The sequence below is a fragment of the Apibacter sp. B3706 genome (assembly GCF_011082725.1).
In the GTDB taxonomy this organism is placed as follows: Bacteria; Bacteroidota; Bacteroidia; order Flavobacteriales; family Weeksellaceae; genus Apibacter.
The window spans coordinates 576,714-634,384 of the sequence record NZ_CP049715.1; the positions used below are offsets into that span (position 1 = coordinate 576,714).

The following is a 57,671-nucleotide window of genomic DNA, read 5'->3' on the forward strand; positions in this document are numbered from 1 at the left end:
AAAATAATATATCAATTTTTTTAAAAAAAAGGGTAGAAAATAAAAAAGGAAACTTAGGGAATGTAACCGTATATTATACTATTTTTGTACGTATAATTAAGATAAAATTTGAGTATGGAAAACAACAGATACGAATTAAATAAAAATTTAGCGCAAATGCTGAAAGGAGGAGTCATCATGGATGTTTCTACTCCGGAACAAGCAGAAATAGCTGAAGCAGCAGGAGCTGTTGCAGTAATGGCCTTGGAGAGGATTCCTGCAGATATACGCGCTGTAGGAGGAGTTTCTCGGATGAGTGATCCCAAAATGATTAAAGGAATACAATCGGCAGTAAGTATACCGGTTATGGCTAAAATCAGAATCGGACATTTTGTTGAAGCACAAATACTGGAAGCCTTAGAAATCGATTATATTGATGAAAGTGAAGTTTTAACACCCGCCGATGATACCTATCATGTAAATAAAACCAAATTTAAAGTTCCTTTTGTATGCGGGGCTAAGAATTTAGGTGAAGCCCTGCGAAGAATCCAAGAAGGGGCATCCATGATTCGCTCCAAAGGCGAACCGGGAACCGGTGATGTAGTTCAAGCCGTAAGACATTTACGCGCAATGAATGAAGCCATACGTAAGATACAAGGTATGCAGGAAGATGAACTTTTCAATGAGGCAAAGGATCTTCGAGTGCCTTATGAATTAGTAAAATACGTACACGAAAACGGAAAATTACCGGTAGTGAATTTTGCGGCCGGAGGTGTGGCAACTCCTGCCGATGCGGCATTAATGATGCAATTGGGAGCAGAAGGAGTTTTTGTAGGTTCAGGTATTTTCAAATCCGGTGATCCGATAAAGAGAGCTCAGGCCATTGTTAAAGCTGTTACTAATTTTAACGATCCTACTATTTTATTGGAAGTATCTGAAGACTTAGGAGAAGCGATGGTTGGAATAAATGAAGCAGAAATTGAATTACTAATGGCAGAAAGAGGAAAATAATTTTTTTATAAAAAACAATCGAATATAAGGTCATTTGGAAAGTGTAAACTTTCCAAATGACTTTTTTAATTCTAAATATAATAGTATGAAAATAGGGGTATTAGCAGTACAAGGAGCATTTATAGAGCATATTCGAAAACTACAAGAATTGAAGGTAGAAACCTTTGAAATAAGACAAAAAAAAGACATGGATCAATCTATGGATGGATTAATCATTCCGGGAGGGGAGAGTACGGCCATAGGTAAACTTTTGAGAGATTTAAACTTACTCGATATAATCAGAAACAAAATACAAACAGGATTACCGGTATTCGGAACGTGTGCCGGATTAATTCTACTGGCTAATCGGGTGGAAGAAGGTACGGAACATCTGGGTGTTATGGATATTACCGCAAAAAGAAATGCATATGGTCGTCAGTTGGGCAGTTTTTCAATTGAAGAAAATTTTGAAGAAATCGGTACTATTCCCATGACATTTATACGAGCACCCTATATAACCGAAGTAGGAGAAAATGTTAAAATTTTATCCCGTGTGAACGGTCACATAGTTGCAGCTCAAGAAAAAAACATGCTAGTTACTTCTTTTCATCCTGAATTAACGGATTCTGCTAAAGTTCATCACTATTTTATAGAAGAATTATGTAACAAGAAATGATAAATTAATCTTATGGCTAAAGATTGATCAATAATCCTAAGAATTAAATTAAGATAACTAATAACTAATACATAAGAAAATTCTTATCTTGTCTGTCTTAAAATGAATATCCAACTATGGACACTTCGAAAACTATAAATTATTCAGGAATTTTTCTAACCTATTATGCCAATAACAATACCAGTTGTGTACATTCCGCTCAAGACCACTGTTTGATCTATATATATTCAGGGAAATTAATCATTGAAGAAAAAGGAAAAAAAGAAAAAGTATTAAAAGCAGGAACTTGTGCATTTGTACGGAGAAATCATAATATAAAAATGACTAAATTTTATTCGGGCGATCAGCAATATAAAGGAATAACCATGACGTTGAAACGTTCATTTTTAAGAGATTTTTATTATACAAAGGTAAGTAAAGATAAACCCGAAGAGGTTAGTCTCCCCAAAGAAAATGTTTTTACTTTACCTTTACGTCCTGAAATTATAAGTCTTTTTCAATCTTTAAATCCCTATTTCGACACAACGCTTCAACCTTCTGATGAAATCATTAAATTAAAAGAACAAGAAGCTGTATTAGCATTGTTAAACATCAATAAGAATTTTTATTCGATACTTTTCGATTTTACAGAACCTTGGAAAATCGACATTCTTGATTTTCTCAATGAAAATTATATGTATAACCTTTCCATGAATGAAATAGCTGCTTATACCGGAAGAAGTTTAGCAACTTTCAAACGAGACTTTGCAAAAATCAGCGATATACCTCCCCAAAAATGGTTAATACGTAAACGACTCGAAGTTGCCTTTGAAATGCTGAAAGACAGAAAAAAGTGGAAAGTAAAAGATGTTTGTTGGGAAGTAGGTTTTAAAAACATATCTCATTTTTATACAGCTTTTAAAAAATTATACGGATTTTCTCCTTCGGAAGAATTGTGACCGTTCCTCAGAACAAAAAAAATTGATCTTCCCGACAAAAGCCCAATATTGAACTGGCATTAACTTTGTTTATAAATGACTATAAACTTAAAAAATCTTAATTTAAAAAGTTATGAAAGAAAAAGTAATAGTTGTGATGGGTGCTTCCAGTGGAATTGGTGAAGCTACCGTAAGGAAAATTGCCGAAAGGGGAGCTAAATTGGTTATTTCTGCCAGAAGAGAAGAAAAATTAAAAGCAATAAAAGATTCTCTTCCAAATGCTCAAATTGAGTATAAAGTAGCCGATGTTGCCAAATTCGAAGAAGTGAAAGCGGTAGTAGATTTAGCTATAAGCAAGTTTGGAAAAATAGATGTTATCTACAATAATGCCGGAACCATGCCTTCATCCTATCTTATAGATTGTAAACTTCAAGATTGGCATGATATGCTTCATGTAAATGTATTGGGCGTTTTACATGGAATAGCCGCGGTTCTTCCTCATTTTGTAAAACAAAAATCCGGTCATATCATCACTACCGATTCCGTTGCAGGACATTATGTATATCCGGGGTCTGTAGTATATTGTGCTACTAAATCAGCTATCCGTGCCGTAATGGAAGGGCTACGTCAAGAGCAGAGAGAAAATAACATAAAATCATCCATGGTTTCTCCGGGTGCTGTTCGTACAGACCTGTACAAAACAATGAAAGATGAAAAATTATTAGAAGATCAACGCAAAATGCAGGATACAGAGGGTTACGGTTTGAATCCGGAAGATATAGCAGAAGCAGTAGTTTATGCGATAAATACTCCACAACATGTATCTGTAAGTGAAGTTATTGTTCGACCTACTAAGCAATCTCTCTAATTTATTGTAATAAAAAATTACAGAGAAATATAAAAATTTAATTTTTAAAACTATTTATCCGACAAAAGATTTTAGTTTATTGCAAATTTTCTAAAATTTAAATAAAAATTATTTTTTAGTTAATCATTTGTCGGATAATTAGTTCTATATAAAAGAATTATAGTAGTTCATTATCCAAATTAAAACCTACTAATTTCTACACGCTAAATGAAGTACACACCTATTTGATTTTCAGCGAACAAGCTAATAAATTAATATTTACACAAAATAACTAGTTAATAAATGAATAATTCAGAAATACCTAAAATCAGTGAATTTCCAATTGGAAATGAAAATAAAGAATATCAACAATATTTTTCCGGAAAATCATGGCTGCAACCTCTTACCAACCATAAGGAATTAAATGTTCCCTTATTCAACGTTACATTTGAACCCGGTTGTAGAAACCATTGGCATACGCATTCCGGGGGACAAATACTAATTGCTGTAGGTGGTGTTGGATTATATCAGGAAGAAGGCAAAAAAGCCCTACGAATGAAACCGGGAGATGTTATTGAAATAGACTCTAATGTTAAGCATTGGCACGGTGCAGCTCCTGATGAATGGTTTTCTCATTTAGCTATTACCTGTAATCCTCAAACCAATGAAAATACTTGGTTGGAGCCGGTATCAGACGAAGACTATCATACAGCCTCTGTACAAGCAATTAATCTGAAATAAATAACAACTTTATATATAAATAAAAAATCATATTCAAATGGATTATATTAAATTAAACAACGGAAATCAAATGCCAATCTTAGGGTTTGGAGTTTATCAAATACCCCCTCAAGATTGCGAACGAGTAGTTTCAGAAGCCATAGAGGTGGGGTATCGCTCCATAGATACAGCACAAGCCTATTATAATGAGGAAGAAGTGGGTAAGGCGGTAAAATCCAGTAATATAGATCGCTCTAAATTTTTTATAACCACAAAAATTTGGGTTTCAAATGCAGGATATGAAAGAGCAAAAAAATCTTTTGAAGAATCATTGAAAAAATTGCAAACCGAATATGTGGACCTTTTGTTAATACATCAACCTTTTGGAGATTATTACGGTACGTATCGAGCCCTGGAAGAAATGTACAAATCGGGAAAAGCAAAAGCTATCGGAGTGAGTAATTTTTATCCGGATAGATTGGTAGACCTTTGCGAACATGTAGAAATAAAACCGGCAGTAAATCAGGTTGAAACCCATATTTTCAATCAACAGAAAATAGCTAAAGAAGTAATGAAAGAATACGGCACTCAAATTGAATCCTGGGGTCCGTTCGCAGAAGGAAAAAATAATTTCTTTACGAATGAAACTTTAGTTTCCATCAGTAAAAAATACAATAAAACACCCGCCCAAATTGCACTCAGATTTTTAATACAGCAACAGGTAATTGTAATTCCAAAGTCTACACATAAAGAACGTATGATTGAAAATTTTAATGTTTTTGATTTTAAACTTTCAGAGGACGATATCCATTCGTTAGAATCGTTAGATCAAGAAAAATCCTTGTTCTTTTCACATAACGACTATGAAACCGTACGATTTATTTTAGATTTTAAAAAGAAACATCATCTATCCTAAGAACTTAAGACAATTGATAAGTAAAAATCAATCACATGAATAGAACAGAGATTTGTAAAGATAACTTTAAAAAGCTGTTTAAAGGAAATGCCTTAAATGGCGAAGGCAATGATCCCGAATTGATGGAAATTCTTCAAAAATTCATTTTTGGTCAAGTTTTTACGGTTGGAAAATTAAGTATAAAAACCCGAGAATTGATAACTTGTGTAGTACTTGCCTCGTTGCAGCAATTGCCTCAATTAAAATCTCATGTACATGCCGCATTGAACGTTCAGGTAACACCGATAGAATTAAGAGAAGCTATTTATCAATGTGCTCCGATTATTGGTTTTCCAAAAACTCTAAATGCTATTGCTAGTATGAATGAAGCTTTTACCGAAAATAATATCTCTCTCCCTTTAGAAAAACAAAGTACCGTACAAGAGGAAACCAGATTCGAAGAAGGACAAAAAATTCAGATTCCTCTATATGGAAATCATATGAAAGAGTTAATGTCTGCTTTGCCGGATGGTATGGGTGAAGAGGTTGCCAAATTTCTTACTGAAGTTTATTTTGGAGATTTTTATACAAGAAAAGGACTTGACCTTGCCATACGTGAGTTATTAAGTTATTGCGTGTTAGTTTCACTGGGAGCGGAAGATCAACTTACTTCTCATTACTTTGCAAATCTTAAACAAGGCAATAATAAAGAACTGATTGTAGCAGCTATCATTCAGACATTGCCTTATATTGGATTTCCGCTTGCAATTAATGCATTGAAAATCATCAGGGATTTGCCTGAGAAATGGCAATAATATCTTTTTTAAAGATTTTTAAAAGCTTATTAAAAACGATTAAATAAAATTGATTTTCCGGCACTTTTGCTTACATCTTAGAAAGGTTATAGTCAATCAATAGTAATTAATAGTTAAAATGCCGAATAACGTTCAATAAAGATAAATTAAGTTGCATGATGAATCTATTAATATAATCGCCTGTTTTCTCACCTGTTTTTCATAAAAAATTATTTCCGATTTTTTTAGATAATTAGTCTTTGATTTACAAATAATGGTCGATTCTATCATTAAAATACACTACATTTGTTAAGTAAATATGATAAAGATTACAAGTACAGCTAAGTTTTCTTAACTAAAAACTTTAAAATAATTGTAGTTGTTCCATCATTTAATTTTCCAATAGCAAACTATAAAAAATAGATTGTTGAAATTTAACAACAACGATGTATCAATTTTACTATTGTAAATTAATATAACGGATTCTTACCTATCATCTGATGAATTGATTTAATAAGTTATCCGTAAATAATGTTGGAAAAAAGAAATAGATAATTTAATACTAAGATATTATGCTAAAAGCAGGTTTAGTCGGAGCCGGACATTTAGGAAAAATACATTTAAAATTATTACAACAATCTGAAAAGTATAATCTGATCGGTTTCTATGATACAGATGAAGAAAACGGGAAAAAATTAGAGAAAGAATTTGGTTATAAATTTTTCACAAATTTTGATGAATTATTACATCAGATTGATTTATTGGATATAGTAACGCCCACTTTTGCACATTTTGAATATGCTAAAAAAGCCATACAAGCAGGTAAGCATTTTTTTATTGAAAAGCCTATCGCGGGTACATTACAAGAAGCAGATGAAATAATTCGGTTAGCCCAAGAACATAACGTGCAGGGGCAAGTTGGACACGTGGAACGTTTTAATCCTGCTTTCACAGCGGCTAAACCCTATATAGTAAATCCCATGTTTTTGGAGATACATCGCTTGGCAGAGTTTAATCCGAGGGGTACAGATGTTCCGGTAGTATTAGACTTAATGATCCATGACTTAGATATTGTTTTATCCATAGTTGAATCAAAAGTAAAGGAGATTCATGCCAGCGGAGTAGCTGTGGTCAGTAATACACCGGATATTGCCAATGCTCGGATTGAATTTGAAAATGGATGTGTAGCCAATGTTACAACCAGCAGAATTTCCATGAAAAATATGAGGAAAAGTAGGTTTTTCCAGAAAGATGCCTACATTTCAATAGATTTTTTAGAGAAAAAATCCGAAATCATAAGAATCAAGGAAGTACCGGAAAAAATACAACCTTTTGATATGATTATAGAAAATGCAGAAGGCGAAAAAAAACAAATTATATTTCAATATCCTGAAATTGAAAGCAATAATTCTATTTTGGATGAATTAGAATCTTTAGCCGATTCCATTGAAAATAAACAACCGATCAAGGTAACTTTAATGCAAGGTAGAGAGGCTTTACGTGTAGCTTTGGAAGTGATGAGACAAATAGAAGGTAAAAAATAGAATTAGATTTAATTTAAATTTAAAATTTTGGGCATAGAAAAGGGAGGATTAAATTTTTTTTACATGATTATTCTATATGCCAAAATTAATAGGTTATGAGTAATGAAACCATAGACCAAGAAGAGGATGAAGTTTTAAAAGAGGATGCTCCGGATAACTATCTGGCGTTTGCTATTATTTGTACTGTGGCTTGTTTTGCCCCGGTAGGTATATTTGCCTTATTTTATTCTTTACGGGTTAACCAATATTGGGAACAAAAAATGTATGATAAAGCAAGACGATCATCCATCATTACACGCATTCTTTGTATTTGGACAATTATTGCAGGAATAGTCTTTTGGTTAGGTATTCTATCGGGGGCAATTTATAATATCTTTGGACAAAAATTCCAACATTGACATAAGCTAACTGTGAAATGCATGATTTTTGATTGATTATTCATTTTATTGTTAAAATCAGTATGAATACCACGTATATTAATTTAAAAAATTTATTATGGAAAGCTGCTTTCCTTTTTATAATAAGTTTGAGTTTTACAGCTTGTGGAGATAAAGCAAGCTTATCAGAAGATGTCGCTTTAAATTCAATTGAAGCCTATTTAAAATCCAATCCCATTTATGAAACAGTGGAGATAAACATAGGGGAAGTAAAATTTAGTCTTAAAAAAGATAAAAACGACCTTAAGGCCTATAAAGAATTAGAAGAGAAAGGATATGTAAACCTGAATTTGGTTAAACAAAAAAAGAAATTTCTCAGTAAAGACAGTGTCTTTACCTATGAAGTGAAGCTTACCGAAAAAGCTCGTCCTTTTGTGCTAAAACAAAAAAAAGAAACAGTTGAAGTAAAGTCTTTGGAATATCAATTAGGAGACAAAGAACAAGCTCGAATTGAATTGACCGGTAAAAAAACAGCTAAAGCTGTACTTACCCTTAAAAAGGTAGCAAATGACTTTTCCATATTGGGATATGATAAAAATCCTCATACCGATTTTATAGTGAAAACGTTTAATTTAAATTATAAAAAAGATAAAGGTTGGATAGTTACTAAAAGTAAGTAACTTATATTTTCCTTTGGTAAGTTACAAAGCGGAAATCATATAGGTGTTTATCATCTTTTGGATGAAATTCATCAAAAGTTTTATTCCATTTTGAAAAGTCAATTTCAGGAAAATAAGTATCGGCCTTATCTATTTGTGTATGTACTAACGTAAGTTCTAACGTATCGGCATATTTTAAAGCTTGTGAATAGATCGTTCCTCCTCCAATAATATACGGATTGGAATCTTTACTACGTGCAGCTTCGATGGCTTCAGGTAAAGAAGAAAACAAATATACGTTATCCGGAACCTGGTAATCTGCTTTAGAAGATATTACCATATTTTGACGATTGGGAAGAGGCCGTCCTAACGATTCAAAAGTCTTCCTACCCATAAGGATCACATGATTTTGTGTGAGTGATTTAAATCGTTTTAAATCCAAGGGAAGATGCCAAAGTAATTGATTGTTATTTCCTATCGCATTATTTTCATCTAGAGCTGCTATAATTGTCATGTAAATGGATGTTAAATGAAATTTAAATATATAAAAAAAAGAGTAAAGGTGAAATCTTTACTCTTTTTTCATGCAACTTTAAAATGGTTGTTTATTTCATTTTATTCAATCCGTTGGTAATATAGTTTACTTGATCTTTAAGACTTTTATTAAGAGGTGATGCATTCGAAGCCTGTTGTTTCATTTGTAAAGAACCTTGCATAATTTGAAGCATCACTTCACCAAAGCTGTATTTTTTAGCTTGCGGGTAAATTTTTAAAATAGAATCAACAACAGTTTGTGTTTCATTAGGATAATCTCCCATCATAATAGTTTGCAGACCTTCAAAATAAGTGTCTGCTTCATCTTGAGACTCAGCCGAAAGTAAAAGATTCAGGAAATTTTTTGAAATCACGGATAATTTAGAATTATCTTTTGTTACAATTGCTGTTTTGGCAATAGCTAGGGATAAATCACTACCCGGGTTTTTGTCATCTATTTTGGAAACCAACTCAGATGCCGAGTTTTTATCCATTTTTAAAACTCCAAGTATAGAGGCCGCTTTCACACTATAAGAGGGACTATTAAAAGATTTTATAAACAAGTCCTTATATTTTGAAGCATCAATTGATGCTAACTGTTTAATAGCTTTAGCCTGAACTAATGTCTTTGAGTCTGAAGTTGCAATTTTTTCTAGTACTGATGCCGACTTTTGCTTAACCGTTGGATTAGTTTCATCCAATTTTGAAATGGCAAATGTTCGCAATCCTTCAAATTTATCAGAAGAAGCCGCTTTCAATAATGTTTCCAACGCTTCAGCATTTGAAGTTTGAGCATCCGCTAATTTACTTACAGCTTCTTTTCTTGAACTGTATTCAGGGGCATATTTATATTGAATTATATATTGTTCAGTAGTTTTATCGTCATTTAACTCGCAAAGTAGAATTTTATCAGGATTTATATTTACCAATTGAGGTTTAGATTTATAAGGAAGCTCAAAAGAATTAGTTTCGGCAGCTTTTGCCCAAACATGATGCCTAGTGGGTTTACCGTTTTCATAAACATCAATATCCAAAGGAAACTGAAATTTCGGTTCTTGACTTTGAGTTAATGTTACAGTTACGGTTTTTTTAGCTTCATTGTACGCATAGGCTGCTTTTAACTTAGGATGACCATTGCCAAAAAACCATTGGTTGAAAAACCAGTTGAGATCTTTCCCGCTAACTTCTTCCCATGCCAAACGGAGTTGGTGGGCCTCAGTTGCCTTGTATTCATTGGTTTTAAGATATAAACTCATACCGGCAAAAAATGCATCATCGCCCAAATAATTTCTCAGCATATGTAAAATTAATCCTCCTTTGTTATAACTTACGGCATCCATCATATCTTCTCGATCTTTATATTTAAAGCGAATTAAATCCTTGGCAAAATTTTCACCACCATACATATATCCGTCTCTTTCATTATCCCTGTGTTCTTCCGCATAATCTTTTCCGTATTTATGTTCCAGCCATAAATATTCCGAATAATTCGCAAAGGATTCATTTACCGGAAGGTTAGACCAACTTTCTGTAGTAGCCAAATCTCCAAACCAATGATGAAATAATTCGTGAGCAATAACCGGTTCCCAGATGTTTTTATCTACAAGCTGTCCGGGTTTTTGTAAGGCACTTTCCTCATGAAGCGTACAAGTGGTATTTTCCATGGCACCGCTTATATAATCTCTTGCCACCATCTGACTGTATTTTTCCCACGGATACGGATATTGTAACAGGGTTGAAAAATATTCAATCATCGAAGGAGTATCTCCAAAAATTTGCTTTGCATAGGGCTCATATTCTTTATCCACATAATAGTCTACCGGTATATTTTTCCATTTGTCTTTAACAATAGAAAATTCTCCAATACCCATAAAAAATAAATAAGGGGCATGCTTTTTATCAAATTTCCAATAATCGGTACGAGTACCGTCAGCATTTTTGGTTTGATTTTTTAAAGTTCCATTGGATAAAGTCACATATTTATCAGGAACCGTAATATATATTTCTTCTGAAGTTTTCTGATTGGGTTTATCTATAGTCGGAAACCAACAGCTGTTGGATTCAGTTTCACCTTGTGTCCAAATTTGTGTGGGCTTGTCTTTGTTTTCTCCTCGCGGATTAATAAAATACAGACCTCTGGCATCTTGAATTGCTTCACTTCCTTTTTGTTTAATAGAACCGGGAATAGCTATGTATTTGATGTAAACCGTGTAATTTTCGTTTTTAGTGTAACTTTTGTCTAATTTTATTTTTAACTGATCGTTAGTATACGTATACTTTAATGCTTTAGTTCCATTCAAAGTTAGCGAGGAAATTTCCATACCTTTTGCATCTAAAGTCAAAGAGTCGGTAGGGTAGAAGTGAGGTTTTAAAGTTATCCAGGCTTCACCGAATAGCTTTTCGTTGGGAATGTCAAAACCCACTTTAAGCTTCGTATGAACTAAATCATTAACCATAGTAGCAGAAGGATGATACGTTGAATAATCCTGAGCTCTAGTATAACCAATGGTTAATATGGAAATCAGAATAATAATACCTTTTTTCATTAAAATTTATTTAAATTAATTATATATTAAGAAACATACAGTAAGAAAAATCTAAATTTTTATTCGAACCCTATGTTTCTATTCCATTAAAGGAGTTTTATAAGTATGATAAAAAATACTATCGGCTAATTTAACTAATTATCTTAATAAGTTAAGTTAAGAAAGTATTAATACTTGTCAATTAAGTACGTTGGTGAAATTTTATATGTTCTTAGAAAAAGTGAAGGTTGGAACTTTAAGATTTTCTACAATAACTACTAACCACTTGTTAATTTTTAAATAAAGATCCCTCATAATCTTACTTCTTATAAATTAAAAAGTTTGTATAGATGCTTGTTATAGTTAAAAAGTAAGATAAAAAGACTAGATAAATTTAATTTTAGTAAAAAAAGTTTGTGAACAATCTTTAGTTAATTCAGCAAGAATTTTGTTTTGACTGTAATTTAACTCATGTCGTAAAGCAGACGAGTCCAGTTGTATGTATAAAGTTTCATTGTCTATAAAAATTCTTTGAGTATGCTTAGCGATAGGGTTACCCATCATCGTTCTCCATTTTTCTTCCATTTCAAGAATGAGAAGTTTTTCTTCCATTCCTAATTTTTTTATGAGGTTTTTAATGGCAGAATTGCTCGTTTGCTCTTTTCTTCTAAGACTCATATATACTTGTTGGTTAGAAAATTACAGTTCAAAAATCAGATAATCCGAGCTGATTTGTCGGACTATTTTTTCCGTTCGGTCTTTATGCGTATCGGAAAGAAATATTTGTCCAAATTGTTCTTCATGAGCCAATTTTACCAATTGCGCCACTCGATGATCATCCAATTTATCGAATATGTCATCCATTAATAAAACCGGACTTTTAGACGAATATTCTTTGATAGTTTGTAATTGTGCTAATTTTAATGCAACTAAAAAAGATTTTTGTTGCCCTTGAGATCCAAATTTTTTTATAGGGTATTGAAATAATTTAAAAATGAGGTCATCTTTGTGTATCCCTCGAGTAGTATAAGCAGCAGCTCGATCTTTGTCTAAATTTTCTTTTAAGAGACTGCCTAATTCTTTTTGTTCTAAATCCGATGTATAGTCAATGATTACATCCTCTTCACCTTGGGAAAGTGCAGAGTAAAAACTACAAAATTTAGGCACATAAGACGAGATAAATTCTTTTCTGATTTGATATATTTTTGTTCCGTGTTCAATCAATTCGGAATCATACATTTCTAAGCTGATGGCATCAAAATAATTGTTCGCTGAAAACAATTTCAATAAAGCATTTCTTTGGGCTAGAGCTTTTTGATACCTAAGAATCAGATGGAGATAATCAGGGTTAATTTGACTGATCATTCCATCCATAAATTTTCGTCTAAACTCACTGCCTTCACTAATTAAGTTTCGATCATAGGGGGAAATCATCACACAAGGATATTTACCAATATGATCGGAAAGCTTTTCGTACGTCTTAGAATTCCTTTTAATAACTTTTTTTTGTCCCGCTTGAACTACAATCCTGATCGAATCTTCTGTTTTTTCATCCGAAAAATTGCCCTCCACCGAAAAAAAGTTTTCATGAAAACGTATATTGTTTTGATCTGAATAGTTTAAGTAACTTTTAGTCAATGAAAGATAATGAATAGCGTCTAATACATTTGTTTTTCCAACTCCGTTATTTCCTACAAAACAATTTATTTTTTCGGAAAAAGTGAAATTTTTTTCAGAAAAGTTTTTAAAATTAAATAATCTAAGATTTTTTAGATACATGTATGGATTAACTTATTTTCGGATATTCGGTGGGATTTACTTCATGCATAACCTCATATATTTTTTCAACTACATCATCCACAGAAGGTTTTGAAAAATAATCTCCGTCAGAACCGTAAGCCGGTCGATGATCCTTAGCCGTGATAGTTTTAGGAGCTGAGTCCAAATATTGAAAACCGTTTTGTTCTTCAATTATTTTTTGCAAAATATACGAACTTGCCCCTCCGGAAACGTCTTCATCAGCAATAACCAAACGGTTAGTTTTTTTAAGACTTTCCACAATTTCATGGCTTAGGTCAAAGGGTATTAAAGATTGAATATCAATAATTTCAATATCTATGCCTAATGTCTGTAATTCTTTGGCAGCTTCCGAAACAATTTTCCATGTTGCTCCATAGGTCACCACAGTGATGTCTTTACCTTCTCGGGTAATTTCAATCTTTCCGACCGGAGTTGTAAATTCACCTAAATTAATCGGCAAGTTTTCTTTCAGTCGGTAGCCGTTTAAACATTCAATAATCAAGCACGGTTCATCAGCTTGTAGCATGGTGTTGTAAAATCCGGCTGCCTGCACAAAATTTCTGGGAACCAAAACATAAATACCCCGTATATAATTAATGATTCCGCCCATAGGAGATCCCGAATGCCAAATGCCTTCTAATCTGTGTCCTCGAGTACGGATAATTAACGGAGCTTTTTGCCTTCCTTTCGTACGATAACTTAAAGAAGCCAGATCATCGCTTAAAGTTTGAATACCATACAACACATAATCCAGATATTGAATTTCAGCAATAGGACGCAGTCCTCTCATAGCCATTCCCAATCCTTGACCTATAATGGTACTTTCTCGTATTCCGGTATCGGATATTCGGTAGGATCCGTATTTATCTTGCAATCCTTCAAATCCTTGATTCACATCGCCAATCTTTCCTACATCTTCACCAAAGGCTATTATTTCAGGATATTTTTCAAAAAGTTTATCGAAATTGTCTCTAATTACTATTCTTCCATCCACTGATTCCGGATTTTCACCATAAACAGGGGCAATATACGGAACATGAAGTGCTGAATATCGGGTATCTGTATATAATTTGGAATTGTAATTAAGGCTTTCATTATCAGAAATTTGATTATACCAAGTAAGCAAATTCGTTTTGGCCTGTGTATTTTCTTCTCTGACTATTCGAAGAACTTTACGTATAAAATGGAAAATATCTTTTTTATAAGGCAAAGACAGCTGTTGAAAGTTTTCTTTTTCCAAATTTATAAAAGCCTTTTTAACACTTACATCAGCTAGGGCGGATATTAAAGAAACCGTTTGATTACTTAGAGCATCCATATCTGTACGGAATTTATTCCATTCATTTTTTTGATGTTCCTTAACCAATTGTTTAATTTCTTTTTCTAAACTCAATAATTCTTCTTCGGTTGCAACTTGTATTTTTTGATTGTTCGTTTGGTCGTACGCTTCATAATCAATGATCCATTCTCTGAATTTCTTAATACAATCGTGTTCTTTTTCCCATTCCAAACGTTCAGCAGATTTATATCTTTCATGAGACCCCGAACTGGAATGTCCTTGAGGTTGAGTAAGTTCACTTACGTGTATAATAACGGGGATATGTTTTTCACGGGCTATTTTTTCTGCACGCGCATAGGCTTCAATTAATTCGGCATAATCCCATCCACGCGCCGTAATGATTTCACATCCTCTGGAATTTTTTTCCTTGGTTCTTTTAAATCCTTCCAAAAGCTCAGAAAAATCGTCTTTGGCTCTCTGTTTAGACGATTCAACGGAGATGCCATAACCGTCATCCCAGATGGAAAGAACCATAGGGATTTGCAAAGCACAAGCAGCATTTAATGCTTCCCAAAAATGTCCTTCCGATGTACTCGCATCCCCGATAGTACCAAATGCTATTTCATTGCCTTGATGGGAAAATTGTATTTTATTTTCAAGTCCCGGACAATTTCTATAAATTTTAGAAGCGTAAGCTAATCCGAATAAACGTGGAATTTGCCCGGCTGTGGGAGATAAATCTGCAGCATTATTTTTTTGTTCCGTAAGAACTTTCCAATTACCTTCTTCATCAATTAAATGAGTAGCATAGTGACAATTCATCATTCTGCCCCCTGATTCCGGTTCTCTTTGGTCATCGGTATCAGCATATAATTGTGCAAAATAATTTTCAATAGTAATTTCACCTACTGCAAATGCTAGGGTTTGATCGCGATAATACCCGGAACGAAAATCACCATTCTTAAAAACTTTAGACATGGCTATTTGCGGAAGTTCTTTTCCGTCTCCTAAAATGGCAAATTTTGCTTTTCCCGAAAGAACTTCCTTTCTTGCCAATAAACTGGAATAACGGCTGATTAAGCACAATCTATAATCATTTAATACTTCTTTTTTAAATTCCTGGAAGCTTAAATTAGCATCTGAGATAGTAGAATTTATATCTTTAATCACTCCTATAAATATTTTTAGCAGAAACAAAGTTACAGATTTTATTCGAACCTAAACCTATTGAAAAAAACAATGTATTTAAAAGTTTAAGTTATAAAATTACTCGCCTTTTAACAGATATAAATTCAAGTATTTATGAAATTAAAAGGAATGAAATGGTTTTATTTTAGGATCATGGAGAGATTTCATTACATACATATTTTCGCAAAATAGCTATCTATCAAAGCATTTTAAATAAAAAAAATAACAATCAAATAAAATAAAACACTCTGGCAATGTAAAGTTAAATTTCTGTAGCCTAAGTATATAATTTTAAATCGAAATAGATAGCGAATTAAAATATTTAATATAATCGTTAAATATTAGGAATAAAAGTTAGTCATTTATAAATATTATTATTCATTGACTTGAACAGATTTTTGATAGGGAGTTACAAGAAAGTATAAATTAGAAGCAATCCAACCGATCCAAAATAAATAACCACCTAAATGAAAACGTTCTTTCATGAGTTTATGTTCATATACCGTTGAAAAATCATGATATGTATAGGCAAGCCCCAAACAACCGAGTAATAAAAATAAAAAAAAGAAAAGCCGAGAGAACGTCAAATTGCATATACGCTTGATAAGGTATTGAATAAGCATTAGCATGAGTAAAATACTAAAAACAAGAAGAGCGGTTTTCCACCATATTTTTAATATTTTATATTCACCTCTAAATAAATTAATTCCCATTCGACCGATCCAAGACATTTTAGACATTAATATGCCAATGGAAACGGATACTATTGCTTCGAAAAGTACTAATAAAGATAATCTTTTCATTACATAAATTTTATAAAGAGGAATTATAAATTAAATCCAACAAAGTAAAAATACTAAGAAATCATGAAATGATAAAGCAGATATATTGAAGGAATCTAAAAATTTTAGAGGTTTTAAAATGATTGAACTTTAATATAACAGAAATAAATATATCTAATTTTTAGAAATCAACCAAAAATTAGTATTTAATAAATTTAATATAACAATATTTTCTAAAAACTTCATTTAAAATTGTAAATTGAAATAGTACTTGAGGCTACATATATTTATTTTATATATGATTGAATACTATTTTATTAAGTATAAAGTGCTTAAATTTAACTAGATAATATATTAAAAAAAAATTTTTTAAAATTTTTTATGGAATAATAGTAAGAAAAACATCTATAAGAATAAATCAAAATTTAAAAAGTAATATAATGAAAACAATTAGAAAAATTTTAACAGGAATTATTTTAGGCAGTATTTTAGTATCTTTTACCCAAATAAGTGGAGAACCAATGCATCAAAAAGAAGTAAAAAATGATCCCGGAAAAGAATTAGTAAATTTTCCTGATGCAAAACCCGGCATGTTGCGTCATGTGATTATATTAGATAAGAAAAATAATGAAGAATTTTATAAAGTAGAACTTATTCCCGGAAAAATAATGAAAGTGGATTGCAATAAACATACTTTACTGGGAAAAATAGATGAAAAAGAGTTAGAGGGTTGGGGATATAACTTTTACGAGTTTTCTTCAGAAGGAAAGACTATTTCTACACGAAAGGCTTGTCCACAGATAGTAAATAAAGAAAAATTTATTTCTTCTGAATCAATCATTATTACATATAACAGTAAACTTCCTATAGTAGTTTATACCCCAAAGGGATATATTGTGAAATACAAAATTTGGGAAGCCGGAAAAGAAAAAACAGCTTCAGTGAAATAATTAATAGGGTTAAAAAAAGGAATTCTTTTCAATTTGAAAAGAATTCCCTAATATATAAAAGTTTAACTTTTAAATATCTTTAGTAAAAAATTATTAGTAATTCAACATATACGATTTAATATAATCTTTGAATTGAAATATAAAATCTTCTTAGGTTATCTGAATTAGTACCGGTATCCATATTATCTATAAATCCAAAAAAATAAATTTTATACCATTTATCATCCAGAGAAACATCTGCGGTTAATATCTCAGTCTGATTATAGGAAGGATTAATACTTAAATTTCCTCCATTAACCATGAGCATATTTTCACCCATGTTAGCCCAAATACCGTCATCTAAACTCACATACCCTCCCCTGGGAGCTAAAATTATGTTGGCATTACTTTTAAACGTTGCACTAGCTGTCGCTCCAAACCATAATTTAACAGGGGAAGAGGTGATGTTTACTAATCTGGGATTATAGGAAACAGCACCTATTGAACTAGCCCCATTCAATAAATAAGCATCTAATCTTAGTTTGCCGCCTAAAATGGGTAGATCATTAACGTATTTACTTAACCAATAATCGGGAATATTATTATATGGATTAGTTATTAAATCACCAAAATTGGCATTAACATACGGAGATCGATAGTAAACATGTTCCCCGGGTGCAAGCCCTAAACCCGCACCAATGGTAGCATCACAGTTTTGCATAGCTACGCTAAGCGGAAATGTTGTTGTCTGAGGACTTGAAACCGTTGGAATTCCATCTACCACATAACGTAAAGCACCGTTTCCAACATTAAATTGTCCGGCTTCAAGTGTTGCTGTAAGACCGTTTACAGGTCCAATTGATTGAGCAGGATAGGTACCACCGTCACCACCGGTATAAGGAACCGTCATAACTCCATGATACCTTTCGTTGGCAGTATAAAAACTTGGAATTGCCATAGCGGCATTACAGGTCAAATTTTGAATGACCCCGGGAATAATGGGACGACCATCTAATGTCTTCCATTGTTTTCCATTCCAAAAAACATATCCATTAAAAACAAAATTTGGATTATCTCCCAGATTATAAACTAATAATCCTACAGCGGGATCCGGAATTGTGAGAGTGTCTATATTTGATGTTAAAGATACACGAGGACCTAAAAAACCTTTTTTACTGCCGGAACTAAGTCCTTCTACATTTATTTCCAAGATGGAAGAAGCATCTGGATCCGCGGTACCAACACCTACACTACCATCTGAAGTTACAATAAAATCGTTCGCTCCTTGAAACGGGGTAGGCATACCTAATTCCGAATTATCTTTCATACCGTCAATATGAAAGGTACCTTGTGGGTTATTTGTATTTACGCCAATTTGGCTAAATGCTAGTATGGGAATTGATAACATCCCTAAAAAAATAAACTTAGTTTTCATAAATTAAGTTGTTTTTAATGATTAGTATATTAATAAATATGTATTTAGAAGAGATCTTACTTGTTATAAGGTTATTTTAAATAATGTTAAACATTTATTTTAGAATTTATTTTAAAATATAATTCTAAAAGTGTTTACATAAGTTTTTTAGTGAAAGTAGTATTTATTATGTTATAATAATATTGAATACAAATGTAAATATTTATTTTAAATTTAGCATTATAATTTTAATAATTATATAATTTTTAAAATAGTTGATAGTTGGCATAAATTATTTTTATGCTAAAACTAATATTCACATCCTAATATAGTAATAGGTTTGCTGTACGTATAGCTAAGTAAACATCTAATCTGAATTTAAAATTTACTATTTAAAAATTCAATAGTTTTTCTAATATAATTCTAATGTCCCTTTAATATAAAAATAACGCAGGTCAAATTTCAATCTAATATTTGGTAAATAAATTTGTCTTAAGACAAAAAATAATGTTTATATAATGCGTAAATACGTTTCTTTACTGGTTTGTACCTTCCTTACAAGTATGGTTTTTGCACAAAAAGCAGAAGTAATTCAATTAACCAAGGAACAAGCAGAAGGTTTGTTTCTCAAACAAAATTTACAGTTGTTGGCAGAAAAAATGAATATAGATGCTGCCGAAGCTGCTATTGTACAAGCAAAACTATGGGACAATCCTAACTTTTCGTTAGGTGATGTTAATTTATGGAGTACGAAATCTCAGCGAGAACAAGAGCAAATTCCGGCACTCTTTGGAAAGTTTGCTAAAAATACGGAGTTTACGATGGAACTTAGCCAAATGGTTAAAACAGCCAGAAAAAGAGGTAAACTAATAAATAGAGAAAAGGTATCGAAAGAAATCGCTGTTCAGGAATTTGAGGAGACATTACGGGGCTTAAAACTAGAAGTACGAAAATCGCTGCAAGAGCTCATTTATTTACAATCCTATCAAAAAATATTAAATCACCAGCAAGAAGCGCTTTCAAAGCTTATTGCGGCTTATAAAAATCAAGTTGCTGAAGGAAATATAGCAAAAAAAGATTTAATTCGTTTGCAATCCTCGCAACTAGAGCTTAGTGGAGAAATATATGAGGTTAAAAATAATTATAATGAACAACAGAAAATTATAAAATCGTTATTGAATATTCCTCCCCTGAATACGGTTGAAATAATCGAAGGAGACAATGAAGTAAAAAATCCGGATGATATCTTATTACCTAAGATTTTAGAAGAAGCATCTGAAAGCAGACCCGATATTAAAATTGTTAACCTTCAAATTGATTATTTTGATAAAGATCTATTATATGAAAAAGCACAAAAAGTACCCGATTTAACCTTTGCTGTCAACTATGATCGTATAAGTGCCCCATGGAAAGATTTTATTGGGTTCGGCGTAAGCTTTGATTTGCCCTTTTTCAATAGAAATCAAGGAAATATAAAGTTAGCCCAAGTTAACAAAGAGCAAAGCAAATATCAAGCAAAACAAGTAGTAACTACCGCACAGCATGAAATTACCGAAGCTTATACTAACTATTCCGACACCTACCACCTGTTTAAAGATATACAAAAAGAAAATATTTCCGAAGATTTGGACTATATGTTAGATGCTTATACCAGAAACCTGATGAAAAGAAACATAAGCATGTTGGAATTTATAGATTTCATGGATGCCTACAAAACCAATAAAGAAACCCTATTAAATACCCAAAAAAATCTTTATACACAATTTGAAGAGTTACAATATACTGTTGGAAAAGAAATAAGATAAAACTCATGAAAAAAAATATATACATACTTTCCGTTCTGGCACTTGCCCTATCTTGCACCCATGTAAAAGATAACCAATCAAAAACTCAGGAAGAAGCAGCAATAAACCGGTCGTTTTTTAAACATGTAAAAACCATAAAAGCGGAATTAAAGCCACAAGAAGAGGAGTTAACACTTACAGGTAAAGTAGAATATGATCCGGATAAGATCGTTAATTATGTTCCGTTAATTAATGGGGTGGTAACAAAAACCTATTTTTCATTAGGAGACCAAGTAAAACAAGGACAAGTATTGGCAAATGTTCGGAGTTTAGAAGTAAATTCTTTACATTCCGAAAAATCCGGGTTACAATCTGAATTGGAAGTCGCTAGAAGAGAACTAAAAAGTGCGGAATCCATGTATAAAGACAACATGTTATCCGAAAGCGAATTAGTTGAAGCAAGAGCTAAAGTAAAACAAGCTGAGGCCTCATTAGCAAGGGTACATACGGATATGTCTGTGGTAGGATCCAACGGAAGCGGCAGCTCTTCCATCGTTTCTCCTATGACCGGGTATATTATAAACAAAAATATAACATCAGGCAGTACCATATCTCCGGATGCTGAGCCTATATTTACGGTTGCAGACCTAAGTAAAGTATGGGTGATAGCCAATGTATACGCGAGTAATTTACAATTTGTAAAAGTAGGAATGCCCGTAGAAATGAGTTCTTTATCCTATCCGGGTGAAATATTTCACGGAACCATACAATCCATTTCTCAAGTTTTTGATTCTGAAGAAAGAGTTTTGAAAGCAAGAATAGTTATGGAAAATGCCGATTTGAAATTTAAGCCCGAAATGTCCATGACTATCAAACTAAAAAACAATACAGAAAATACCCATGTGTCAATTCCGGTAAATGCACTCATTTTCGATGACGATAAATACTATGTAATCGTTGAAGAATCCAAAGAAAATTTCAAAGTTAAAGAAGTTCAACTTCAAGGTCACAACGAAGAAACCGCATATATCCTTTCCGGTCTTTCCGAAGGAGAAAATGTAGTGGTTAATAATCAATTACTAATTTATTCAGCTTTAAAAAACAAATAACAAAACATGCATAAGTTTGTTGAAAAATGTATTGCCTTTTCATTAAGGAATCACATATTAATACTATTTCTTAGCGTACTCTTATTTATCGGCGGAATTGTATGTTATTTAAACACACCTATTGAGGCTTATCCCGACGTAACCAACACAAGAGTACGAATTATAACCCAATGGCCGGGAAGAAGTGCGGAAGAAATTGAAAAATTTGTTACTCTTCCTATAATGAAGGAAATGAATACCATTCCCAGAAAAACGGAAGTACGTTCTACTTCTCTTTTTGGTCTTTCGGTGGTAACCGTAATTTTTGAAGATGGAGTAGATGATTTCTTTGCTCAGCAATATGCTTCAAATCGTATGCAGGATATGGATCTTCCGGAAGGAGCCGATCCATCGATAGAACCGCCTTCCGGTGCTACCGGTGAAATATACCGTTATACTATTAAAAGTGACCTTCCTGTTCGCGAAATATCTGCTCTTAACGAATGGGTAGTAGAGCGTGAGCTCTTATCGGTTCCCGGAGTAGCCAGTATTGTAAGTTTCGGTGGAGAAGAAAAATGCTATGAAATAAAAGTAAATCCTACAGAATTAGCAAATTACGGACTTTCGCCTTTGGAGGTTTACGAAGCTATTTCAAAAAGTAATATAAATGTAGGCGGAGATGTCATACAAAAAGGAAGTCAAGCCTATGTAGTACGCGGAGTTGGCTTATTGGACAATATTAAAGATATTGAAAATATACTTATTGAAGTAAAAGGTAGCACACCTATACGAGTAAAACAAGTTGCCAACGTTTCTGTTTCTTCAAAACCACGTTTGGGACAAGTAGGGTTGGATGATAGAGATGATGTCGTTCAGGGAATTGTGGTAATGCTTAGAGGACAAAATCCGGGAGACGTGATTAAAAATTTAAAGGTTAAAATAGCCGATTTAAATGATCGTATATTACCAGAAAACGTAAAAATCGTACCTTTTTTAGATCGAACAACCTTAGTAGATGCTACTGTCCATACCGTAATGAAAAACCTGATCGAGGGTATTGTGTTGGTTTCCATTGTAGTATTTATTTTCCTATTTAACTGGAGAACCACCTTGATTGTGGCTACGGTTATCCCGCTTTCTTTCTTATTTGCCATTATTATGCTTCGAATACAAGGACTTCCGGCGAACCTTATTTCAATGGGAGCGCTCGACTTTGGATTGTTGCTCGAGGGAACATTGGTTATCGTTGAAATCATATTTGTCTCGATGGTAAAGAGAACGGAAGAGTTGGGAGGAGAACGATTTATAAAATCGTCCAAAGGGGGATTAATTAAAAAAAGTGCCGGAGGAGTTGCTTCTCACATATTTTTTGCTCAGATAATTTTGGTCGTTGCCTTATTTCCTATCTTTTCATTTCAAAAAGTGGAAGGTAAAATGTTTTCACCGTTGGCATTTACTTTAGGATATGCATTAATGGGATCATTAATTTTATCTCTTACCTATGTGCCGGTTATGTGTAAAATTTTGCTTACCAAACCGGTTAAAGAAAAATCAAATGCAATCAGCAGATTCTTTTCCTCCCATTTATATAAAATTTTTCTATTTGCATCCCGACATCGTAAAGGAAGTATTATAACCTTCTGTATACTGTTAGTGCTTTGCATCGTAAGATTTAGTTTTTGGGGTACGGAATTTATACCCAGTATGAACGAAGGAGCAATATATATACGTGCTACCTTACCCAACAGTATTAATTTGGACGAATCAGTAAAAATCACTCAACAAATGAAAAAGAAGTTGAGGAGTTTTGATGAAGTACAATTTGTCTTGTCACAGACCGGACGTCCGAATGACGGAACAGATCCAACCGGGTTTTTTAACATAGAATTCCATGCCCAGTTGAAGCCGGAAAATCAATGGAAGAAAAAAGTTAAAAAAGAAGAACTTATCCGAGAAATGAAAGATTCTTTAGATATTTATCCCGGAACAGTTTTCGGCTTTAGCCAACCCATACAAGATAATGTAGAAGAATATGTAGCAGGAGTAAAAAGTTCCTTAGTTATTAAAATATACGGAGATGACTTACAAAAGTTGGAACAAATGGCAGATCATGCAGCTTCTATCATACAAAAAGTAAAAGGAGTAGAAGATGTGAATGTGTTTCGAAGCATCGGTTTACCTGAATTACAAATCCGTTTATCCGAAGATCGCATGGCCCGTTATGCGGTATCTATGGCAGATGCTCAAGCAGTAGTGGAAATGGCAATAGGAGGTAAAGCTGCCACCCAGTTTTATGAAGGCGAAAAAATATTTGATGTCAGAGTACGATTTCAAAAAGAATACAGGGATAATGAAGATAAGATCGGGGAAATTCTAATACCAACCATGGATGGAAAACATGTTCCGTTAAAAGAAATTGCCGATATCAAATTTGTAACCGGTCCGACGTTTATCTATCGAGATGGAAGCAGCAGGTACATCGGAGTTGGGTTTAGTGTTCGCGACCGTGATTTAGGGTCTACTATCAAAGAAGCCCAAGAAAAAGTAAACAAAGAAGTTAAACTAGGTCGAGGAAATCGCATGGTTTGGGCAGGAGAATTTGAAAGCCAACAAAGAGCAACACAACGATTGATGATTATTGTTCCTTGCGCCTTATTATTGATCTTATTTTTACTCTATATGAATTTCAGAACCATCAAAGACACTTTAATTGCAGCAAGTGCCATGCCTTATGCCTTTATCGGTGGTTTTATTTCCCTGTGGATAACCGGTACCACTTTTGGAATTTCTGCAGGAATAGGATTTATTATACTCTTTGGAATTACCGCTATTGACAGCATTTTGTTGATTGCTTTGATGAAGAAAAAGATGAATTCAACCGGAAATTTAAGATTAGCCATAGATAGTGCAGTTAAAAGCAGGATACGTCCGGTGCTGATGATAGCCCTTATGGGATCGATGGGATTATTACCGGCCGCCATGTCCAATGGAATGGGTTCTGAAGTTCAAAAGCCTTTGGCAATTATGATAGTTGGGGGTATAATCACCTGTATGCTTTTATCATTTACTATTTTACCGCAAGTTTTTTATTTTGCTTACCGCAAGAAAAGAAAAATTAAATCATAAAATAGTAACTTTATAAAGCAAAAAGTAAAATATGGAGTTGTTATTGGTTGAAGATAATAAAAAAATCAGTGAGTTCATGATCAAAGGATTAGAAGAAAGCGGTTTTTCAGTCACTTTGGTTGAGAACGGTGTGGATGCGAGAAGTCGTTTAAATGATACCAATTGGAATATGATCTTATTGGATATTATGCTTCCTGATATTGACGGAATGGAGTTGTTGCAGTATATCCGCTATAAAAAAATAACCACTCCTGTTTTAGTAATCAGTGCTTTAGGAGATCCCGATGATAAAGTAAAAGCCCTTAGTTACGGTGCCGATGATTATCTAACCAAGCCTTTTCATTTTAAAGAACTGGTAGCACGAATTCATGCATTGGACAGAAGAAGGAAAATGAATTATGATTCTTCTTCCAATGTATTGGTATGCGGAGATTTAAAAATGTATTTGGATGAGCATAAAATTCTAAGAGGAGATACAGAAATAGTTCTAACCCATCTTGAATTTAAATTATTAAAATTCTTAATGGAAAATAAAAATAAAGTTGTTTCAAGAACCCAAATTCTAACCAGTGTTTGGGGAATTAACCATGATATAAACACCAATATAGTAGAAGTATATATTTCTTATTTACGAAATAAAATTGATGGTGAATTTGAAACAAAAATTATTGAAACCATAAAAGGAAGGGGATATCGTATTAAATCTTTATTAGCTGAATAATGAAAATACAGACAAGATTAAGTTTACTAAGCTCCGGTTTTTGGGGAATTGTCTTTATAGCCGTAGCGCTTCTGATATTCAGCTTCTACAAAAGGAGCATTGAAAATTCCGTTTACAGAAATTTACAAAAGACCGCTCAAATTATCGGCTATTACTTTTTTGAAGAAGATGAAATAAGCGCAAAAGAATTTCAAAAAATAAAAAAGCAATACGAAAAAATAAACAATCCCTATTTTGAAATTTACGACGATCTGAATCAATTAAAATATGGAAATATACAAGATGTTCCTGAATCGGTAATTAATGAAATACGTTATCAAAAGAAATTATCCTTTACCACCGATAACTTTTTATGTTATGGAATATATTATAAAGATAATGAAGGCAATTTCGTAATCATTGCTAAGGAAAATAAACAGGATGTGTATCAATACATCAATCCACTTATTGGAATATTAGTATCCGCCTTTATTGTCGGGTTATTGGCTACCATATTGCTAAACCGTTGGATAGCCCATATAGCCTATCGTCCCATAAGAGAAGCCATTAACCAAGTAAAACAAATGACTCCGGGCGATTCCATGGAATTGAAGACGAGCCGAAATACAGTTAAAGACGAATTGTACGATCTAACTGAAACCTTTAATGAATTGCTAAAAAAAATTTCCGATTCAATTAAAATACAACAAAATTTTGTGAGCTATGTTTCACATGAGTTCAAGACACCTTTGGCAGCAATTCAAGGAAATTTAGAGGTATTTTCCATGAAAAACCGTTCACCTGAAGAATATCAAGCCTTATCCCAAACATTGATGGAGGAAATAGACCGGCTTCAAGAAATATTAGATATTTTGCTCATTGTTTCCGATTTGCGAAAAAATACAGACATTTCAGAACAAATACGTATTGATGAACTCATATTTGAAATTATTAAACGGGTTTCAGATAAATATTCCGACTGTAGTGAGATCATAGATTATACTTTAGATGTTACTTCGGAAAATATAGAGTTGCTTTACATTAATATAGATAAAACACAATTATTTATAGCCTTGTTCAATTTAATTGAAAATGCGGTTAAATTCTCACAAAGAAAATTAGTACGTATTCAACTGTATGAACGTGAAGGAAAATTACATCTTTTGATACAAGATCATGGGATTGGAATTCCCAAAATGCAATTAAGCCAAATAAGTCGTCCGTTTTATCGAGCCCCAAATGCTGAAAAAGTATCTGGATCGGGGATAGGGCTTTCCATTGCCCTTCGTATTTTAGAAAAAAACCATATAGAATATACCATAGAATCCGAAGAAAATAAAGGAACTAAAATTACCTTAACTTTTTTCGGCATGAATCAGGAGTAAATTTACACTCATATTTGTTTTAGCTGTTTATTGTTAAGTAAAATTAGTATCATTTAAATACTAATTCACTTAGCTGGAAAAGGTGAATTTTAAGTAATTCACCTTTTCATTTTTTAACAATAGAATCTTTCCAAAAAAAGATATATTTAATAATTACAAAAAGCAAAGTGAGTTAGTAAACTTTCATAATTTAAAATTTTTAAAGGAGCATCTTAATTAAATCCTTATTTTTGAGCTGATTTAATCCATATAACCAAGAAGATAAAATGAATACGTATCAAAATCCGTTGGAAAGCCGCTATTGCAGTGATGAAATGTTGTACAATTTTTCTCCTGAAAAAAAATTTACTACTTGGAGAAAATTATGGTTAGCCCTGGCTGAAATACAAAAAGAGCTTGGTTTAGATATTTCGGACGAGCAAATAAAAGAGCTTAGAGAGCAAGTATCGAAAATAGATTTTAAGAAAGCAGACGAATATGAAAAAAAATTTCGTCATGATGTTATGGCCCATGTACATGCATATGGAGATGCAGCACCGGCAGCACGTCCCATTATTCATTTAGGGGCAACTTCTGCCTTTGTAGGGGATAATACGGATCTTATCCAAATACGTGACGGTTTCGAACTGGTGAAGAAAAAATTGATTAATGTAATTAAAGGATTGCATTCGTTTGCACTCAAGTATAAAGACCATCCTACCTTAGGGTTTACTCATTTTCAACCGGCACAATTAACAACGATTGGTAAACGAGCTACTCTTTGGCTGCAATCGGTTTTATTAGATTTGGAAGATTTAGAATATCGTTTGGAAACGTTGCGCTTCAGAGGAGTTAAAGGTACTACCGGAACGGCTGCCAGTTTTAAAGAATTGTTTGACGGGGACTTTTCAAAAGTCAAGGAATTGGATCGGAAATTATCAGAACGTTTCGGCTTTAAAAAAGTTTTTAAAGTAAGTGGACAAACTTATGACCGAAAGATAGATGCTCAGGCACTAGAAGTACTTTCCAATATTGCACAATCTGCACATAAGTTTACGAATGATTTGCGCTTGTTGCAAAGCTTAAAAGAAATAGAAGAACCGTTTGAAAAGAATCAGATAGGTTCCAGCGCCATGGCTTATAAGCGTAATCCGATGCGATCTGAAAGAATTGCTTCATTAGCTAAATTTGTAATCTCTTTAGCAACTTCTCCAGCAATGGTTGCATCCACTCAATGGTTTGAAAGAACATTAGACGATTCCGCAAATAAAAGGTTGAGCATACCTCAAGCATTTTTAGCCATAGATGCCATCTTATTAATCTGGAATAATATTTTGGACGGATTGGTCGTATATCCTAAAATGATTGAAAAGCATATTAATGAAGAACTGCCCTTTATGGCAACCGAATACATCATTATGGAAGGAGTTAAAAACGGAGGAGACCGGCAGGAACTTCATGAAATCATTCGTCAACATTCTATGGAAGCAGCCAAGAAAGTAAAAATGGAAGGAAAGCCGAATGATTTAATCGATCGAATTATCAAGGATGAAAAAATAAATATTGATAAAGAAAAATTGATGAAATTGATTAATCCATCCAATTTCATCGGCTTTGCTCCGGAACAAACAGAAGAGTTTTTAGATCAGGAAGTAAATCCTATTTTACTAAAATATGAACATCTACTAGGAATAAATTCCGATCTTAGAGTCTAAAAATATATATACTGAAATAACCACTGTGGCAGTTCTGATTGTTTAAACTAATTTAAACTAAACATAAACTAAATATTTATTCAATTTTGCCGATTATAGGGCTATCTAACGATCTTCGTGTCCGGTGGTTTTCAGTATAGAGTGTATTTATTAATTCGGTTTTATTTTCTAGAGTATCCGATTTCTTTATAAAATTCTCCCAAAAATTTCAGCATAAATAAATGTCTTTCTTCAGCCATTTCTTTAGCAATATTGGTATTCATCAAATCTTTTAGCTTCAATAGCTTTTCATAAAAATGATTGATCGTACACGAAGTGCTTTTTTGATAGGAAGCACTTTCCGTATATTCGGTCGGTTTTTCGTTCGGATCAAACAATTCTCGACCTTTGGTGCCTCCATAAGCAAATGCTCGAGCTATTCCTACAGCACCTATCGCATCCAATCGATCGGCATCCTGAACAATTTTTGCTTCAAGTGAAGTAGGAGGGGGATTATGTCCGCCCTTATACGAAACTTCGTTAATAATCTTGATGATATCTTCAATGAAACTTTTCGGATATGATAAAGAAGACAGTAATGGAAATACGAGTTCTTCAGTACGGTCCGTTCCATTATGGAGTTTATAATCTCCGACATCGTGAAGCCAGGCTGCCAATAAAACTTTAGAACGATCAGCCTTTTCGTGAAGGAGAATATTTTGAGCATTAGTGACTACCCGCTCAATATGCCAATAATCATGTCCACTTTTATCCGAAGAATGTTTATTTTTTATATAATCCCGAATGATTGATATTGCTTGGTCTAATTCCATGCTTAAATATAGAATTTTAATAAGAATTATATATAAATATAAGTTCAATAATTTAACAGCCCTTTAATTATATTAGAGGGTTATAAAGATATTGAATAGGGCTTTTCAACTTCAATTGAAAGTATTGATATGAAAGGATAAAAAAGAAAAAGCCCCTTTATAAAAAACAGGGGCTTATATTATATTTAATATGGTAAATGTATGTAGATAACTATTCGCTATATACACCCATATTTATAAATTTATTTTGTCTGTGTTCCACCAACTCATCAGGAGACATTTTAGAAAGCTCATTATAGGCCTCTAAAACTTGATTTTTTAAAGACATAAAGGCTCCTTCCGGGTTGTAATGAGCGCCGCCAAGCGGCTCCTTAATTATTCCGTCAATAATGCCTAATTCCAAAGAATTTTTAGGAGTTAAACGAAGATTTTCGGCAGCAACTTCTTTGTATTCCCAGCTTCTGAATAAAATTGAGGAACAACTTTCCGGGGAAATTACGGAATACCAAGTATTTTCCATCATGTAAACCTTATTTCCTACACCGATTCCCAACGCACCACCACTGGCACCTTCACCAATAACTACGCAAATAATCGGAACTTTAATTTGGCACATCTGAGCGATGTTATACGCGATGGCTTCTCCTTGTCCTCTTTCTTCGGCATCAAGTCCCGGATAGGCTCCAGGAGTGTCTATTAAGGTTAGAATAGGAATGTTAAACTTTTCAGCAACCCTCATCAAGCGTAACGCTTTTCGGTAGCCGTCAGGATTGGGCATACCAAAACGACGGTATTGTCTTTCTTTGGTATTTTTACCTTTTTGTTGCCCGATAATCATGAAAGTTTTACCGTCAATTCTACCTAATCCTCCAATCATGGCTTTATCATCGCCATAGTTGCGGTCTCCGTGTAACTCAATAAACGTATTATCAGTGATGGCACTGCAATAGTCTAACGAATAAGGACGAGAGGGATGTCTGGATAATTGTACGGTTTGCCAAGGGGTAAGGTTATCGTATATTTGATGTTTAGTTTGTTCGATTTTCTTTTCGATTTCTTTGGAAGTAGAATTTATATCTACTCCGCTTTCTTTACCAAGCTCGATCCATTTTTTAAGCTGGTCTTCTAATTCTTTTATAGGCAATTCAAAATCTAAATATTCCATTTTATGAGTATTAGTGACTAAATATACTAACTTTTAAATAAATCAAATTAAATTCTCATTTTTGAAACTACTTAGAAATGGTATTTTCAAAAATAAATTTCCAATGAATTATAAATCCAAAATTCCTTCAGGTAAAGTCATTGAAATGTAATGATCATTTCTGTTTACTTCAATAATCCAATCATTAATAACAGGAATGTAAATAAATTTATCATTTTTCGATAGTTTTATAATAAAAAGAGCTTGTGCGCTGTTATCGTTTATTTCAGTAATTTCTCCAATCTTTTGTAGGTTTTCGTCTACTAAAGAAAAGTGTATAACTTCATGATAATAAAATTGTTTTCCTTTTAATTTAGGTAATGTATTTAAAGGAAGGTACAGCTGCGTTCCTATTAAGTCTTGTGAATTGATAGAAGTATCTTCAAATTTTACACGTAATGAATCTTTATTATAGAGTTGACATTCATTTAGAAAAAAAGGAACCGGCATTTCATTGATATTAATAAATACCGATTCCAAATTATTGTAAGCCTCCGGTTCATCTGTGTCTAGTTTAACAATCAGATGACCTTTCAGACCATGAGTTTTAGTGATTGTGCCTAGGTAGTAACAATCTTCCAATTGCATGAATCTAATTAGGCTTTAGGTTCTTCATTAGTTTCAGCCTGAGCATCAGTAGCAGCTTCATCTTCTGCGATGATTGCTTCTACTACTTCCTCTGCATCGTTAGCTTCTGCTTCTTCTGCTTTTTGTTGAGCAGCGATACGGCTTTCATTTACTTTTCTTTCAGCTTCAAGCTTTTCTTTTTTCGCTTGTTGCTTAGAAGAAGCCAATTTGTCTTTTTTAGCTTGAATAGCTTTTTCTTTGTCTTCCAACCAAGCTTGGAATTTTTTCTCTGCTTCTTCAGCCGAAAAAGCTCCTTTTTTAACCCCTCCGTTCAAATGCTTTTTTAATAAAGCACCTTTATAAGAAAGGATAGATTTTGCTGTATCTGATGGTTGAGCTCCTTTTTCTAACCAGCTCACTGCTCTGTCAACATTTAATTCAATGGTTGCAGGGTTGGTTGTAGGAACGTAAATTCCTAATTTTTCGATGTTTTTACCATCTCTTTTAGCTCTAGAATCTGCTACAACAATGTGAAAAACCGGTTTTCCTTTTTTACCGTGTCTTTGTAATCTAATTTTTACTGCCATAATTTTTTATTTTGGGATCCCGTCCCGTTATTAGTTAAGTTTGCAAATATACTACTTGTTTTATTATTGCTGCAAATTTTTGTATACAAATTATCGTTTTATACTCTTAGTTTTTCTTGGAAAAATGAGCATCCCAGCCTTGAGCATTCAACGGAATGTGCTGTGTATTTCCTTTGGTTATCAAAACATTTTCAACCGTTTCGGTAGCATGACCGATAATGGTGAAGTTAGGATTATGTTTGATCTTATCATGATCTTCAATAGGAATGGTAAATAAAATTTCATAATCTTCTCCCCCGTTCAATACCCCTGTTACGGGATTGATACCGAATTCTTCCGCCGTAGTAATTACCTGGCTGTCCATCGGGATTTTTTCTTCATAAATGGAGAAGCCAACGTTACTTTGTTGAGAAAGATGAATGATTTCAGAGGCCAACCCGTCGGAAATATCAATCATAGAAGTAGGATGTACGTCCATTTCTTTAAGTAACGCTTTAATTTCCGTACGTGCTTCAGGTTTTAATTGCCTTTCCAAAATATAAGTATACCCCGATAAATCCGGTTGAAGGTTTGGGTTAACTTTAAAAACAGAATTTTCACGTTCCAATACTTGTAATCCGAAGTAAGCACCGCCTAAATCACCGCTGACAACCAAAAGGTCATTGGGTTTTGCTCCTTTTCGGTAGACAATCTCGTCTTTATGAGCATATCCCACGGTAGAAATATTTATTACCAATCCCAGGTTGGATGAAGTGGTATCTCCTCCGACTAAATCTATAGAATAGTTTTTACACGCCAGGTGGATTCCGGTATATATTTCTTCTAATGCTTCTACCGGAAAACGATTAGAAACGGCTATGGAAATCAGTATTTGTTCCGGAACGGCGTTCATGGCAACCAAATCGCTGAGTCCGATAACTACAGACTTATAACCTAGATGTTTTAAAGGGGTATAAGCCAAATTGAAATGAATATTTTCCAATAGCATATCGGTAGAAACTAACACCTTTTTATCTTTTGGATCCAACACGGCGGAATCGTCACCAACTCCTTGTAGAGTAGAGGGATGTTTAGGTTTGAAATTTTGAGTAAGATGTTCGATCAGTCCAAATTCACCATATTCTGAAATTGAAGTTTTATATGGGTTCTTATTATCAAGCATACTGCGGATATCTATTAATTTATTTTGAATTCGATTTTCGAATTTACGGCTTTTTCGGGTATATGCCTTATTATTTTATATTACGATCCGTAATTTTTTCGATTTTTACTAAATAGTTAAAGTTTAATTAAAATGTTTTACAAGGATAGAATGATATAAATTTATTTTTAGACTAAGAGATTCAGAGATTAATTTTTAAGGCTTTAACCCATAACAAAAACAACACCCCAATATCCGTAAATTCATAAACTACAAACAGATAGCCCATACTTATTTTCAAATAAAACCCAAATTAACTGATAATTTTATTCAGATAACTGAACAGTATCTTTGTGGTGATCAACAAGTTAAATTGAAAATAAGAAATCTCTAATAGGTATAGAAAAGCTTAATTGAAAAAAAGGCGTGAATAAGTAGTTAAATAAATTTGAAAACAATTCACAGCTGCTCAGGCAATGCATTAATTTTTATATACTATACAAGTATATTATTATAACTGAAAAGTATTAAAAATATTATATAAAATTAATACGATATTATAACCGTATTTCCAATCAATTGCGCATTATAAATTTTAGGTGCTCGGTCAGCTATTTCTAACGGTTGACCGGAGGTTAGAGACCATTTTGCTCCATCTTCAGGACAATAGATATAAAAATCGTCCTTTACTTCCAATTGGGTATTAGGTCCCGGGCAAATATGCGGAGCATTTCTGTCGTATGCTAAAAACTTATTAGCATCTATTCTAACCAATATTAAGCCCTTAGTACCGGTTAAAGGACCCGCTTCAATATAAGCATAACCATTAATACCGGATAATTTTTGGAATTGAGGTAAATTAAGATCGGCTGAATAACTTATAGAAGAATTAGGAAAACAACTAATTGTTTTATTTCCATTTTCGCATTGGATGAAGAAGAATAACTGTGAAATTAATAATATATAAAGAATTAATTTTTTAATCATAATAAATTTGCTAAATTTGCATACGGATAATCCGACCGTGAAGAGTCGGGTTATTTTTTTTATGTTTATAAATTACAACGCAAAATTACAAAAAATAGTATCATGAATTATGTAACGAAAGAAGGTCTAGATAAATTACGTAAGGAACTTGATCAATTGGAACAAGTTGAAAGACCTAAAATCACACAGCAAATTGCTGAAGCTAGGGATAAGGGTGATTTATCTGAAAATGCGGAATACGATGCGGCTAAAGAAGCACAAGGTCTGCTTGAAATGCGTATATCTAAGCTTAAAGATATAATTTCTAATTCTAAAATAATAGATCAATCGCAAGTTGATACTTCTAAAGTAGCTATATTATGTTCTGTTAAAATAAAGAATACTGCCAATGGACAGGAGATGAAGTATACCTTGGTTCCGGATACGGAAACCGACTTAAAAACCGGAAAAATTTCTGTTAATACCCCCATAGCTAAAGGTCTTTTAGGAAAGGAAGTAGGAGAAACGGCAGAAATAAATTTACCGAACGGTAATCGAATTAATTTTGAAATTTTAGAAATTTCATTAGATTAATAAGCTAAATTTACAACCTATGGCAAGTATATTTTCAAAAATCGTAGCAGGAGAAATTCCCTGTTATAAAGTTGCAGAAAGCGAAAAACACCTTGCTTTTTTAGATGCATTTCCGGTAGTTATAGGTCACGTTTTAGTAATTCCTAAAAAAGAAACCGATAAATTGTTTGATTTGCCCAAAGAAGAGTATGATGAATTAATGGATTTTACCTATAGGGTAGCTCAGGCAGTAGGTAAAGCTATTCCATGTTTACGGGTAGGAATGTCTGTACAAGGATTGGAAGTTCCCCATGTTCATGTTCATCTGATCCCATTAAACGCTATCGGAGATATGAATTTTGGTAACAAATTGACACTGAGTTCGGAAGAATTTACTGAAATTGCTGACAAAATAAAGTCTTATCTATAGGGACTTTTGTTTGGTATAGTTTTAGTGAGAAAATTAAGTAAAAAATTTTAGAAAAAGATTAATAAAAATGGATTTAGGAAAAGAGTTCCATAAATATGCAGTAAAACACCAGGGAATTAATAGTCTGGCGGTAGATCAGTACGTAAATTCAATGACTCCATATATTACTGAAGAACGAAAATTAAATGTAGCACAAATGGATGTGTTCTCTCGGTTGATGATGGATAGAATTATATTCCTGGGAACAGGTATAGACGATCAAATAGCCAATATTGTAACCGCTCAATTATTGTTCTTGGAAAGTACAGATGCCAATAAAGATATTCAAATATATATTAATTCTCCCGGAGGAGGAGTGTATGCCGGACTAGGTATATACGATACCATGCAAATTATTAAGCCCGATGTGGCTACTATTTGTACCGGTATGGCTGCTTCTATGGGAGCCGTATTATTGACCGCAGGTGCTGCCGGAAAAAGATCAGCATTGAAACATTCTCGAATTATGATTCATCAGCCATTGGGAGGAGCTCAAGGGCAAGCCTCCGATATGGAGATTACATTAAAGGAGATCTTGAAGCTGAAAAAAGAATTATACGAAATTTTGGCAGAGCATTCCGGTCAACCTTTTGAAAAAATTGAGAAGGATTCAGATAGGGACTATTGGATGATTGCTTCAGAAGCTAAAGAATATGGACTTATTGATGAAGTTCTTGAAAAACGGTAAAGCTTTGTTTTGTTGAGAACCACATACATATAATATAATATTTATACTAAGACTTTCGTTTGTTCGATATATACAAACGAAAGTTTTTTGTTTTTTTAAATAACGTTCAATGAGTAATAAATTACTTTTTTTGTTTGCATTTTTATTTAGTTTATCTTATAATGCACAAATCAAAATTACGGGGGTAATTATAAATCAGGACACCCAGCGTCCTATTGAAGGAGCAAAAATATCTTTTCCTGAAGCTCCCGAAATTTCAACCCTTTCAAATAATATTGGATATTTTTCACTCGAATCTAAAAATAACTTTGATTCTATCGTTGTTCAGATTGTAAATTATAAGAAAAAGTCATTTCCTGTCAATAAAAAACAAAACTTAAATTTAATTATTAAATTCTCTGAAAAAGATAAGATTGGTACATCCTCAATTCCTCCATCAATTACCAATCAAACTAAAATTGATACGGATAGTATATCACCATCTTCTAACCAACAAGTTAATTACGTTAGAGTTTCCGGTCAATTGCTAGATGAAGATACAGAGAAGCCAATTCCGGATGCTGATATTTTTCTTAAAAATACTCAGGTTTACGCCACTACAGACAGTGACGGTAATTTTGAATTACAATCCAATAAATTCATTGACACGTTACAAATTATTACAGATAAATACCCGACAAAATATATACCTTTACAAAGGGGAGATAATCTAGGCTTAATTGTAAATCTCAAATTAAAGAGCAAAAATAGTAGCCAATCAACCGATAAAGGAACCGTAAGCAAAGAAAAGGAAATAGACGAGGTAGTAGTTACCGGCTTTCCGAAAAAGCGTTTACCTAAAAAAGAAAATCCGGCATACCGCATACTGCGTGAATTATGGAAGAGAAGAAGAACCAACGGTTTGACAAATTTTAAGAATTATCAATATAAAGAATATGAGAAAATCGAATTTGATTTAAATAATGTTGATAGTGCTTTTATAAGTAAAAAAATCTTTAAAAAATTAAACATTTCAGCCAAAGACATAGATACATTAGATATCTCAGGAAAAACGTACATTCCCGTTTTTCTTAACGAATCCCTTTCCGATATTGTTGGACAAAATACACCTTCTAAACGGGAAAAATCCTTTTTGAGAGGAAATAAAGCTTCCGGAATTCCTAATAATGATATTGTAGCCAATACGGTTAAAAATTTGTATAAAGATGTTAACATATACGATAATGTGTTAAACTTTTTTAATAAAGGATTCACCAGTCCGGTAGCTACTATTGGATTTTCCGTATACGATTATTTATTAGCTGATACGGTTTCCGTAGATGGAGTTGATTGTTATTATATTAAATACAGGCCTCGAAGAGATAATGAGCTTACTTTTAAAGGAGATTTATATATTACTAAAGATACTTATGCAGTAAAGCAAGTTACCTTACAATCCACTTCGGGTATTAATGTAAACTTCGTTAAAGACATATATATGGAATTGAATTATGACAATGTCAATGATTCAATTTTTATTCCATTACGAAATTACACGGTTTTGGATATGTCTCTTATAACTAAAAAAGAAGGAGGAAAAGGTATGTTTGCAAAACGTACCATAACTTATAATGATTATAAATTCGATGAACCGCAAGGCACTGTAGAAAAACTTTTAGATCAACAATGGGAACCTATTTCCGAAGGAGCTTACAACCGAAAAGATGATTTTTGGGCCGACAATCGTCCGGATCGTCTTAATGAAGATGATAAAAAGGCATATGAAATGGTAGACAAGGTATCTAAAACCCGATTATTTAGAAATATTGTAGATGCCGTACAAATTCTTTCCTCAGGCTATGTCAATGTGGGTAATGCCATTGATATTGGAAATCTATATCAAACACTAGGATATAACGATGTTGAAGGAACCAGAATTCGTTTAGGAGCCAGGACGTTTTTCTCTCCCAATGATATGTGGAGAGTGGAAGGATATACGGCATACGGATTTAAAGATGATCAATTTAAATATGGTTTTGAAGGGCGCTTGATGTTAAACAAATACAATCGTTTTACTATAGGTGCGGGAACAAAAAGGGATATAACTCAATTAGGGACTTCGCTTACAGAAAATGAGGGAATTATGACCCGTTCTTTTGCGTCATCTTCCATCATATCCCGAGGAAGTAATGAATATTTGAGTTCTGTCAATCAAACCAATGCATTTTTATCTATTGAACCGTGGAAAAACGTACAATTGCGATTAGATGGAACTTATCAATACATAAAATCGGCGAATCCTTACAAATTTAATATTGGGTATTACAACAAAAAAGGAGATATTAAAAACGATTTGTATGATTCTCACTTAACATTTAGTATTCAAGCGAGACCGGGAGCTAAATATTCTCGTTTTGGATTAGACAGATATGAGCATACGACTTTATCTCCAACCTTAATTTTAAAATATATAAAAGGATTCAATGGAGTGTTGGATGGTGATTTTAACTATGATAAAATACAATTTTTATACAATCATCCGATCCTTTGGGGACCGATTGGTAAATCGAATGTTACTTTTGAATTCGGTAAATCGTTTAATAAATTGCCCTTATCCTTGTTAGGAATCATACCAGGTAACCAGTCTTACGGTATCGTAAATAATACCTTTGCATTGCTGGATTACTATGATTTCGTAACAGATATTTATACGGCATTGCATGTTGAACATCACTTCAACGGAAGGATATTTTCCTATATTCCTTTATTGAAAAAATTACAATTAAGAGAAGTAGCGATTTTCAGAGGTGTTTGGGGAGATATATCCGAAGGCTCCAAGAATATGAATGCTTCTAATATCAGATATGTAGCGCCTAATAAAGATATCTATTATGAATATGGATTTGGTATCGAAAATATAGGGTTTGGAAATTTAAGAATCTTTAGAGTAGATTTTAACTGGAGAGGGAATTACTTACATATGCCGGATGTTAATAAATTCGGAGTTAAATTTGGAATGCAATTTACATTCTAAAAATCATACGATTTAAAAAGAAAAAAAAGGAGTAATTATAGTACTCCTTTTTTTATTGAATTTTATATTAATTATTTTTTAATTCGAGAATTAGTTAAAACATAAGTACCGACTAATTCCCTGATATTTACATAGGTTTTCTTCATAAGTTTAGGGATATCCTTTTTTCTAATCCATTGGGCTTTATCAATTCCTTCATTTTTTTGAGGTTTAGGTTGTTCATTTCCATCATACTTCATTTCAAACCATTGAACTATTTTTAAAAAGTATTTTTTTTCAGATTGATACACATGATAAGTTGTCGTTAGGTATTTTTTTAATTTAAGATTAGAAATTGAACATTCTTCTTCTACTTCCCGTTTGGCAGCTTTTTTAAAAGTTTCATTTTCTTCCACATGACCTTTCGGTAAATCCCAATAACCGTTTCTTTTAATAAATAAATAATTGTCTTTATTATTATTAACTAATCCCCCAGCTGCATACACGGGCGTAGCTATTTTTTGTAATTTTTTCCAAACTTTTTTTGTTTCAGAAGAATAAACATGAATGGAGTTTACTTTCGTATGGCACAAAATATCCAGAGCGTATACCAAAGTTTTCGAATTTTCGTATGGAAGGTTAATGGCACCTTTTCTCTTATTTTTACCAAGGGTAAGAAATCTTTCGTTTACAGAAATTTTGTACATTTGTGTTTGTTTTTACCAAAATTACAAAAATGAATATTAAAGGAGAAAAAATACTGGTTAATAAATCGGCAGAAGATATTTACACGTTAGCATCTCAGCCTTCTGAATTTAAAAAGTTCATGCCTGAAACCATAGATAAGTTTGAGGCAGATGAAGATGGATTTGTTTTTGCATTAAAAGGAATGCCTGAAATTGCCTTGAAAATGAAAGAAAGAATTCCATATTCAAAAATTGTATTAAGTTCGGCTAAAGAAACTTTGAATTTTGACTTAAGTTTATTGATTGATCAAGTTACAGAAAGTTCAAGCGAAGTTCAATTTACTTTCGATGGTAAATTTAATATGTTTATATCTGCCATGGTTGAAAAACCTTTAAAAAATTTAATTAAAGCTTTAACGGAAGGAGTTACTAAAATTTCATAATGTTAAATTTGAAACATAAAAAAAGCTATTTTATTTAAAATAGCTTTTTTTATATAAAGAATATTCAACTTATTTTTTTCCTTTTTTACTTCCTTTTTCAGGGTTGAAATTATCATACGCATATTTCACGGCTCTAAAAACATCTACAACACCTCCGGTCGCTGAAAGTTGATCAAAAGTTGTTTTAATCATAGGACTGTTTTCACTCTCGCCACCTGCTGTTACTTCTATAGTAGATTTATTTGCTGTTATAAATAATATATTTTTCACTTGTTCAGCAGTTAACTGAGGAAAATAAGACCATAAAAGGGCAGCACATCCCGCAACAACCGGAGAAGCCATACTGGTACCTTGTAAAAATTTATATTTTCCTTTGGTAACTGTAGAGTAAATTTCTAATCCTGGTGCAAAAATATCAACTTTTTCTTTTCCGTAGTTAGAAAAAGACGCCTTCAATGCATTATTATATCGAGTACTGGCTCCTACGGTAATCCAATTGTTTACAAAAGATTTATGCTCATTGTCCTTAAAATTGGTTGGATAATTATATTCAGTATCTACATTTTTATTATCATTACCGGCAGCATGAACCATTAATACACCCTTTTTTTCCGCGTATTTCATAGCTTCCCATACTCTCTCTTTATTAGGAGAAAAAGGCTTACCAAAACTCATATTAATGACTTTAGCGCCATTATCAACGGCATAATATATGGCATTGGCAATATCTTTATCTCTTTCATCACCATCCGGAACGGCTCGAACTACTAAGATTTTTGCAACATCCCCGGCAATACCGTCCATACCTATATTATTATTTCTAACTGCTGCAATTATACCGGAAACATGAGTTCCATGTAATGCATCCGGGCCTTCCACTTCATTGTTACCGTAATGTTTTTCCTTAATATCTGTATAATCATCACCTACAATGTAGCGAGGATCATAACTTTTATTAAGCATGTAATCTACTTTTCCGGAATAATAAGCAACTGCTTCACCCATTTCACTATCCGCCAACATATTGATTTGAGTTGCATTTTTTCCTTCCAAATCGCTATTATTTGCAATCATCTGAAGGAAAGCTTGTTTATATTGAGGAACAGTAAAAGTTGCCTCATTTACATTTTCAATAGTCAAAGGTTTGTCACCCAGAGCATTTTGTAATTCAGTGGTCATTTGTCTGATCATAGCTTTTTGCTCGTCAATATTAGATAGGGCATCTTTAGCTTCTCCTAAATCTTTGTCATATATAAATTTAGCTCTTTGATATTCTTTAAATTCGTTCGGATACTTTTCCCGATTTTTTTCATTCGTTTTCAAATCACCGGTTTCGAACAGTTTTTCATATAAAGAAACTATACGGGTTGATTCCATAGTATCGTGGTCTACATCTTTTCCATCTTTTCCACCGATAAAATCCCATCCATGAACATCGTCAGCATATCCATTACCGTCGTCATCTTTACCGTTATTAGCGATTTCTTTTGGATTATTCCAAATATTATTTTTCAAATCCGGATGATCAATTTGTACACCACTATCAATTACTCCAACGATAATAGGAGAGGGCTTGAGTCCTTTAGACTTTAAAAATTCAATAGCATCAGTAGTCCCTACACCATAAATACCGGTTTTTTCATAACTTTGATGATACCAGTTTTTTAAAGCAAGGGAATCAACTGCCGGAACGTTATTTTGAGCAAATGCATTGGCAGTAAAGAATGCAAAAGCGAAGCTTAGGCTTAATAGTTTTATCTTCATTTAAAATTATTTATTTATTCGACATTAGTAAGGTAATTAGCAGATTTCGGGCCAAGATTGCATATAAGATCTAGTATGGAAAGATCATTCATAAACTCGAAACGGTCTGAAAATACCTGAATATATTTTTTATTTTTATAGGGACTTTCTTTTTTTGCATTGAATGCTTCTCGCGTATCGGTAAACGGAGGATTTTTTACGTATTCATCCGTGAGTTCGTACGAACATTCCAACTTTAGGATAGAACATGCCCATTCTAATGTGTTTAGATTTAAATCTAATAAAAAGTTTTCTTTTTTTTCCAATAATTGGATTAGCTTATCTTCGTAATATTCAAAGTAAGGAGAACTTTGATATGCTGATTGTAATGATTTAATGTGTAATTTTTGCCATGAAGACGCATAGGAAATCTTAATATCTTTTATAATTCTGGCTCCTGAATGTTCAATAGGAACAATAAGAGGCAATTTTCCATTAGCTCCTTGAACAATGCAACGATTACGATAAGTTTGTTTAGGAAAATTTTCCCACTGTTCCAAATAGATCTTTTCCGAATGGATCCATTTTTCAAAATAAGAAACAGGAGGAAAATAAAAACAAGGTAAGACGATCATAGTTATTTTTTATGAAAGTGCTAATTTACCATAAAAATAAATATGATCTTCTTATTTTAACAAAATATGTATGCGATCTATTTTATATGAAATTTACTTTTTTTCTGTCTTTAAAATTAATTAGAAAAAATTATATCGTATACCCATAAATCCTCTTAATTTTTGCAAGGACGCATAATTATAAGAAGTATCAAAAGTGTACCCGTTAGGATTGGTAATCGGATTATCTACCTCTTTATTGAATGGGTCAAAAGGACGCATGATCGGGTTTTTGGGCGTAAAATTAAATAGGTTTTTAATTCCTCCGTAAATTTCCATTCCATTATGGAATTTCTTGGTTACCTGTATATTTGCAATGCAATACCACGGGGAATATTCACTTCTAAAATCATTAGGCTCGATAGGCAACCTCATTTTTCCGTTCCATTGTCCTGAAAAGTCCAATATATAATTTTTAGGAAATGTGTAAGTCATAACAAATGTTCCGGACCATTTAGGTGCATAAAGCTGATCTGTTCTAAAATAAGAACCCTTGTCATCTTTTTCTTTGGTGTAAACATCCATATAAGTAACACCCGCCATAATTTTAAAAGGAATTAAAAAAGACCATTCCGTATTTAAAGATATACCTTGCGAAACAGCATGTCCGTCTAAGTTATCATAAATGATTTTAGTAGGATCGGAATCGAAATCACCAATAATTTTATTAGTAAAATAAGAATAAAAACCGGTGATATCCAGATTTATATTCAGATCATCGAACATCATTTTTTTAACATAGTTCAAATTTCCGTTATATGAACGTTCAGGCTTTAAAGAATTCAAGATAACTACATCTCTGGCTCCCGTAAGAGCAGAATGATCTTCCGTAAAGATATTTACAACTCTAAAACCGGTTCCAAAACTGGCTCGGAAGGTATTCGTATAATTGGGTGAAAACTTATAGGCAATTCTGGGAGAATGTACATTTCCATGATGTTTATCGTTATCGTATCTATACCCAAGTAAAAGTTTATTTTTAGTATTTATAGACCATTCATCTTGTAAAAATAATCCCGGTAACGGTGTTTCTGAAGGTCTGTTTTTCGAGCCGTCAGGAGAAGCGGTCGCAGGTGTATTGTCATCGTAGTAAGTATATCTAAAAGAAGCACCTGCTAAAAAGTTATGATTTTTTATGGTTTTATCCCAATAACTTTGGATAAAGGCTACTTGTTGAGTTGCCATATACGGAGTATTCCCATACCATGAATTTTGATCATGCCAATTATATGAAAATTGGGTGTATATTTTTTCATGTAGAGGTAATTGGTAAAGTCCGATCACTTCGGCACGTTTCGTATATATACTTTCTCCGTAAACCTCGTCACTTCCTCGATATTTTTTACTCCAGTTCATTTCTCCACCCCAGCGATCTTCATTGACCCATCGCAGCCCTAAACTGGCAACTCTGTTTTCTTTTCGTTTAAAACTCCATTTATTAAAAACCGATATCCTGTTTTGTAAAGTTAAATCGGTAAATCCGTCGTGATTGGCATCGATAGGATTATCATAATAAAAATGATTGATACCCAGTAAACTGGTTACTTTTTTACCGGCATTAAATTTAAAGGATAAATCCGTACTTAATTCTCCCCAGCTTGTACTGAAAATATCCGCTGCAAATTTGGGTGCTTTTTGCGGGTTTTTAGTGATTACGTTTATAATTCCCCCCATAGCTTCTGAGCCGTATAAAGAAGAGGCGGGACCTTTAACTACTTCAATTCTTTCTACCAAACTATTGGGAATCCCACTTAAACCATAAACAGTAGCTAATCCGCTAACGATAGGCATCCCGTCAATTAATATCATAGTATAAGGACCTTCCATACCGTTTATGTGAATATCTCCCGTATTACAAACGCTGCAATTTATTTGAGGTTTAACTCCGTTAATCATTCCTACGGCATCGAAAAGACTGGGAGTAGGATTTTTTTTGAATAGTTTTGGTGTAATAATTTCAACAGGCACCGGGCTGTCAGATTTTCTAACTTCCTTCAAGGTTCCTGTCACGACAACATCGTCAATCGATTTTTCTTTAGAGTTTTTAATTGAATCTTTAACTTCTTGGGAATATAGTGTGCAAAGGGATAATGCAAAAAGTACAGTCAATCCTCTTTTCATAATTATTAATTTTAGACTCGCAAATATAAAAAATTAGATTAGTCTAACAAATTTATTTTACGATTGTATTTTGGAAAAATAAATTATTTGGTCTTGAAAAATTAATATTTTAAATATATTTGTAAATGTTCTCATCTATAGAAGAAAATTATCTAAAAGCCTTATATAATCTGTCTGACGAAAAGGGAGAAGTATCTACTTTGGCGTTAAGCCAATCCTTAGATATCAAAATGCCTACTGTGAACAGCATGATGAAAAAATTCTTGAAAAAAGGATTGGTATACTATCAGAGCTATAAACCGTTAAAACTGACAGAAAAAGGTAAAAAAGAAGCCGCTTTAATTCTTAGGAAACACCGTCTAACAGAAATGTATTTGGTTGAAAAAATGGGATTTAGTTGGGAAGATGTTCATGAAGTAGCCGAACAAATCGAACATATACATTCAGAAAAATTTTTCAATAAAATGGACGAATTGTTAGATTATCCTAAGTTTGATCCTCACGGTTCACCTATACCGGATAAACAAGGGAATATTGAAGGGGGACGCTTTAAAAAATTAAACGAATACCAAATTGGAGAAATCGTGGAATTATCCGCTATCATTCACAGTTCTAAAGAATTTTTAAAATATTTAAATTCTAAAAATTTCAATTTAGGAATTAAATTTCAGATTGAATCAGTTGAAGAGTTTGACGGAAGTGTAACCGTTCAAATTGTAGGTCAAAATAGAACAGAAGTTTTAAGTAATATGATTGCTGAAAAACTTTTAGTCAAAAATTGTTTAAATTAAAGTTACCGCGCAATTACTATCATTTAATTATAAGGTAAATGTGCAGTAAATGAGTTAATTAATTTAATTTTTACTATATTTACTATATGAAGAAGGGATATGCAGATTTACCTTTACACTATGGAACAGTTCCCGCCTGGTTAGCTAAAAGAATGGCTTTATTAGGTGGAGCGATTGTAGAGGCTATAGTTCAAGAATACGGAAGAAAAACTTTCTTACAAAAATTAAGCGACCCGTTTTGGTTTCAATCTTTAGGATGTGTTTTAGGAATGGATTGGCATTCTTCAGGAATAACCACTTCCGTTATGAATGCTTTGAAAAAAGCAATAAATCAAAGATCCTCGGAACTTGGTATTTATGTATGCGGGGGCAGGGGGAAATCTTCACGAAATACTCCAACGGAATTACTTCATATTGCCGATAAAACCGGTTTAGATGGAAATGAACTCATTACTAAGAGCAGATTGGTAGCTAAAGTTGATAATTGTGCGGTTCAAGATGGTTTCCAAATATATTTACATTCCTTTGTAGTTACTACAGATGGCGATTGGACAGTTGTGCAGCAAGGAATGAATATCAACGATAAATTGGCAAGAAGGTATCATTGGCTGTCTTCCTCAGTTCAATCCTTTACGGAAACTCCCCATACTTTTATTTATGGTAAAAACAAAGGAGAAATCCTTAATCTGACCGATAAAGATGCTTCTACTACCAAACAGGGAATTTTAGAACTAACTAAGGAAAATCCGGATCGTTTAATGAAAGAAATATCCCTTATATTGCCTTCTCATCATGAGGTACGCGAAAAAGACGTCAATTTGAAGAGATTGGGCGCTGCTTTGGTACTTGCTCATGAAACAGATGTTCAAGATGTGGAATCTCTGTTGCTTTTGAATGGAGTAGGACCCAGAACGCTTCAATCGTTGACCTTAGTTAGTGAGGTAATACATGGCACTCCTTCCAGATTTTCAGATCCCGCCCGATTTTCTTTTGCACACGGAGGAAAAGACGGACATCCTTTTCCTGTACCCACTCGAGTATATGATGAAACCATTGAAATTTTTGATAAAGCATTGCAACGATCTAAATTAGGAGATACCGATAAATTGCAAGCATTGAAAAATCTTTCCAAAGTATCTATGGAAATTGAAAAGAATTTTAAACCCAGTGACAATTTTCATGAATGGATTGAAAATGAACGGAAAAATTCCTGGAAATACGGTGGTAAAACTATCTATGGAGACGCCGTTGAAAACAGCAGTCTTATAAAAAAAACCGGCAAGAAAACTAATAAATCTGTAATTAAAAAAATTGATAAAAACCAACTCAGCCTGTTTGATTAAGCATAAGAAGGTATTTAAAGACTTTCACCAATAAATTTAGCCTTTAATTCTGTTTCCGTCCATTCTTTTTGCGGATTACTTTGCGCTGTAATACCACCACCAACATAAAGTAAAGCTCCATTAGCATATAGTTTAGCACATCGTAAATTAACGAAATACTTTTTAAATTTCTGAGTTTCCAATCCTATATATCCTGCATAAAAATCACGATTATATCCTTCATTCTCCAAAATGTAATTTCTACTTTTATTTAACGGAATTCCACAAACGGCAGGTGTAGGATGCAAATCTGCTATCAATTGAGATAATTGATCAGAAGTATTTAATTTTGCAGAAAGATAGGTTACCAAATGTTTAACATGTCCTAAATGAAGTGTTTCAGGACCTTTTATCGTTAAATTCGAAGTATAGGCTTTAATTTTTTCACAAATATAATCTGTGACATATTTTTGCTCTTCTATTTCTTTGCTTTCCCATTGAACAGAATCAATATCCGGTAATGTTCCGGCAAGTGCCATCGTTGTAAATAAAGAATTTTCAAAAGAACCTAGGATTTCAGGAGTAGCCCCCATCCAAATTTCATTTTGATTCCAATAGCTTACCTGGCAAAAGGAGGATGGATATTTTTCGCATAAAAACAAAAACGATTTGAAAGGGTTGATTTTATCCTTATCGATCCATTTTTCGCGAGAAATTACAATTTTATCTGTTTGTTTTTGTTGAATATAATGAATGGTCCGTTGAAGAAGATTTAAATATTCTTGTTCTGAAATAACCTTTGTATTTTCATTGTTAGTTAGAGGAAATATAAGGTCATTCGATGGTAATAAATCATTTACCTCAGTAAATGTTGAAAAATGGAAAGTATATTTCTTTGAATTATCAAAAGATTGAAAAGAATATTCATATATGCCGCCCTCTTCCTTTTTGATTAAAAATATTTTTTTGTCTTTAGGAAGTCGAATAAAAGCAAAAGGAATATTTTTTTTAATGCAATCTTTAACTATTTCAGAAAGTACCATTATTCAAAATTATTTTTAGGAACAATGCGATTAGTCATGGTAACATAACAATTTTTAAAAGTATTTCCCTCATCATCCGTACAAAAAATATTAATTTCAACTACATGGGATGTGTTACCTTTGTTAATAAATTGGGCTGTAGCTGAAATTTTTCCGTTTTTAACAGATTTTAAATGATAGCCGTTTACTTGCGTTCCGAAAACATAATAATTTGAAGGATCAACCGTGGTAATAGATAAAACCGAACCTACAGTTTCAGCAAGAGCTAATGAGGCTCCACCATGTAAAAATCCTATCGGTTGGTGTACCCGGGAATTTACTTCCATTTCTGCAGTTAGTGTATCTCCTGTAAAATCAGTGTATACGATCCCTAAGGTATCCATTAATGTATTTGGTGAAGATTCATTTAGCTTGGCCAAAAGTTCTGCCTTATCCATTTTTTACTATTTACGTTTCATGCAAATTTATAAAAAAATAAACTCAAGGATTGGGTGAGAGGAAAGAATTCCAATTCTAATTTTTTTACTATTTCTTACTTTGCAATCTAATTGCAACATAGGGGAATTATTTTTGTTATATAATTAAAAATATAGATAATTATGTCTTCATATAAACCCGGTTGCGCCTGTAATGACAACGATAGAAAAAATATTATTAATCAAGGAGATCATGAACCTTCTCATGGGCATACCCATGATCATGAACTAGATTTCAACATAAATATTTTTCAATTATTTTTACCGGCCATCATAAGTTCAATACTTTTAGTTCTCGCTCTCATTTTAGATTATTCTAAAACTTCATTTTTCAATTCTTGGATTAGATTGGTAGCATATATACTAGCTTATTTGCCTGTAGGGTATCCTGTATTTAAAGAAATGTTGGAAGAATTTAAGCATAAGGATTTTTTCAATGAGCTATCATTGATGTTTTTAGCTTCGGTAGGTGCTTTTTATATAGGAGAATATCCGGAAGCGGTTGCAGTTATGTTATTTTATTCCATTGGAGAGAACTTCCAATCGTTGGCAGTAGCTAAAGCTAAAAGAAATATTAATGCTTTATTGGATCAAAGACCCGATGAAGCAACAATTATTGAAAATCAAACTACTAAAGTCGTAAAAGCTAAAGAGGTTCAAGTAGGCGAAATTATACAATTAAAACCGGGAGATAAAGTAGCATTGGATGGAGAATTGCTTTCTTCATCTGCTACGTTCAATACTTCTGCGTTAACCGGGGAAAGTACCCCGCAAAGTAAAGAAAAAGGGGAGACCATTTTAGCAGGAATGATAAATCTCAACACTTCTTCACTTGTAAAAGTTACTACTCCTTATTCAGACAGTAAACTATCTAAAATATTGGATTTAGTTCAAAATGCTACCGGTCAAAAAGCGAAAACAGAATTGTTTATCAGAAAATTTGCGAAGATTTATACTCCGGCGGTTTTCTTTATTGCCTTGCTGGTGTTTATATTACCATATTTTTTTGTAGCAAACTATGAATATGAAACCTGGTTGTATCGATCCTTAATATTTTTAGTTATATCCTGTCCTTGTGCTTTGGTAATCTCAATACCTTTAGGATATTTCGGTGGCATAGGTTTAGCTTCAAGAAATGGAATTTTGGTTAAAGGTTCCAACTTTTTGGATATCTTGGCTGAAGTTAAACAAATTGTATTTGATAAAACAGGAACTTTAACCTTAGGAAATTTTTCTGTTCAAAATGTACATGTTGAGCAAGGTTTTGATAGGACTCAATTATTACAATGGGTTAATATAGCCGAATCTCATAGTAATCATCCGATTGCCACCGCAATTCAAGCTTATGTAAATCAAAAACCTGAGGTAACAAAAATTACTTCCATGGAAGATATTCCGGGAAAAGGGATTAAAGTGGAAATAGAAGATAATGAATTGTTAGTAGGTAATTTTAAATTAATGGATGCCTATTCCATTTCTTATCCGGATACTTGTAAAGAAATCATAAACACTGTAGTTTTAATTGCAGTAAATAACAAGTTCGCCGGATATTTGGAAATTGCAGATCAAATTAAATCAGGAGCTCAACAAGATATTAAAAAAATACATGATTTAGGTATCGGGGCAACCATTCTTAGTGGTGATAAAAATACAATCGTACAAAAAGTTGCCCGGGAATTAGGTATAGATCATGCCTATGGTGAACTTTTACCGGAAGATAAGGTAAGTAAAATGAAGGAAATAAAATCAACAGTGATTGGTAAAGTAGCTTTTGTAGGTGATGGATTTAATGATGCACCGGTGATCGCATTAAGTGATGTTGGTATAGCCATGGGAGGTTTAGGCAGTGATGCGACGATTGAAGTAGCCGATGTCATAATTCAAGACGATCAGACCTCTAAAATTCCTTTAGCCGTTAAAATAGGAAAAGCCACCAAACATGTCGTTTGGCAAAATGTGATATTAGCTTTTGGTATTAAAATTATTGTAATGATTTTAGGAATTTTTGGTGATATCCATCTATTGGAAGCTGTATTTGCCGATGTGGGTGTAGCCCTTTTAGCTATATTAAATGCCGTTCGTCTACAAAAAGCCAACCTAAATAAATAGAATTTTCTCTACCATTTGTACGAATAAATTTTAATACATGCTTTATTAAAACAGGTAAGTAAACTAGGTACTTATCTGTTTAAAATTCGATATATGTTGATTGCCGATTAATTTTTGATTCTAAAGTTTAAACAGATATTAATACAATAAATTATTTTTCAATTTATCAATATTTAAATGCATTCTGTTAATCAAAAAATTTTGAATAGATCCATACTCATTTTCTATTTCGTTTAATGCGCTTTCTAAGTATTCCGGTATGACCGTATATAAATATTTGTTGGATGGATTTTGTTCAATTAATGGATGGTATTTATCCGCCAGATAATCATTCGACGCTAAATAATCTTTTAAAATAATATCTTTAGGAATATCTAGAGCATATAGCAACAATGCGGTAGCCAATCCGGTGCGATCTTTCCCTGCTGAACAATGAAAAAGGAGCGGTAATTTTTCTTGGTCTTGTATATAGGTAAAAAATTCTTCGTATGCGTTTAAATATTTATCTTCTGTAACTAAAAGTTTGTATAAATGCTTCATAGCATTTATTACATCATTTTTGCTCGTATGAATACTTTTAGCATATGCTTTTAAACGACCGGGTTCAATACATAAATAGTAATGATTTTTAACTTCTGCAGGAATTTTGTCCGGTAAGGCTTTATATTCTTCTTCGCATCTGAAATCAACCAGAGTAATTATAGGAATACTGGATAAATATAGTAAATCATTATGGGTTAAATTATATAAATCGTCTGTTCTAAATAATTTCCCCCATTTAATTCGTTTTCCGTCTTTAGACTCTAAACCTCCTAAATCTCTAAAATTATATCCTCCTTCCATCGGAAGGTGTGTTTCCGCAAGAATAGCCGATCCTTCGGAAGTCTCTAATTTAAAATAACTTCTTTTGGATGGTAATATATATAAAGGATAAGTTCCGTAATCTTTACCTTGCGCGATCGGTTTTTTAGTATCAATAGTTTGAACTGAATCGCCTGAATATAATTTCCATTCTCCCGAAATATTTATATTTAAATAAGCTGATTTTGTATGCTTTTCTCGTATAATTTTACATCTTTTTAGAATGTCAATAGGGTTATCTGAATTTTCTTTTTCTTTAGTCATACCTGCTATCATACTAATTTTTGGATTATATTACTTATTAAAAACTTAAATCACATCAAATTTATTGCCATAAAAATTATTGAAATAATCTATATTTTAATTATTTGTAAAAGAATACTAATTAAAGTAGGTCTTTTTAATATCTTTGCATGTAAAATAATAATTTACTATACGAATTCAGGAATACTACGTTTTAATTAATCGGCTTGATTTTAAAATTTATTTCAAATCATAACTCTCTAAGAAAATAAAATATCTTAATATGATTTATGATTAAGTACTAAAAAATAATAAAGGTATAACTATGGTTTCAATACATGAATGGTGGACAATTTTAAAACAACAATTTTATCAAATTTCTTTTTTAGAAGCCATAGGAGTAGCTTTTGGTATTGCGGAAGCTTTATTCGCCAAATATAATAAGGTTTGGTTGTATCCTTGCGGATTACTTAATATACTTATAACCATGTATATTTATTGGGATTTTCGTTTATATGCGGAAATTTTATTGCAAGGATATTATTTTGTAATGAGTATATATGGATGGTTTTTATGGACAAGTAAAACTAAGAATAGTAGTACGGTAAGTTTATGTACTGTCAACGATAGATTAATTGCATGTTGCATTGTGATATTTTCATGGATTCTTTTATATTTTTTCTTAACGAATTACACTAATTCAGATGTTCCTGTATGGGACTCATTGGTGAGCGCATTTGCATGGGCCGGTATGTGGCTATTAGCAAAAAGAAAACTGGACAATTGGATTTTTTTAAATATTAGTAATTTTATAGCCGTTCCATTATTACTTCATAAAGGACTTTTATTATATTCTCTTTTAACTATATTTTTATTTATCATCGCAATTTTTGGATATTTTGATTGGAAAAAAATTATTAATTTACAAAAGTTAAAAGATTAGAACATAAAATAATGTGGACATTACTTATAGGGATTTCATCCGGTTTTTTAGCAGGGACTTTAATTAAAGGTCGAGGTTTTGGATGTTTTGGAAATTTAATGATTGGTATTTTAGGTAGTTTTTTAGGAAATTGGCTATTTAAACATTTTCAAATACCGGTTAATGAAAATGATAAAACTCTTATGTTGGCTATGTCCACTCTTGGCGCTATTTTCCTTTTAGCATTGGTGTCAATCTTCACTAAAAGATAAAAAGCCATCTAAATTAGACGGCTTTTTATTAAATCTTTATACTGATTTATTTACTTGATTCAAATAATTCAGAAACTTTATCCCAATTTATCACGTTAAAGAAAGCACTAATGTAGTCTGCTCTTCTGTTTTGATAGTTAAGATAGTAAGCATGCTCCCAAACATCTAACCCTAGAATAGGAGTTCCAGATGCACCTACTCCCGGCATTAAAGGATTGTCTTGATTTGCCGTTGAGCCAATGCTTAATTTTCCATTATTGGATAACAACCAAGCCCATCCGGATCCGAATCTGCCGGCTGCTGCTTTTGAAAATTCCTCTTTGAAAGCATCAAAAGATCCAAAAGATTCGTTGATTGCTGCAGCTAAATTTCCTTCCGGTTTACCTTTACCATTAGGGGTTAACCATTCCCAAAATAAACAATGGTTCAAATAACCACCGCCATTATTTCTTATAGGGGTTTTATCAAAACCTTTAATTATAATTTGTTCTATAGGTAAATTTTCAAGTTCTGTACCGGCGATTGCATTATTTAAATTTGTAGTATAAGTACCATGATGTTTTGTATAATGGATTTCCATGGTTTTTGCATCGATATAAGGCTCTAGCGCATTGTATGCATACGGTAATTTTGGTAATTCAAATGCCATATTCTTTTTTTTAATTAAAAATTAAACTTAACTTAAATTTATTAAACAAATCTAGTGAATTTAAGAGTAAGTATGCGGTAAAGGCATTAAATTATTTAATAAAGATATTTGAAATTAATATGTAAACAAATATTTACTGTTTTTTTAAAATAAAAAATATTCAGATTATTAGAAAAGATTTATCTGTTCACCATCTGTCCCGGAGTTTCCATCTTGAGAATCTTTAGGTTCAGTTGGGGCTTCATCAGTTTCAGCATCGGCATTTGCTTCATTTTCCTGTTCGGAAGGTTCTTCTGTAATGGTTATCTTTTTTATTTTTTCTTTAGAAATTTGATTTCCTTGTGCCTTAATTCCTTTAATAGCTATAAAGTCTTCTAAATTAATAGTTTCCGGACTTTTATCTTTTCCAAAATTGATTTCAGCAATTAATTTCCATCCGGTTCCAACCCATTCTATAAAAGATCTTGGATTTTCTGAGATAAAAAATACTTGCGGATTCAAGGTATCATCTAATAAGAAGCGTTTAATATAATAAATGGATTTATCTCCGTCGTAATATATACAACATACCGGTTTTTCCGGATTCCATTTTTCAAGTACTAAAAATTCATCATCAAAATGATTTAACAGATCAAAAGTATGAAGTTTAGCAATTCCGGTAGAAGAGAGGGTAACTATTTTATCGGCTCCTTTAAAAGCGCCTAAATATTTGCCGCGGCCTTCAACGTTTAAGCGTTGTACCGATTCATCAAACCATATTTTTCTAGGGGCTAAAGTAGAAATACCTGACTCTTTTAATTCAATTTTCTTTATATAATTTTTTGATACTAAATTTCCTTTAGAGCTTCTTCCTTTAATGGCTAATTCCGAAAAATCTATGTCAAACTTTAATTTTTTCAACCTTTGGCTGGGTTTAAGGAAAATGGTAACTGATTCCGCTTCACCATTAGGATTCGCAGTAAAATATTGGATTTCTGAACCTTTAGCGGTAGAGGCTAAATTGTATTCTTTATCTCTGGTTATGGAGGTAACAGGAAATCTTTTCATATACCAAGGACCTAGTTTACCTTCACGATAGATCATATTGTAAATAGTACGGGTATCATTTTTCTTCCAAATTCCTACATGGATGATGTTTTTTCCTACAAAAGTTTTAGCATCTGCTTTAGTAACCAGCATTATCCCGTCTTTTCTAAACACAATTATATCATCTATATCCGAACAGTCAAAAAGGTATTCATCCTTTTTGAGGGAATATCCAATAAATCCTTCTTCACGATTGACATAGAATTTGATATTTGCAACTGCAACTTTTGCTGCGTCGATTGTATCAAAAGTTCGAATTTCGGTTTTTCTTTCTTTATTTTTCCCGTATTTTTTCTTTATATTGGTAAAGTATTCAATTGCATATTGGATTAAATGATCTAAATGGTGTTTTACTTCTTTTATTTTTCCATCTAATGCTGCAATATTTTCCTCTGCTTTATCCAGGTCAAATCGGGTGATTCTTTTTATGCGTATTTCAGTTAACTTATTAATATCGTCTTCGGAAACTTCTCTAATCAAATGTTTAGTAAAAGGTTTTAATCCGGCATCGATTGTAGAGATCACATCTTCCCATTTATCAAGTTCTTCGATTTGATGGTAGATCCTGTTTTCGATAAATATTTTTTCTAACGAAGCAAAATGCCATTGTTCCTGCAATTCTCCGAGTTCAATTTCTAATTCTTGTTTAAGAAGATTTACAGTATGGTTGGTATTTCTTCTTAAAATTTCAGAAACACTTAAAAATTCCGGTTTGTCTACATTGATGACACATGCATTCGGAGAAATTGAAATTTCACAATCTGTGAATGCATATAAAGCATCAATCATCTTGTCCGGAGAGACATCGTTAGGTAAGTGTATTAAAATTTCAACTTCAGAAGCGGTATTATCTTCAACTTTTTTTATTTTAATTTTTCCCTTCTCATTGGCTTTAAGGATACTGTCTATAAGAGATCCTGTATTAGTTCCATATGGAATTTCATTTATTAGAAGAAGTCCTTTTTCAGGATTTGAAATTCTGGCTCGAGCCCTTATTTTTCCTCCGCGTTCTCCGTCATTATAATTCGCAACGTCAATTAAACCTCCTGTTTGGAAATCAGGATATAAGGTAAATGGTTTTCCTTTTAAAATCGCAATAGAAGCATCGATTAATTCTAAAAAATTATGTGGTAAAATCTTAGTTGATAATCCCACGGCAATACCTTCCACTCCTTGAGATAAAAGTAAGGGAAATTTTATAGGAAGGTTTTCAGGCTCTTTATTCCGTCCATCATAAGATGGTTTCCAAACCGTAGTTTTAGAATTAAAGACAACTTCCAAAGCAAAAGGAGTTAATCTGGATTCAATATAACGGGCAGCAGCTGCTCCGTCTCCTGTATATATATTACCCCAGTTTCCTTGGGTATCAATTAATAGTTCTTTTTGTCCTATTTGAACGATAGCATCAGTAATAGCAGCGTCTCCATGGGGGTGGTATTTCATGGTATTACCTACCACATTGGCAACTTTATTATACCGGCCATCTTCCAATTCCCTCATTGAGTGAAGGATTCTTTTTTGAACGGGTTTTAAACCGTCGAAGATGGATGGAATAGCCCTTTCAAGAATGACATAAGAAGCATAATCTAAAAACCAATTCTGGTACATACCAGATATTTTTTGAATAGTTTCAGTGTTTTGATTATTTTTATTTACGTTTTCTTGATTGTCTTCGTTCATTATTAGTTTAAAAGTGTTTTTTTATGCTTGTGTAAAATTTTATTGATATATTTCCTTTTTATTTTCGCTAATTACTTTATTGAGAGAAATTCGTATATCTCTAATTTGTCGGGAATCAAGATAAGATATATCAAAATTCACTTTAGATTGTCCCGAACTTACTCGTTTGCTTGATATGTAAATTTCTAAAACTTTTTTGAATAAAGGTTTATTTTTAATTACAAATTTAATAAGTTTTCTTTTAGGAAAGTCAGATAATGATTCTTTAACCATAAAAGCAATCGGTAGAGATTTTTCATTTTGAAATATCAAAGTTTCTCCGTCACTGTCATACCTAAAGAAAGGACAACCTAAATAGGCTAAATAAATAAGAACTAAGAGACTTATTAATAAAACAAGTTCATCCCCTCTGCCAAAAGCAGGTACATTTAAGTAGATAAATACAAAGCTGGTAAAAAAAATGATCAATATTACAATGTTAATAATTGCAATTTTACTTTTAGTTTTTGGATTTTGAAATTTCATAAAATAGTAGCTTTTAAGTCATTATTCATATTTAATTTTTTTTATATCACTAAAAGGTATCTATTACTAAATTATTAATTATAAATTCTTGCCTGGTTTGTGTATTTTTTCCCATGTAAAAGTCCAATAGTTCTTCAATAGAAGTATTTTTACTTAACATTACGGGTTCTAATTTTATATCTTTACCGATAAAATTTTTAAATTCGTCAGGTGATATTTCTCCTAATCCTTTAAAACGAGTTATTTCGGGATTTTTTCCTAACTCTTGAATTGCTTTAATTCTCTCTTCATCTGTATAACAATACCGTGTTTCTTTTTTATTTCTAACCCTGAATAAAGGGGTTTGGAGAATATATAAATGTCCGTTCTTTATTAAATCAGGAAAAAATTGTAAGAAAAAAGTTATCATAAGCAAACGGATGTGCATTCCGTCAACATCGGCATCAGTTGCGATAACTACATTATTATAACGTAAATCTTCTAAGCTTATTTCAATATTTAAAGCAGATTGAAGTAAATTAAATTCTTCATTCTCATAAACTATTTTTTTTGTCAATCCATAGCTGTTCAATGGTTTTCCACGAAGGCTGAATACCGCTTGGGTTTCCACGTCTCTACTTTTAGTTATGGATCCGGAGGCTGAATCACCTTCCGTAATAAATATAGTAGATTCTAATTTTCTTTGAGACTTCTGATCATTATAATGTTGACGACAATCTCTTAATTTTTTATTGTGTAAACTAACTTTTTTTGCTCTTTCTCTTGCCAGTTTTTGAATGCCGGAAAGCTCTTTCCTTTCTTTTTCAGATATTATAATTTTTCTTTGCAGAGCATCTGCCACCTCCGGATTTTTATGTAAAAAATTATCTAAATGTTTTTTTAGAAAATCATTCATAAAAGTTCGAATCGTGGGTAAATCGGGTCCCATTTCACTACTTCCCAATTTAGTTTTAGTTTGCGATTCAAAAACCGGTTCAATAATTTTAATTGAAACCGCTGCTATTATTGATTTTCTAATATCAGATGCATCGTAGTTTTTATTATAAAATTCGCGTACGGTTTTTACGAAGGCTTCTTTAAAAGCATTGAGATGAGTTCCTCCTTGTGTGGTATGTTGACCGTTTACAAAGGAAAAATATGCTTCTGATTGAGAACGTTCGCTGTGAGTGAAAGCTACTTCAATATCTTCATCTTTTAAATGAATGATAGGATAAATCGTTTCTCCCTCAATATTATCTTGAAGTAAATCTTGCAAACCATTTTCAGAATAGTATTCTTCTCCATTAAAGAAAATTTTCAGTCCGGGATTAAGATAGACATAGTTTTTTAGCATTTTGTCTATATATTCTTTCCTGAACTTGAAATTTCCGAATATGGAAGAATCAGGTTCAAAAGAAATT

General features: G+C 32.6%; 51 protein-coding genes (1 of these 51 only partly in view). 27 read left to right on the plus strand and 24 right to left on the minus strand.

Annotation, left to right across the window (positions count from 1 at the left end):
* Positions 1–114: 114 nt before the first annotated feature.
* The 10 genes from pdxS (at position 115) to G8C41_RS02625 (ending at position 8,419) form a co-directional block, all read left to right on the plus strand.
* Positions 115–990, plus strand: coding sequence for a pyridoxal 5'-phosphate synthase lyase subunit PdxS (gene pdxS / locus G8C41_RS02580; RefSeq protein ID WP_160563932.1), 876 nt, complete (start codon positions 115–117; stop codon positions 988–990).
* Positions 991–1,075: 85 nt separating this feature from the next.
* Entirely contained in the window at positions 1,076–1,645 is a 570-nt protein-coding gene (gene pdxT, locus G8C41_RS02585) for a pyridoxal 5'-phosphate synthase glutaminase subunit PdxT (RefSeq protein WP_166006008.1), read from the plus strand.
* A 116-nt stretch (positions 1,646–1,761) separates the two neighbouring features.
* On the plus strand, positions 1,762–2,583 hold the full coding sequence (locus tag G8C41_RS02590) for a helix-turn-helix domain-containing protein (protein ID WP_166006009.1): 822 nt from the start codon (positions 1,762–1,764) through the stop codon (positions 2,581–2,583).
* Between the two features lie 112 nt (positions 2,584–2,695).
* Positions 2,696–3,430 carry an SDR family oxidoreductase gene (locus tag G8C41_RS02595; RefSeq protein ID WP_160543345.1) on the plus strand — a complete coding sequence of 245 codons (735 nt, stop codon included), beginning with the start codon at positions 2,696–2,698 and terminating at the stop codon, positions 3,428–3,430.
* Positions 3,431–3,712: 282 nt separating this feature from the next.
* Positions 3,713–4,150 (plus strand): cupin domain-containing protein, encoded by a 438-nt coding sequence (locus G8C41_RS02600; RefSeq protein ID WP_166006010.1) that lies wholly within the window; start codon positions 3,713–3,715, stop codon positions 4,148–4,150.
* Between the two features lie 37 nt (positions 4,151–4,187).
* Positions 4,188–5,045: an aldo/keto reductase gene (locus G8C41_RS02605; RefSeq protein ID WP_166006011.1), complete on the plus strand. Its 858-nt coding sequence runs from the start codon at positions 4,188–4,190 to the stop codon at positions 5,043–5,045.
* A gap of 35 nt (positions 5,046–5,080) precedes the next feature.
* Positions 5,081–5,839, plus strand: coding sequence for a carboxymuconolactone decarboxylase family protein (locus G8C41_RS02610; RefSeq protein ID WP_166006012.1), 759 nt, complete (start codon positions 5,081–5,083; stop codon positions 5,837–5,839).
* A gap of 551 nt (positions 5,840–6,390) precedes the next feature.
* Complete coding sequence (locus tag G8C41_RS02615) at positions 6,391–7,362, plus strand: Gfo/Idh/MocA family protein (protein ID WP_166006013.1); 972 nt, start codon at positions 6,391–6,393, stop codon at positions 7,360–7,362.
* Positions 7,363–7,457: 95 nt separating this feature from the next.
* Positions 7,458–7,760, plus strand: a complete 303-nt coding sequence (locus G8C41_RS02620; protein WP_166006014.1) for a CD225/dispanin family protein — start codon at positions 7,458–7,460, stop codon at positions 7,758–7,760.
* A 62-nt stretch (positions 7,761–7,822) separates the two neighbouring features.
* Positions 7,823–8,419: a hypothetical protein gene (locus G8C41_RS02625; protein ID WP_105297885.1), complete on the plus strand. Its 597-nt coding sequence runs from the start codon at positions 7,823–7,825 to the stop codon at positions 8,417–8,419.
* Between the two features lies 1 nt (position 8,420).
* On the opposite strand, the gene G8C41_RS02630 is transcribed toward G8C41_RS02625, so the two are convergent.
* The 6 genes from G8C41_RS02630 to G8C41_RS02655 form a co-directional block, all read right to left on the minus strand.
* The gene (locus tag G8C41_RS02630) at positions 8,421–8,912 is read right to left on the minus strand and encodes a dihydrofolate reductase (protein WP_166006015.1); all 492 of its coding nucleotides are present in this window, start codon (positions 8,910–8,912) and stop codon (positions 8,421–8,423) included.
* A gap of 91 nt (positions 8,913–9,003) precedes the next feature.
* Positions 9,004–11,478, minus strand: coding sequence for a M1 family aminopeptidase (locus tag G8C41_RS02635; RefSeq protein WP_166006016.1), 2,475 nt, complete (start codon positions 11,476–11,478; stop codon positions 9,004–9,006).
* A gap of 363 nt (positions 11,479–11,841) precedes the next feature.
* Entirely contained in the window at positions 11,842–12,135 is a 294-nt protein-coding gene (locus tag G8C41_RS02640) for a DUF721 domain-containing protein (protein WP_160557273.1), read from the minus strand.
* A 21-nt stretch (positions 12,136–12,156) separates the two neighbouring features.
* On the minus strand, positions 12,157–13,236 hold the full coding sequence (recF, locus tag G8C41_RS02645; RefSeq protein WP_166006017.1) for a DNA replication/repair protein RecF: 1,080 nt from the start codon (positions 13,234–13,236) through the stop codon (positions 12,157–12,159).
* A gap of 7 nt (positions 13,237–13,243) precedes the next feature.
* Positions 13,244–15,694, minus strand: a complete 2,451-nt coding sequence (locus G8C41_RS02650) for a thiamine pyrophosphate-dependent enzyme (protein ID WP_166007657.1) — start codon at positions 15,692–15,694, stop codon at positions 13,244–13,246.
* A gap of 404 nt (positions 15,695–16,098) precedes the next feature.
* Entirely contained in the window at positions 16,099–16,527 is a 429-nt protein-coding gene (locus G8C41_RS02655) for a hypothetical protein (protein ID WP_160566650.1), read from the minus strand.
* A gap of 419 nt (positions 16,528–16,946) precedes the next feature.
* On the opposite strand from G8C41_RS02655, the gene G8C41_RS02660 reads away from it, so the two are divergent.
* Positions 16,947–17,456 (plus strand): ecotin family protein, encoded by a 510-nt coding sequence (locus G8C41_RS02660; RefSeq protein WP_166006018.1) that lies wholly within the window; start codon positions 16,947–16,949, stop codon positions 17,454–17,456.
* Between the two features lie 115 nt (positions 17,457–17,571).
* On the opposite strand, the gene G8C41_RS02665 is transcribed toward G8C41_RS02660, so the two are convergent.
* A complete protein-coding gene (locus tag G8C41_RS02665; RefSeq protein WP_166006019.1) occupies positions 17,572–18,870 on the minus strand; it encodes a hypothetical protein in 1,299 nt (432 codons plus the stop codon).
* A 497-nt stretch (positions 18,871–19,367) separates the two neighbouring features.
* Here G8C41_RS02665 and G8C41_RS02670 point away from each other — a divergent pair, with 497 nt between their 5' ends.
* From G8C41_RS02670 to purB, 6 genes are all read left to right on the plus strand, one after another.
* Positions 19,368–20,654: a TolC family protein gene (locus G8C41_RS02670; RefSeq protein WP_166006020.1), complete on the plus strand. Its 1,287-nt coding sequence runs from the start codon at positions 19,368–19,370 to the stop codon at positions 20,652–20,654.
* Positions 20,655–20,659: 5 nt separating this feature from the next.
* On the plus strand, positions 20,660–21,742 hold the full coding sequence (locus G8C41_RS02675; RefSeq protein ID WP_166006021.1) for an efflux RND transporter periplasmic adaptor subunit: 1,083 nt from the start codon (positions 20,660–20,662) through the stop codon (positions 21,740–21,742).
* Between the two features lie 6 nt (positions 21,743–21,748).
* A complete protein-coding gene (locus G8C41_RS02680; protein WP_166006022.1) occupies positions 21,749–24,847 on the plus strand; it encodes an efflux RND transporter permease subunit in 3,099 nt (1,032 codons plus the stop codon).
* A 31-nt stretch (positions 24,848–24,878) separates the two neighbouring features.
* A complete protein-coding gene (locus G8C41_RS02685) occupies positions 24,879–25,568 on the plus strand; it encodes a response regulator transcription factor (RefSeq protein WP_160557280.1) in 690 nt (229 codons plus the stop codon).
* On the plus strand, positions 25,568–26,932 hold the full coding sequence (locus G8C41_RS02690) for a sensor histidine kinase (protein WP_166006023.1): 1,365 nt from the start codon (positions 25,568–25,570) through the stop codon (positions 26,930–26,932). The genes G8C41_RS02685 and G8C41_RS02690 overlap by 1 nt, the downstream gene beginning before the upstream one ends.
* Positions 26,933–27,198: 266 nt before the next feature.
* Positions 27,199–28,626, plus strand: a complete 1,428-nt coding sequence (gene purB, locus G8C41_RS02695; protein ID WP_166006024.1) for an adenylosuccinate lyase — start codon at positions 27,199–27,201, stop codon at positions 28,624–28,626.
* A 161-nt stretch (positions 28,627–28,787) separates the two neighbouring features.
* Here the strand turns inward: purB and G8C41_RS02700 are convergent, their stop codons facing one another.
* From G8C41_RS02700 to G8C41_RS02725, 6 genes are all read right to left on the minus strand, one after another.
* The gene (locus G8C41_RS02700) at positions 28,788–29,438 is read right to left on the minus strand and encodes an HD domain-containing protein (RefSeq protein ID WP_160566624.1); all 651 of its coding nucleotides are present in this window, start codon (positions 29,436–29,438) and stop codon (positions 28,788–28,790) included.
* A 211-nt stretch (positions 29,439–29,649) separates the two neighbouring features.
* Positions 29,650–30,603 carry an acetyl-CoA carboxylase carboxyltransferase subunit alpha gene (locus G8C41_RS02705; RefSeq protein WP_166006025.1) on the minus strand — a complete coding sequence of 318 codons (954 nt, stop codon included), beginning with the start codon at positions 30,601–30,603 and terminating at the stop codon, positions 29,650–29,652.
* Positions 30,604–30,711: 108 nt separating this feature from the next.
* Positions 30,712–31,230 carry a ribosome maturation factor RimM gene (gene rimM, locus G8C41_RS02710; protein ID WP_160566617.1) on the minus strand — a complete coding sequence of 173 codons (519 nt, stop codon included), beginning with the start codon at positions 31,228–31,230 and terminating at the stop codon, positions 30,712–30,714.
* 8 nt (positions 31,231–31,238) lie between these two features.
* Positions 31,239–31,796: a 30S ribosomal protein S16 gene (locus G8C41_RS02715; protein WP_105297868.1), complete on the minus strand. Its 558-nt coding sequence runs from the start codon at positions 31,794–31,796 to the stop codon at positions 31,239–31,241.
* 106 nt (positions 31,797–31,902) lie between these two features.
* Positions 31,903–32,958, minus strand: a complete 1,056-nt coding sequence (gene thiL, locus G8C41_RS02720) for a thiamine-phosphate kinase (RefSeq protein WP_166006026.1) — start codon at positions 32,956–32,958, stop codon at positions 31,903–31,905.
* 525 nt (positions 32,959–33,483) lie between these two features.
* Positions 33,484–33,924, minus strand: coding sequence for a hypothetical protein (locus tag G8C41_RS02725; protein WP_166006027.1), 441 nt, complete (start codon positions 33,922–33,924; stop codon positions 33,484–33,486).
* A 102-nt stretch (positions 33,925–34,026) separates the two neighbouring features.
* Between G8C41_RS02725 and greA the strand changes: the two genes are divergently transcribed.
* The 4 genes from greA to G8C41_RS02745 all read left to right on the plus strand — a co-directional run bounded on the left by greA (position 34,027) and on the right by G8C41_RS02745 (position 38,646).
* Entirely contained in the window at positions 34,027–34,497 is a 471-nt protein-coding gene (greA, locus tag G8C41_RS02730; protein ID WP_105297865.1) for a transcription elongation factor GreA, read from the plus strand.
* 19 nt (positions 34,498–34,516) lie between these two features.
* Positions 34,517–34,906: an HIT family protein gene (locus tag G8C41_RS02735; protein WP_160564843.1), complete on the plus strand. Its 390-nt coding sequence runs from the start codon at positions 34,517–34,519 to the stop codon at positions 34,904–34,906.
* Positions 34,907–34,973: 67 nt separating this feature from the next.
* Positions 34,974–35,633 (plus strand): ATP-dependent Clp endopeptidase proteolytic subunit ClpP, encoded by a 660-nt coding sequence (gene clpP, locus G8C41_RS02740; protein ID WP_105297863.1) that lies wholly within the window; start codon positions 34,974–34,976, stop codon positions 35,631–35,633.
* Between the two features lie 109 nt (positions 35,634–35,742).
* Positions 35,743–38,646, plus strand: a complete 2,904-nt coding sequence (locus G8C41_RS02745; protein ID WP_166006028.1) for a DUF5686 family protein — start codon at positions 35,743–35,745, stop codon at positions 38,644–38,646.
* A gap of 71 nt (positions 38,647–38,717) precedes the next feature.
* Here G8C41_RS02745 and G8C41_RS02750 read toward each other — a convergent pair whose 3' ends face one another.
* Complete coding sequence (locus G8C41_RS02750) at positions 38,718–39,332, minus strand: NUDIX hydrolase (RefSeq protein ID WP_166006029.1); 615 nt, start codon at positions 39,330–39,332, stop codon at positions 38,718–38,720.
* Positions 39,333–39,361: 29 nt separating this feature from the next.
* Here G8C41_RS02750 and G8C41_RS02755 point away from each other — a divergent pair, with 29 nt between their 5' ends.
* Positions 39,362–39,754, plus strand: a complete 393-nt coding sequence (locus tag G8C41_RS02755) for an SRPBCC family protein (RefSeq protein WP_166006030.1) — start codon at positions 39,362–39,364, stop codon at positions 39,752–39,754.
* Between the two features lie 69 nt (positions 39,755–39,823).
* Here the strand turns inward: G8C41_RS02755 and G8C41_RS02760 are convergent, their stop codons facing one another.
* The 3 genes from G8C41_RS02760 to G8C41_RS02770 form a co-directional block, all read right to left on the minus strand.
* Positions 39,824–41,518: a S8 family peptidase gene (locus G8C41_RS02760; protein ID WP_166006031.1), complete on the minus strand. Its 1,695-nt coding sequence runs from the start codon at positions 41,516–41,518 to the stop codon at positions 39,824–39,826.
* 14 nt (positions 41,519–41,532) lie between these two features.
* On the minus strand, positions 41,533–42,132 hold the full coding sequence (locus G8C41_RS02765; protein ID WP_166006032.1) for a WbqC family protein: 600 nt from the start codon (positions 42,130–42,132) through the stop codon (positions 41,533–41,535).
* 120 nt (positions 42,133–42,252) lie between these two features.
* On the minus strand, positions 42,253–44,292 hold the full coding sequence (locus tag G8C41_RS02770) for a TonB-dependent receptor plug domain-containing protein (RefSeq protein WP_166004073.1): 2,040 nt from the start codon (positions 44,290–44,292) through the stop codon (positions 42,253–42,255).
* 125 nt (positions 44,293–44,417) lie between these two features.
* Here G8C41_RS02770 and G8C41_RS02775 point away from each other — a divergent pair, with 125 nt between their 5' ends.
* Both G8C41_RS02775 and G8C41_RS02780 read left to right on the plus strand, forming a co-directional pair.
* Entirely contained in the window at positions 44,418–45,083 is a 666-nt protein-coding gene (locus tag G8C41_RS02775; protein WP_105297856.1) for a metal-dependent transcriptional regulator, read from the plus strand.
* A gap of 86 nt (positions 45,084–45,169) precedes the next feature.
* Complete coding sequence (locus G8C41_RS02780) at positions 45,170–46,426, plus strand: DUF763 domain-containing protein (RefSeq protein WP_166006033.1); 1,257 nt, start codon at positions 45,170–45,172, stop codon at positions 46,424–46,426.
* A 14-nt stretch (positions 46,427–46,440) separates the two neighbouring features.
* Here the strand turns inward: G8C41_RS02780 and G8C41_RS02785 are convergent, their stop codons facing one another.
* Positions 46,441–47,448, minus strand: coding sequence for an isochorismate synthase (locus G8C41_RS02785; protein ID WP_166006034.1), 1,008 nt, complete (start codon positions 47,446–47,448; stop codon positions 46,441–46,443).
* Entirely contained in the window at positions 47,448–47,885 is a 438-nt protein-coding gene (locus G8C41_RS02790) for a hotdog fold thioesterase (RefSeq protein ID WP_160564860.1), read from the minus strand. The genes G8C41_RS02785 and G8C41_RS02790 overlap by 1 nt, the downstream gene beginning before the upstream one ends.
* 162 nt (positions 47,886–48,047) lie before the next feature.
* Here G8C41_RS02790 and G8C41_RS02795 point away from each other — a divergent pair, with 162 nt between their 5' ends.
* The gene (locus G8C41_RS02795) at positions 48,048–50,033 is read left to right on the plus strand and encodes a heavy metal translocating P-type ATPase (RefSeq protein ID WP_166006035.1); all 1,986 of its coding nucleotides are present in this window, start codon (positions 48,048–48,050) and stop codon (positions 50,031–50,033) included.
* Positions 50,034–50,171: 138 nt separating this feature from the next.
* Here G8C41_RS02795 and G8C41_RS02800 read toward each other — a convergent pair whose 3' ends face one another.
* Complete coding sequence (locus G8C41_RS02800) at positions 50,172–51,170, minus strand: tyrosine-protein phosphatase (protein ID WP_105297851.1); 999 nt, start codon at positions 51,168–51,170, stop codon at positions 50,172–50,174.
* 292 nt (positions 51,171–51,462) lie between these two features.
* On the opposite strand from G8C41_RS02800, the gene pnuC reads away from it, so the two are divergent.
* The gene (pnuC, locus tag G8C41_RS02805; RefSeq protein ID WP_166006036.1) at positions 51,463–52,080 is read left to right on the plus strand and encodes a nicotinamide riboside transporter PnuC; all 618 of its coding nucleotides are present in this window, start codon (positions 51,463–51,465) and stop codon (positions 52,078–52,080) included.
* Between the two features lie 11 nt (positions 52,081–52,091).
* Complete coding sequence (locus G8C41_RS02810; protein WP_166006037.1) at positions 52,092–52,331, plus strand: GlsB/YeaQ/YmgE family stress response membrane protein; 240 nt, start codon at positions 52,092–52,094, stop codon at positions 52,329–52,331.
* Between the two features lie 46 nt (positions 52,332–52,377).
* Here G8C41_RS02810 and G8C41_RS02815 read toward each other — a convergent pair whose 3' ends face one another.
* From G8C41_RS02815 to G8C41_RS02830, 4 genes are all read right to left on the minus strand, one after another.
* Complete coding sequence (locus G8C41_RS02815; RefSeq protein ID WP_166004059.1) at positions 52,378–52,980, minus strand: superoxide dismutase; 603 nt, start codon at positions 52,978–52,980, stop codon at positions 52,378–52,380.
* Positions 52,981–53,148: 168 nt separating this feature from the next.
* Complete coding sequence (locus G8C41_RS02820; protein ID WP_166006038.1) at positions 53,149–55,746, minus strand: DNA gyrase/topoisomerase IV subunit A; 2,598 nt, start codon at positions 55,744–55,746, stop codon at positions 53,149–53,151.
* A 39-nt stretch (positions 55,747–55,785) separates the two neighbouring features.
* Complete coding sequence (locus tag G8C41_RS02825; RefSeq protein ID WP_105297846.1) at positions 55,786–56,271, minus strand: hypothetical protein; 486 nt, start codon at positions 56,269–56,271, stop codon at positions 55,786–55,788.
* Between the two features lie 49 nt (positions 56,272–56,320).
* Positions 56,321–57,671, minus strand: the 3' portion of a protein-coding gene (locus tag G8C41_RS02830; RefSeq protein WP_166006039.1) for a DNA topoisomerase IV subunit B. It continues 488 nt past the right edge of the window; 1,351 of the gene's 1,839 nt are visible here — the last part of the coding sequence; its start codon lies beyond the right edge, outside the window; its stop codon occupies positions 56,321–56,323.

Excerpts from the sequence above, each read along its gene's own strand:
- G8C41_RS02795 (WP_166006035.1), top strand. The coding sequence starts at position 48,048 with ATGTCTTCATATAAACCCGGTTGCGCCTGTAATGACAACGATAGAAAA.
- recF (WP_166006017.1), bottom strand. The coding sequence starts at position 13,236 with ATGTATCTAAAAAATCTTAGATTATTTAATTTTAAAAACTTTTCTGAA.
- pdxT (WP_166006008.1), top strand. The coding sequence starts at position 1,076 with ATGAAAATAGGGGTATTAGCAGTACAAGGAGCATTTATAGAGCATATT.
- G8C41_RS02675 (WP_166006021.1), top strand. The coding sequence starts at position 20,660 with ATGAAAAAAAATATATACATACTTTCCGTTCTGGCACTTGCCCTATCT.
- G8C41_RS02670 (WP_166006020.1), top strand. The coding sequence starts at position 19,368 with ATGCGTAAATACGTTTCTTTACTGGTTTGTACCTTCCTTACAAGTATG.
- G8C41_RS02620 (WP_166006014.1), top strand. The coding sequence starts at position 7,458 with ATGAGTAATGAAACCATAGACCAAGAAGAGGATGAAGTTTTAAAAGAG.
- G8C41_RS02685 (WP_160557280.1), top strand. The coding sequence starts at position 24,879 with ATGGAGTTGTTATTGGTTGAAGATAATAAAAAAATCAGTGAGTTCATG.
- G8C41_RS02750 (WP_166006029.1), bottom strand. The coding sequence starts at position 39,332 with ATGTACAAAATTTCTGTAAACGAAAGATTTCTTACCCTTGGTAAAAAT.
- G8C41_RS02825 (WP_105297846.1), bottom strand. The coding sequence starts at position 56,271 with ATGAAATTTCAAAATCCAAAAACTAAAAGTAAAATTGCAATTATTAAC.
- greA (WP_105297865.1), top strand. The coding sequence starts at position 34,027 with ATGAATTATGTAACGAAAGAAGGTCTAGATAAATTACGTAAGGAACTT.
- G8C41_RS02615 (WP_166006013.1), top strand. The coding sequence starts at position 6,391 with ATGCTAAAAGCAGGTTTAGTCGGAGCCGGACATTTAGGAAAAATACAT.
- G8C41_RS02755 (WP_166006030.1), top strand. The coding sequence starts at position 39,362 with ATGAATATTAAAGGAGAAAAAATACTGGTTAATAAATCGGCAGAAGAT.
- G8C41_RS02725 (WP_166006027.1), bottom strand. The coding sequence starts at position 33,924 with ATGATTAAAAAATTAATTCTTTATATATTATTAATTTCACAGTTATTC.
- G8C41_RS02630 (WP_166006015.1), bottom strand. The coding sequence starts at position 8,912 with ATGACAATTATAGCAGCTCTAGATGAAAATAATGCGATAGGAAATAAC.
- G8C41_RS02640 (WP_160557273.1), bottom strand. The coding sequence starts at position 12,135 with ATGAGTCTTAGAAGAAAAGAGCAAACGAGCAATTCTGCCATTAAAAAC.
- G8C41_RS02765 (WP_166006032.1), bottom strand. The coding sequence starts at position 42,132 with ATGATCGTCTTACCTTGTTTTTATTTTCCTCCTGTTTCTTATTTTGAA.
- purB (WP_166006024.1), top strand. The coding sequence starts at position 27,199 with ATGAATACGTATCAAAATCCGTTGGAAAGCCGCTATTGCAGTGATGAA.
- G8C41_RS02790 (WP_160564860.1), bottom strand. The coding sequence starts at position 47,885 with ATGGATAAGGCAGAACTTTTGGCCAAGCTAAATGAATCTTCACCAAAT.
- G8C41_RS02735 (WP_160564843.1), top strand. The coding sequence starts at position 34,517 with ATGGCAAGTATATTTTCAAAAATCGTAGCAGGAGAAATTCCCTGTTAT.
- G8C41_RS02810 (WP_166006037.1), top strand. The coding sequence starts at position 52,092 with ATGTGGACATTACTTATAGGGATTTCATCCGGTTTTTTAGCAGGGACT.
- G8C41_RS02655 (WP_160566650.1), bottom strand. The coding sequence starts at position 16,527 with ATGAAAAGATTATCTTTATTAGTACTTTTCGAAGCAATAGTATCCGTT.
- G8C41_RS02690 (WP_166006023.1), top strand. The coding sequence starts at position 25,568 with ATGAAAATACAGACAAGATTAAGTTTACTAAGCTCCGGTTTTTGGGGA.
- G8C41_RS02605 (WP_166006011.1), top strand. The coding sequence starts at position 4,188 with ATGGATTATATTAAATTAAACAACGGAAATCAAATGCCAATCTTAGGG.
- pnuC (WP_166006036.1), top strand. The coding sequence starts at position 51,463 with ATGGTTTCAATACATGAATGGTGGACAATTTTAAAACAACAATTTTAT.
- G8C41_RS02590 (WP_166006009.1), top strand. The coding sequence starts at position 1,762 with ATGGACACTTCGAAAACTATAAATTATTCAGGAATTTTTCTAACCTAT.
- G8C41_RS02600 (WP_166006010.1), top strand. The coding sequence starts at position 3,713 with ATGAATAATTCAGAAATACCTAAAATCAGTGAATTTCCAATTGGAAAT.
- G8C41_RS02800 (WP_105297851.1), bottom strand. The coding sequence starts at position 51,170 with ATGATAGCAGGTATGACTAAAGAAAAAGAAAATTCAGATAACCCTATT.
- G8C41_RS02785 (WP_166006034.1), bottom strand. The coding sequence starts at position 47,448 with ATGGTACTTTCTGAAATAGTTAAAGATTGCATTAAAAAAAATATTCCT.
- G8C41_RS02820 (WP_166006038.1), bottom strand. The coding sequence starts at position 55,746 with ATGAACGAAGACAATCAAGAAAACGTAAATAAAAATAATCAAAACACT.
- G8C41_RS02700 (WP_160566624.1), bottom strand. The coding sequence starts at position 29,438 with ATGGAATTAGACCAAGCAATATCAATCATTCGGGATTATATAAAAAAT.
- rimM (WP_160566617.1), bottom strand. The coding sequence starts at position 31,230 with ATGCAATTGGAAGATTGTTACTACCTAGGCACAATCACTAAAACTCAT.
- G8C41_RS02680 (WP_166006022.1), top strand. The coding sequence starts at position 21,749 with ATGCATAAGTTTGTTGAAAAATGTATTGCCTTTTCATTAAGGAATCAC.
- G8C41_RS02715 (WP_105297868.1), bottom strand. The coding sequence starts at position 31,796 with ATGGCAGTAAAAATTAGATTACAAAGACACGGTAAAAAAGGAAAACCG.
- G8C41_RS02745 (WP_166006028.1), top strand. The coding sequence starts at position 35,743 with ATGAGTAATAAATTACTTTTTTTGTTTGCATTTTTATTTAGTTTATCT.
- G8C41_RS02625 (WP_105297885.1), top strand. The coding sequence starts at position 7,823 with ATGAATACCACGTATATTAATTTAAAAAATTTATTATGGAAAGCTGCT.
- G8C41_RS02610 (WP_166006012.1), top strand. The coding sequence starts at position 5,081 with ATGAATAGAACAGAGATTTGTAAAGATAACTTTAAAAAGCTGTTTAAA.
- G8C41_RS02635 (WP_166006016.1), bottom strand. The coding sequence starts at position 11,478 with ATGAAAAAAGGTATTATTATTCTGATTTCCATATTAACCATTGGTTAT.
- G8C41_RS02775 (WP_105297856.1), top strand. The coding sequence starts at position 44,418 with ATGTTCTCATCTATAGAAGAAAATTATCTAAAAGCCTTATATAATCTG.
- G8C41_RS02760 (WP_166006031.1), bottom strand. The coding sequence starts at position 41,518 with ATGAAGATAAAACTATTAAGCCTAAGCTTCGCTTTTGCATTCTTTACT.
- G8C41_RS02595 (WP_160543345.1), top strand. The coding sequence starts at position 2,696 with ATGAAAGAAAAAGTAATAGTTGTGATGGGTGCTTCCAGTGGAATTGGT.
- G8C41_RS02780 (WP_166006033.1), top strand. The coding sequence starts at position 45,170 with ATGAAGAAGGGATATGCAGATTTACCTTTACACTATGGAACAGTTCCC.
- G8C41_RS02705 (WP_166006025.1), bottom strand. The coding sequence starts at position 30,603 with ATGGAATATTTAGATTTTGAATTGCCTATAAAAGAATTAGAAGACCAG.
- G8C41_RS02665 (WP_166006019.1), bottom strand. The coding sequence starts at position 18,870 with ATGAAAACTAAGTTTATTTTTTTAGGGATGTTATCAATTCCCATACTA.
- G8C41_RS02770 (WP_166004073.1), bottom strand. The coding sequence starts at position 44,292 with ATGAAAAGAGGATTGACTGTACTTTTTGCATTATCCCTTTGCACACTA.
- clpP (WP_105297863.1), top strand. The coding sequence starts at position 34,974 with ATGGATTTAGGAAAAGAGTTCCATAAATATGCAGTAAAACACCAGGGA.
- G8C41_RS02660 (WP_166006018.1), top strand. The coding sequence starts at position 16,947 with ATGAAAACAATTAGAAAAATTTTAACAGGAATTATTTTAGGCAGTATT.
- pdxS (WP_160563932.1), top strand. The coding sequence starts at position 115 with ATGGAAAACAACAGATACGAATTAAATAAAAATTTAGCGCAAATGCTG.
- thiL (WP_166006026.1), bottom strand. The coding sequence starts at position 32,958 with ATGCTTGATAATAAGAACCCATATAAAACTTCAATTTCAGAATATGGT.
- G8C41_RS02815 (WP_166004059.1), bottom strand. The coding sequence starts at position 52,980 with ATGGCATTTGAATTACCAAAATTACCGTATGCATACAATGCGCTAGAG.